The organism is Dendronalium phyllosphericum CENA369, assembly GCF_016056275.1.
Classification (GTDB): Bacteria; Cyanobacteriota; Cyanobacteriia; order Cyanobacteriales; family Nostocaceae; genus Dendronalium; species Dendronalium phyllosphericum.
Genome location: NZ_JAECZA010000289.1, coordinates 1 through 57,671, shown reverse-complemented (window position 1 = coordinate 57,671; position 57,671 = coordinate 1). Strand labels below are relative to the sequence as shown.

Genomic DNA, 57,671 nt, shown 5'->3' with positions numbered 1-57,671 from the left:
CTACAGTTTTGTACCTGCGTCCTTGGTGTACTGCTGGAAACTACGATCGCACGCGATCGCAAGTTCTACAACTTGTTAAAGAAGGGTTGCGAGAAATTCCCAATACTGACAATCCCGTGGAGTAAGGAGTGGCTAATCGCAAAAAGAAGAAGGAAAAACAACAGATAGCTGCGAAATTCCTTCCTCATTTTTGCTTTTCTAATTGCTATTACTCCTGACTACACGGGGTAAGGACGTTACTTAGTCAGCAATAATTCAGGTTCTTTAACAGATTGCGGCAAAAGTTGAGCGTACAGTTCGCTTAATTGATTTGCCACACCATCCCAACTAAACGTGCTCACGACGCGTTTTCTACCTGCTTTACCTAATTCGTCTCGCCACTCACAATTGAGAAGAATTCGGTCTATGGCAGATGCAAAAGCAGCTACGTCTTGTGGTGGTGCTAATAAACCAGTTTCTTCGGGAACTACGGTAAACTGAAGTCCTCCGACATCACTGGCTACTACTGGTGTACCACTTGCCATTGCTTCAATCGCCACGAGTCCAAAGGGTTCGTAATGACTGGGAACAACGCAAACATCAGCAGCAGCGTAATAAGTTGGCAATACTTCCTGGCTGAGACGACCCGGAAGTGTGGTAAAGTCGCTCATTCCCAATTCGGTAATAATGCTCTCAATGCGATCGCGCTCGATACCATCGCTATTACCTGGAGTGCTACCACCACCAATAATTAACCGCAGGTTATGAGAGTCGCGTAACTTAGACTCATTGACTGCACGCACCAAGGTTTCTATACCTTTGCGTGGGTCAAAACGCCCTACATATAATACAAGTTTGGCTTCTCGGTCAATTCCTAACTCTAATCTGGCTGTTTGTCGGTCAATTGAACCAAATCGCTGAATATCCGTACCGCAAGGAATTATGTCTATACTGCCTTGGGTGGAAACGAGCGATCGCATATGTTCCTTTTCTTGCGGACTTGTAGCCACAATCCGTTCTGCTGTTTCCAAAACTTCTTTTTCCACTGCCAATCGCTGACTGGCAATTAAAGGAATATTTTCTATCGTGTTGTACTTGACTGCTCCTAGAGAGTGGTATGTGTGAACTTGTTTGCTCCCTTGGATTTTCTTCAACTCCATACCTACCCAGCTAGAGTGCCAGTAGTTTGTGTGAACCAGACTATATATGATGTCTTCTTGTTTTTGAAATTTGAGAAAATTTTCAACAAATTCTGGCAAATAGCTAAAAAGATTGTCTCGCGGTACAAATTCAAGAGGGCCAGCTTTAAAACGAATAGTTCGACAATTTTGGCTATGTTGAACAATTGCATCTTGCTCTGCACTCACTTTGCGGGTAAACATATCAACTTGCCATCCTAGCCGTGCTAGTGCTTCACCCACATGACGCACATAAACATTTTGTCCTCCAGCTTCTTCCTTACCTATTTCGATCGCCGGATCTCCGTGGACGGAAATCAAGGCAATGCGCTTTTCAGTTGTAGAGTTCATAGTTTGTGTGTTGCTGATTGTAACAAGGTATCCGACGGTTCCAAGTGTGCCAGTCGCAAACTTCATCCAATTATTGAGGAACCTTGAGTAATCTTTATTTTAGTTTAGGATGTGAAACATTTTTATATATACACTACAGTATCTATACTTCTTTCTCAGTATTTATATTTAATCTCTTTATATGTAAATTGCTATATTTGTATCTAATACTTGTGATAGATGAACTTCTATTGTATTAGTGATAGATGCGTATCTATTATGTTAAAATAGCCAAAATTATACATATAATACTTGCTTAAATAAATAAGCAAATGTAGCATAAAGCACTTTAATGATGCAATTAAAATATTTTCAAGTAAATTATGCACTCTTAATTCAAGAGAAATGTTTAATTATATAAACGTAGGAATAAAATTACTTTTTATACTTATACTTAATAAATATGGTTTGTAAGCTATAATACTTTTAATAGTTCGATTACATTTTGCTTTGACTGGTAAGACATATTGTTACCAAACATGGAAATAATAAAAAAACAATATCTACATACAGAATGAGCTAATAATTCAAATAAGCAATTGTAGCAAAAGCTACAAATATTCAAGCAATAGTTAAGAGGATAGCCAAAATTAAAATCCCCCTAAGTCTCAAAACATAAAATGCCAGGAGTTAGAGGGATCTAGCCGCTGTTTAGTTTTGTGTGCTTTACATCAAAAAGGACGCAAGCGTACTACTTGATGTAAATTTGTAGAATTAAAGTTTATTTTGATGAATAAGTTTTACTTTGTCCTTGCCCTGCTGGTTCGGACTCTGGAAGATTTAAACACGCCTAGATTAGTTGAACAAATGCGATCGCAACTTTAACTATTGGCAGAACTTTGTTCAGCTTGCGCGCACTTTGCATAGACAAAGCACTAAGTCTTTTAGTCGCATCGGACTAGGAAGCCAAGCTACTGCTAGTTAAACCCATATTTTACAGGTGCGATCGCATTTACAACAAGGGACATAAACACCCTTTGATGGCTAATTAGATAATTACTGCTAATTAAAAATTAAAAATCAAAAAATTCTGATTTTTAATTTTTAATAGTTCTCTCCACTTAGTTTGTGGCTTGTGCAGCTAACATCTGCTTGAGCTTTTCTAGTTCAGAAGCCCAGCGTGGGTCTGGACGAATAGCATCTGAGTCAGCATTAGTAGTGGTGCTTTCACGACCACCACCGCTACGCCGAGACTTTTTAGATCCTTTATCACGCCGATTGCTGTCTTTATTTGTGTTAGGAGCAGGATGACTACTTTGATTGACAGCTTTGGGAGCTTGCTCCTCGTTTTCGTCACCTTTTGTTCGAGGTAATGCCTTCTCTAGCTTGATAGGGGTGTCTTTGAACAATTGACCATTATACTTTTCAATAATCTGATCTGCTTGTTCGTCATTATTGACTGTGAGAAAACCGAAACCACGGCACTTACCAGTTTTGCGATCTTTGATAAGTTTAGTAGTAACAGCATCGCCTTCGGCTGCAAAAACTGCTTGCAGGTCTTGACGATCTATTTCTTCTTTTGGCAAATTGCCTATATATAGGCGAACGGACATGAACTATACCTCCAGAGTTGAATTAACAGGCAAGGCAAGAAAACAATCACTTGGCTTTGGCTTTTAAATAGATGCTATTGACCAAAACTGCCATAAACCAATTTTTTTACTCCAAACTGTCAACCTATACAATACAGTTTTTCGTCAGGATCAAACTTGTTTAATACAAAAGCGCATACAACGCCTAGCTAATACCACTTTAATTCTAAGAATTGTAAATCTATTAGCCCACTGTCTGCCACAGTAAATATTTGTTTCAATGCTCTTGCCCGCAGAATTAAATACCATTCCTTACATTACCACGGTATTTTCTACGTAGCTAGTTCAGCGCATACATTTCCGACGATAGTATTATTGCATCGTAGCATAAAGTATATTTTTTTCTCAAGAGTGAATATTAGAAACAAAAACCAGCCATTGGCTGGTTAATTTGCTGCTGTGTTGGGAGGATACAGAAGATAAATTGGCACGACCAGCCGATTGTAGTAACCGATTTACAGTGCTGAATTATGCCAGTTACTGAAGATGTAAATAAATGTAACACTGATTTAGAATATTTGCAATATTTGTTTACATTGCGTGTCAGTTGTCAGTTGTCCTGATTTTGCCAATGACTTGTGTACAGATACAAGGCTGGCTGCAACGCTCTTATTAACCACTGACCACTAACAACTGACCACTGACTGCTGACTAACCCATGAGGAAAATATATGCACCCCAAGCCTGGGCGGCAACTGCCAAAACAGTTGACCAAATGGGATGAGGGCTATGAATTGTTTTACCACCTTGAGTTTGCAACGTTTGGATGTCAATCCAAGGCGTTGCGCCTCGGCGAAACCAACCTGTAACTGTAATCTGCCGACCGATGAAATCTTGGAGATTTGGCTGCCCCAGCCAGGAAATATGGTGTAATTTCACCAAACCTGTACCGGACTGAAGAATGAAGTCTTGTGCTAAAGAGTTGCTAGTACCTCGACGACCTAATAACTTGCCAACAAGATGTACTTGAATACTATCAATGGGGATAGTAGATGGATTGGCTAACAAGCTGGGCAGGAGGTCATTAGTTGGTGCGTTAGTGCTTTTGATATCTGGGAAAAAAGAGTTCATCCGAATCACCATACCAATGCTAAAGCCAATTAGCAGGCAACCTATGACGAAAGACCAGTCTTCGTATATCCACTTTAAATTTAAAAACTTGAGTGAAAAAGCAGTTTGCCAAAGCAGCCAAATCAGACCTGCAAACAAAAAACCCAAAGGAACGCCTAAAAAGGGAGCGGTTTGTAATAAGAAGGACTGACGCGTTACTTCTAAAGACTGTTTACTCAATGATTGTTGGTTAGTCAGATGTAGTTCGGTGTCTATGTGCCAGTGCTGGGCTATTTGACACAGACGTTGGATGCGATCGCCAATTAAAGGATGGGTATTGTTAATCGCTAACCAGCGGCGATAAGGATTGAGATTATCCCATGTCAAAATAGATTCAAAGGTTAGATGACCCGCAACGCTACCCAAAGCAAGGCTTTGTTGATAACCTACTGGGGTCAGGATATTTAAGCTTTCTAACTGCCAACTAGTGTGTTCTGCTTTTTGAACGTCACCAGCAACACCAATAGCGATTTTGAGTAAAGCGCGAGTTAAAGCATTGGGATTACCAGTAATTTCGGCTGCAAGGCGATCGCTATAGTAAAGCCGCAGCCGCGATAACCATAAGGCAGTTCCAGTCAAGAAACACCAAACTCCATAAAAGATGCTGCTCAAAATAGTGAACGGCACGCGCCAAATTTTATTTGTTTTGTCTCCCCAGTGCGACACTTGCCGATACAACATGTACATTGGCAGTGTTACCAGCAATACCAAAGACATCACCACGAAATCCCAATGAGCAATATGCCCTAGCTGACCAGCATAGATTGTGGCTATTTCATCATCTGCCAATTGTTCTAACAGCCCTTGACTGACAACAATCCGAGCAGTACGGGGTAAATTCCCATAGGTCAAAGTCATTGGTGCTGCAATTGGTAGAATACGCAGTCTCGGCATCGGCCAATGGCGCTGTTGGCAATAGCGATGCAATACCCGCCCTGTCTCACGACTGTGGTTATTTAATACATCTTTAGATAACTCTCGCTGCCCATAAGAAGCTAATAGCCAATCAAGTAACCACGGCGAAACCACAACCAAGACGAACAAAACTATCATTAAAAAATAAGTCGGATCGCGGTATAAAAGCTGTAATGGCTCTAAGTAAGGTAATTTGACTAAAGTGTAGTTAATAAATCCCATTACGAACTTAATGATTTCCCGCAGCACGCAAAAAAGAGCAATAAATGTTCCTGCTGCCAGTAATCGCAAGGGTATTAAGTTGGGCTTACGCAGAGGCTGCCATACTTTGGCGCGTTTTGCTTGCCGCCAATAAATGCCGAATTCTTTAATTTGTGTGTAACCTGCACCCAAGAAACCCCCAGGTGGCACGGCAGGTTTTTCGATGAATGTTTTTTGATAACTCCCTGGTGGTACGGCAGTTGCATTGCGGGGAGTCACAGCTGCTACTTTTGTCTTTTGTGATGCAGCAGCTTGGGGATTATTTGAGCGGGAATTATCAAAAGCAACAAATCCAGTTTCTAAATTTTTTGATTCTTTGTTTTTTTTGCGTTTGGTTAAATGTGTGAGAGCACGTTCTGCCCACTCTTTAACTTGGGGATTTTGGCTGTGAATGAGACTTTCACACAGGGCGATCGCTTTATCAGCTTTGCCACTGCGCGCATAAGCCATCACTAAACCAACTTTGGCTTGTAAGCTAGCAGTTCCATTGCCCTGGCTACTAACTAGAGGCTCTAGATGAGCGATCGCTGTTTGGTAATTTCCTTGTTTGAGGGCAACTAAACCAGCCTCCAAAGACGATTCGGCATGTGAAGGCATAGAAATTCTGGCACTCCAATCTCTTTTAATTAATTCATGGTTTTGTAAAAACGCATTCAGATCCCTGACTGAATAATTCGTAATTGTAGACAAAGTTGATTTTTCTTTGTTTCTCAGCCTACGATTTGAGTCGTAGGGCAATAATTACGAATTTTATTGACGATTTGCGCTTCACCTCACGAGTGAATAATTATTCCACTGGTTGTTGACCGGATACCGGGGCGATCGCGCTTAACTTTAACTCTGGATGATCTCCCTGTAACTGTTGGCAATTCCATTCGTTGCGGAATAGCAATACTGGGCGACCCATGCTGTCTTTGACGGTGGTGGTATTAAATACACGTCCCACCTGATTCAAAGCTTCCCAACCCCCCTCAACCCAACGAGCAACACTGTAGGGCAATAATTCTAGCAGGGTTTCGACACCATACTCATTTTGTAAGCGAAACTGTACCACTTCAAATTGCAACTGACCCACAGCTGCGAGAATTGGATCGCGCTTGGCTTCATCAGTTGAGTACATAATTTGCACTGCACCCTCTTCTCGCAATTCCGAAATGCCTTTTTGAAATTGCTTAAATTTGGAAGGGTTGGGATTTCTAAGAGTCGCAAAAAGTTCTGGTGAAAAATACGGAATTCCTTCATATTCCAGCTTTTGCCCCGTGTAAATTGTATCGCCTATAGCAAAAACCCCTGGATTGTTTAAACCAATGACATCGCCCGGATAAGCTTCATCAATCGATTCTCTCTCTTGAGCAAAGAGTTTTTGCGGGCGAGATAGACGCACAACTTTGCCAGTTCGAGCATGATTGACTGTCATATCTTTTTCAAACTTACCAGTACAGACCCGGACAAAAGCCACGCGATCGCGGTGTTTAGGGTCCATATTCGCTTGCAGTTTGAAGACGAATCCGGAAAAATCGGGATAGGTAGGGGGAACTTCGCCAACGCTGCTATTATGAGAACCGGGTTTTAGAGCATAGTCCAAGAAATACTTGAGGAATAACTCTACTCCAAAGTTCGTCATGGCGCTACCAAAGAAAACTGGTGTCATCTTTCCTTGATGTACCAGTTCTAAATTCAGTTCCGGCCCGACTCCTTCTAAGAGTTCTAAATCATTTTTCAGTTGGTAATATAAGTCTTGTTCCAGCAATTCTTCAATTTGAGCATCACCCAAATCTACAGTGGTATCGCGGGCTTCGCGGCTACCGTGGGCGCTGCGTTCAAATAGGTGAATTTGTTGCATGTTCCTGTCAAATACGCCTTTAAAGCGATCGCCCATACCAATGGGCCAATTGACTGCATAGGTTTGCAATCCTAATTCTTGCTCAATTTCATCTAACAGTTCTAGAGGTTCTCTTCCCGGACGGTCGAGTTTATTCACAAATGTAAAAATGGGCAAACCCCGCAATTTACATACTTCAAATAATTTGCGAGTTTGAGGTTCTAAACCTTTGGCAGCATCAATTAGCATGACTGCATTATCGGCAGCAGCAAGAGTACGATAAGTATCTTCGCTAAAATCTTGGTGTCCGGGTGTGTCTAATAAATTGATCTGACAATTTTGGTATTCAAACTGCAACACAGTAGAGGTAATGGAAATTCCCCGTTGTTGTTCCATTGCCATCCAGTCTGAGGTCGCCTTGCGTTGTGCCCTGCGGGCTTTGACTGCACCAGCTTCGTGAATTGCTCCCCCGTATAGTAGTAGCTTTTCTGTAAGTGTCGTTTTACCTGCATCAGGGTGCGAAATAATTGCAAAGTTACGGCGAAGTTCTACTGCTTTATCAAGTTCTGACTGAAGTTCAGTTGACATAACTGTATTTGTTTGCTTGAAAATTAACTTAATTTTTCTACTCTAGCGAGTCTTTTAATCTTAAAGCAACGATGCTCGCGATCGAGTCGTATGCAACCAACAAGACTTATATTGAGTTTTACTTCCATTCAGTGCTGAGTCAGGGTTGGTGGAGACCAGAGGTATGAAACAGATGTGGAGAAGCGATCGCAAATTACTTCTCGGGTCTTTCTCTTCTCCAGATTCCTGCTTTGGGAAATATTCTTGAGGAAAACGCTACAGAATTTCTCAATTTTTACTTTTACTCAGCATTGTAGAGTCATTAAGCCAAGTAGTAGTCTTTAAAAGTCATCAGTCAATTAAAAAATTAAGAATTGGGTTTTTAGGATAATGCCTTATGCCTAGTTATCTAAATTTCTTTATTATTAATTTGCTGGATTTTGAATATAGTTATTTTAGTATCCGTTGGCTAGATGTTCGGTCAAGCTGTAAAATACGAAATTGCCCCACAACTTGAGTAAGAGTAGGGCAAGGACAGTTAAGCACTGTTTGTAGTCTGTCCGACAGCAGCAGCGTTTTGCCCTGCTTTTGTGACGCTTTGTTTTGTGTCCATGGCGTTTTTTATTTACAAAAATTTATGTTTCCAATACATCGCCCCCGCCGTTTGCGTACCCATTCTCAACTGCGCCGAATGGTACGTGAAACTGTGTTGACAACAAATGATTTAATTTATCCGCTTTTTGCTGTTCCAGGTGAAGGAATTGCCAAAGAAGTAAAATCTATGCCTGGAGTTTACCAACTATCGGTAAATAAAATTGTTGAAGAAGCAAAAGCAGTTTATGACTTAGGAATTCCCGCTATTATTCTATTTGGTATTCCTGCGGATAAAGATGTCGATGCCACTGGCGCTTGGCACGATTGTGGGATTGTGCAGAAAGCAGCAACGGCGGTCAAAGAAGCAGTACCAGATTTAATTGTAATTGCTGATACTTGTTTGTGTGAGTACACCAGTCACGGTCACTGCGGTTATTTGCAAGTTGGCGATCTGACGGGACGGGTTCTCAACGACCCAACTCTAGAATTATTGAAGAAAACAGCCGTTTCTCAAGCAAAAGCTGGTGCAGATATCATTGCACCTTCTGGAATGATGGATGGCTTTGTACAAGCAATTCGTCAGGGCTTGGATGAAGCTGGATTCCAAGATACGCCGATTATGTCTTATGCTGCTAAGTATGCTTCGGCTTATTATGGCCCATTTAGGGATGCAGCAGAATCGACACCGCAATTTGGCGATCGCAGAACTTATCAAATGGACCCAGGTAACGCCCGCGAAGCCATCAAAGAAATTGAACTCGATATCGCCGAAGGTGCTGATATGCTCATGGTCAAGCCAGCCTTGTCATACATGGACATCATCTGGCGCGTCAAGGAAGCAAGTAATTTACCCGTTGCCGCTTACAACGTTTCTGGTGAGTATTCTATGATTAAGGCTGCTGCTCTCAACGGTTGGATTGATGAGAAGCGCGTGGTCATGGAAACTTTAACTAGCTTTAAACGCGCTGGTGCTGACTTGATTTTGACCTACCATGCCAAAGACGCAGCGCGCTGGTTGTTGGAGTAAACTAGACAGTCGAATAATTTATCAAGAAATCTCACGCACAGAGAAGTTGCGTGCGGGGGTTCCCCCCCGTTGAGCAAACTTCGGTAGACGCGGAGGCACAGAGTTTTTCTTTGTGTTTTGGTGTTTGGGCGTGAGATAACTGTAATTTGGCTTTGTCCGCTGCGAAATTCAAAATTTAATCGCTCTGCGTTATACTTGTCATACTTGTATTGCAAGTACGATATAAAGTTATGCTCAGTGTCAGACTCGACGAAGAAACGGAACAGCAGTTAGCCGATATATTGGCTCACGAGCAAACAGACAAGAGCGAGTTAATTCGACGCTTGATATCTGAGCGTTGGCTGGCCTTACAAGCAGGTAAAACTTTGGTTGAGAGGCGGGGTGGACATCCCGAACACCTGCTGCAAGATGCACCAACCGATCTATCGGAACGCTCAAAGCGTAAGAAAGCGATCGCCGAATATCTCCACAAGCGCCATCCATGACCTATTACCCGCTCATACTCGCGGATAGCGGGTTTTTGTTTGCGTACTACAGCGCCAGAGATCGGTATCATCAACAAGTGCGGCGCTTCTTTGAGAACTGCACTTCTAGGCTGGTAACTACGCCTATTTGTATAGCACAAGTGGTGTGGTTACTCAACTTGGATTGGCGTACACAAAACGAGTTTCTTCTAGATGTTGCTAAACAACTCTATGAGTGCGAACAATTATTGCCGCAAGACTTTTCACGCATTGCTGAGTTGAATACTCAGTACAGAGATTTACCAGGGGATTTTGCAGATTTATCCTTAATCGTCATTTCGGAACGCTTAGATATTGCTGCGATCGCTACTTTGGATAGCGATTTTGATATTTATCGGCGTTATCGCAAAAAGCCTTTTGAGCGGGTGTTTTAGGGATGCGATCGCTACGTTGATGAATTTGAGCTTATTCATCAGTCTCAGGTACTTCTTCTGATGTCGTTTCATCCTCAGAAATGTCAATGGCTTGTAAAACCTGTTTCACTATTTTTGGGTGCAATACTTTTCCTGAATGAAAAGGAATCACCACTCTCACTTATTCTCGAAAATCAATCCTGTGACTTCCTTTACTTCTAATTTGAATAAAGCCTGCATCTAATAATAGTTTTTAAGCTTCTGTTGCAGCGAGGCGGGACAGCTTAGGCAACTTTTACCTCTAAGGTTATTGTGAATATTTCCTTGTTCTGAAGCGTCTGTTTTTCTGAAGTTGACAATGTTTCTATATAAAGTTCAACTGCTTCTTTAATATTTACCTGTACTTCTTCTAGGGAATCACCTTGAGATTGACAACCGGGTAGTTCAGGGCAATAAGCATAATATCCATATTCATCTTTTTCGGTAACGATACTAACTTTATACGACATATCAAAGTTACCTTATGTATCTTTGCTTGAGATAAATTTATTCATTTCGATTGTAAGTTATTACTCAATCAGGTTTTTCCCTCTTCCCAGCCTAGTATTTTTCAACTATAAAGTTATATAAACACAAGTAATGTAGATTTTTACCGTAATAATACATAAATTAAGCGATCGCTTCGTTTGCAATCGGGGGAGGCGATCGCTTATAAAAGAAGTATAGTTAATAAATTTTTTGCAATTGACTGTAAATGTCAATTGGTTTAATAAACAAACTGAAGTTTTCAAGGGGAGCATGGATATGGATATGCAAGTCCTGAGAGAGCGCGCGGGACTTAGCCGTGCAGAGGTTGCCTTCAGGCTTGTAATCAGTGAAACCAGTGTTCGCAACTGGGAAGCTGGGCGTACTGAACCCACAATGACACCAAAAAAATATTTAGACGCTTTGCGTTTGTTCAAATGCACGCCTGAAGAATTGGCAGCCGCCAGCGAGAAGTCAATCAATCAGCGACATAAACGCAAACCAGGCAGACCTAAACGCTTTCCTGACGAACGGGTAACTCAGGTAACTGATTCTCCAGTTTGCAGCTGATAGTATGCTATGTGAAAGTTAGAGCCATCCATAAAATCAAATGTAAGTTTGTGTGCTGTATATGCTCGCGTCTTTCAGTGCGGGTCGTTGCTAGCTTAATATTATTTGACAGAAATTAATTTTTACATTTCCAATAATGTTCTTACCGCCGAATCCTGAGAAAAACAGTAAATTCTTTAGATAATTGAAGTAATTTTAAACACATAATATTACGTTAAATTATGGTTTTTTCCATTTTGGGAACAGCTTTGAATGTGATTTTGATATAGTTATTTCGGTAATTACTCCCGACCATCGGCATAGCGATTAGATATACAGAGAAAATAAATAAGAATCTTTTTATCTTTAATCTTTTGTTTCTCTGTGTTTGGAGCAGTTGATTCAGACAACCCAAATTCTAACTAGTGCGATCGCTCACGGTATTGACCGCAGCGGCGCGATAAGATTCTAAAACAATAGTCGTACTAAAGGTCTAAATGGCAGAAACACTATTCTTCAACGCTCTGCGGGAAGCCATTGATGAAGAAATGGCGCGTGATTCCAGCGTGTTCGTTCTTGGTGAAGACGTAGGACAATATGGTGGTTCCTACAAAGTTACCAAAGACCTATACCAAAAGTATGGCGAACTCCGAGTTCTGGACACTCCCATTGCTGAAAATAGCTTTACAGGCATAGCAGTCGGAGCAGCAATGACTGGATTACGACCGATAATTGAAGGCATGAACATGGGCTTTTTGCTCTTAGCCTTTAACCAAATATCTAATAACGCTGGAATGCTGCGCTACACTTCCGGCGGTAACTTTAAAATACCAATGGTAATTCGCGGCCCCGGAGGTGTGGGAAGACAACTAGGAGCAGAACATTCCCAGCGACTAGAAGCTTACTTCCAAGCTGTTCCTGGGTTGAAGATTGTTGCCTGTTCTACACCTTACAACGCTAAAGGACTGCTGAAATCGGCTATCCGCGATGATAACCCTGTATTGTTCTTTGAACACGTTCTGCTTTACAACTTAAAAGAAGATTTACCAGACGAAGAATACCTGCTGCCTTTGAATAAAGCAGAAGTTGTGCGTCAAGGCAAAGATGTCACAATCCTCACCTATTCCCGGATGCGCCATCATGTGTTGCAAGCCGTGAAAACTTTAGAAAAACAAGGTTACGATCCAGAAGTAATTGACTTAATATCGCTTAAGCCACTAGACTTTGATACCATCGGTGCATCTATACGCAAAACACATCGAGTGATTATCGTAGAAGAAGGCATGAGAACCGGCGGTATCGGAGCAGAATTAATCGCCTCAATTAACGATCGCTTATTTGATGAATTAGATGCGCCAGTGTTGCGGCTTTCTTCCCAAGATATTCCCACACCTTACAACGGCAACCTAGAGCGATTGACAATTGTTCAACCAGAGCAAATAGTCGAAGCTGTGGAAAAAATGGTAGCGATGCGAGTTTAGGGACTGGAGACTGGGGACTAGGGATTGGGAAAGGGGTAAAAGGGAACAAACAACAGGATAGTTATTTAATCTATTTTCTTGTTTCCTTTGCCCTTTAACTTTTTCCCCTCATCCCCCTCATTTTCCGTTCGGCTGACGCTCACGGCGAAGCTTCATCCTCAGTACCTAATACCTAATCCCCAGTACCCAATCCCTAATCCTTGCTCATAACGCTGTAAAAGAGCGCTATCATAGCCTTTGTCAGTTGCGAGTTATGGTATGCAAAGACAGCGATCGCTATTAGCCTTGATTTTAGTCTTGGTAATCGCCGCCATTGTGGCGATTGTCAAAATTCCCATACCCTTGGGACTGGACTTACGGGGAGGATCGCAGCTCACAATTCAAGTTAAAACAACGCCGGAAATTAAGCAAATCACCCAGCGAGAATTGGAAGCTGTGAAAAAAGTCGTCGAAGGTCGGATTAACGGTCTTGGCGTTTCGGAGCCAGTCATCCAAACAATTGGTACGGACAAAATATTAGTACAATTGCCAGGAGTCAACGATCCCGAACAAGCGGAACGAGTACTTGGAGGTACAGCGCAGTTAGAATTCCGCACTCAAAAGCCAGGAACGGAAACTCAATTGTTTGCTTTCCAAGCATCACGAGCCGAATTGAAAGCTAAACAGCAAGAGTTGAGAAGCAGCAAAGACCAAGCTGCAATTACCAAAAATCAAGAAGAGTTGCAGAAAAATAATCAAGCGATTGTTGAATTATTTGAAAGCACCAATCCACCTCTATCAGGTAAATTTCTCAAAGATGCCTACGGCGAACCTACCCAAGGCAACAACTGGAATGTTGCCATTCGCTTCGATCAAAAGGGTGGCGAACTGTTCGCTCAATTAACAAAAAACCTCGCTGGTACTGGACGCAGTATCGGTATTTTTCTTGACAACGAATTAATCAGCGCTCCTGTAGTTGGCCCAGAATTTGCTGCTACTGGGATTACTGGTGGCGCGGCTGTGATTACAGGTAGATTTACCACACAACAAGCTAATGATTTGGGCGTACAGCTACGAGGTGGTGCGTTACCCGTACCAGTAGAAATAGCAGAAATTCGTACTGTTGGTGCAACCTTGGGTAAAGATAGTATCACTAGCAGTATCTATGCTGGGGCTGGGGGTCTAGCTTTGGTATTGATATTTATGGTGGTGTACTATAGAGTACCAGGACTTATTGCCGACATTGCACTCATAATCTACTCCTTGTTAACTTGGGCTAGCTTTGCTTTGTTGGGTGTAACTTTGACCTTGCCAGGAATTGCCGGTTTTATCCTAAGTATTGGTATGGCAGTAGATGCGAATGTGCTAATTTTTGAACGCACGCGAGAAGAATTGCAGGCAGGCAAATCTCTGTATCGTTCTGTAGAATCAGGTTTTTACCGCGCTTTTTCTAGTATCTTAGATGGCAACGTTACCACAGTTATTGCCTGTGCCGCACTATTCTGGCTGGGGGCCGGTTTGGTGAAAGGCTTTGCCCTAACTTTGGCTTTGGGCGTAGCAGTAAGTATGTTTACCGCAATTACCTGTAGTCGCACTTTCATGTTTTTAGCAATTTCAATTCCCGCACTGCGAAAACCACAACTTTTCTCTCCGAACGTGCCAGCCTCAAATAAGGCAGAGGTGGCTCGATGAAACTAAGTATTAACAAATCGCGATCGCTTTGGTGGAGTATTTCTATCGGCATCATTCTCGCTGGTATCATCTCTATGGTGATTTCTTGGCAAAACCCCAGCATCAAAGCACCTCTACGTCCTAGCTTAGATTTTGTTGGTGGTTCAAGATTGCAGTTTGAACGAGATTGTACCAAACCAGGTAACTGCGACAAGCCAATTGATATCAATGTCGTTCGGGAAGTAGCTAAAGCAGAGGGGTTAGGCGATAGCAGTATTCAAATTGTTGCTGATAAAGACACAAAAGCAGAAAACGGCATATTAATTCGCACAAAAAATTTAGATCGCGACCAGCGTACCAAGTTACAGAATGCTTTAAGCGAAAAAATTGGTACTTTTGACGAGCAAAAAAATCAAATCGATACTGTTGGCCCTACCCTAGGACGAGAGTTATTTACCTCTGGTGTCATTGCTTTGATCGTCTCATTTGCAGGCATTGTTATTTACTTGGCCTTCCGCTTCCAGTTAGATTATGCCGTATTTGCGATCGTTGCTCTCTTTCACGATATATTAATCACGGTTGGAGTATTTTCTCTTTTGGGATTGGTGCTAGGGATCGAAGTAGATAGCCTCTTTATCGTCGCCCTACTGACAATTACAGGGTTTTCAGTCAACGATACAGTGGTGATTTACGATCGCATTCGGGAGACGCTGCAAACTAATCCTAACCGCCCGATTGCTGACATTGTAGATGATGCAGTCAACCAAACCTTAGGCAGGTCAATCAACACAACTTTAACTGTGTTGCTGACATTATTTGCTATCTTTTTGTTCGGAGGAGAAACACTAAAAAACTTTGCCTTAGCTCTAATTATTGGCTTCACGATGGGAGCTTATTCCAGTATTTTTATCGCTAGTACTCTGCTTGCTTGGTGGCGAGAACGTACAGACCGACCGATAGCAGTAGCAAGCACTGATATTGATACATCTACTACATCTCAAGATAGTTAAGCTACCTTTGTATTAGATATTGCGTGAAAGCAATGTATAAATTACTTAACTAGGCATTGTAGTTTTCTTTCTCTATGGCTCGACCGGAACAACCGTTAAACTCTAACGATACTGAGAATATTGACCCATCTTTCACCCAACAAGTACAAAAGCTGCACCAGCTAACTGTATATGGCAGGTGGTTATTTGTCACTTGTTTATGGCTGACCATTGCACCAATTTGCTTGTGGAATTTACGTGAAGAAATCACGCTTTGGCAACAATACTTTACTTGGGTAGCAGTGCGCTACGGACTTTTCTACCACCCACTGTCTACCCTAGGTTTAGCATTTTGTATTGGTATGACAGTTGCTGTCTTAGTTTGGCAGAGTCGGAATATTTTACTTGGGTTACCAGCTCAAGAAAAGCAGCGTTTAGAAAAACAAGTTTGTCGGATACGCCAACAGGGCCCAACTCATCCTCTGTGGAAGTGGGTTTGCGATCAAATCATAGAATAATCAATAAGCTATCTTTGCTGATGACATCAAAGGCGGAGTTCACAATTAGTGAAAAGACAATAGATTACATCCAGTCCAATAGCTAATGCTAGCAGGATCGCCATGACCCATAAAGCCTGTGGGTCGGTTCGCGCAGTCTGAGCGCACAAAACTATGAGAGCAGCTACACATAAACAAGCACCTAGCAAAGAGATCCATCGACAGTTTTGAGTTTGCCGATAGAGCCGAACATTGGCTAGGTTCACCGCCGCAAAAATTAATAGAAATCCCGCACTACCCATTGTGGATATACGAGAGAGGTCAAAAAAATTAGCAAATATAAGAGTTAGCCCACTAATAATAAACAAACCCAAGTGTTGCTTATTTATGACCTCTTTCTCCAACACGTGAAGTTGATTTTTAGATTGGGCAATAACATAACTCAGGCGCGCTGAACCGTAAAATGTGGCGTTAATCGCCGAGGTGGTTGATAAAAGTGCCGCAATGGTCATAGATATAACGCCAAATTCCCCCATAACTGGGCTAGCTACTCTGGCTAAAGCATAGTCTCGTGCCGCTACAATATTTTCTACAGGCAAGGTTCCGACTGCAACTAGTGCAATTAACACATACAACACAATGACAAATACCACTGCCGAATAATAAGCTAGTGGCATCTGTCTGGGATTAATAACATCCTCTGCTGTATTGGCAATCAACTCAAAACCTTCATAGGATAAAAAGATAATCATTCCTCCAGATACCATTGGCAGCAGTGATGTCCCGGTTGCTTCTATCTGTGGGAAATCAATCTGCCAAATGCCTATCGCTATAAACAGCAGTAATATTCCAAGTTTAAAGCCGACAATCCATTTTTGAGCTTTGCCAACAATATCTGCACTCAGTAGATTTAGTCCACTAATACCGACTACCGTAATGCTAATTAAAAAATGCTTCCAAAAAGACTGGAACGATTCGGGAAATAAACTGGCTCCGTAGCTACCAAAAGCTGAAAAGTAAAGCGAAAGCATCACTACATAACTCAGCCACAGCAGAAGATTGAGACTACCGCTCACTAAACCTGTACCAAAGGCTTGAGTTAAGAAAGGCACTGTCCCACCTCGGCTAGGGTAAGCTACCGAAAGCTTGGCGTAGGCGTATGTAGTAATTAGAGCTACCATCCCTGCAATTGCAAAAGCCAATGGTGCGCCTTTATGGGTCAGCTCTACCGCAAGTCCTAAAACTGGAAAAATGCCGCCGACCATACCCCCTACACCTACTGCAAATACTGACCAAAAGCCCATTTTTCCTATTGACATTCAAATAAATCTCTTCTAATTTTTTAGATGACAGTAGATATTCGTAGGCGCAAGCATTTATTTGGATAACAGTGATGTATAAAAGCTTAAAAATATACTCGATAAAACTTTGATGTGAGTCAGCACTTGGTAGCAGTAATTGCAAAACTATATTTGTATATACACTACAGGCATCATCTGGCAAAATCTAAATTGACAATACCAAAGAATATATTGCTAATACATGAACTATTCTCAGATTCAATTTAGCGATCGCCACTCGGAAATTGACCTTTACCAACTCCAAGAATTATTCAATATTTCAGCTTTCTGGGCAATAGGGCGTAGTATTGAAGATTTGGGCATAGCTATTGCTAACAGCAACCCAGTAATTTCTGTCTGGGATGCGGATAAACTGATTGGCTTTGCCAGAGCTACTTCTGATTGCATTTATCGTGCCACGATCTGGGATGTTGTGATTCACCCAGACTATCGTGGTAGTGGGTTGGGAAGCAAATTAGTGGAAACTATCTTAAGTCATCCTCGCATCAAGTGTGTTGAGCGCGTCTACCTGATGACAACTCTCCAACAAGAATTCTACAAAAAAATTGGTTTCCAACCCAACAGTAGTACCACAATGGTGTTGTACAACCAAGCTAAATTTAGTTCTCTTTCGGCTACAGAGATTCAGCTTCAGGAGACGCTAGGGGGATAGACATTTGCAACCGAGTATGATTATTGCTGTTTTCGTTACTCCCAGGAGGTATAATTTCTAGCTCTCCTCCCATCACTTCTAACAGAGTTTGATTGAGCAATAGCTTCATTCCTGGTGAAAGACCGGGGTTTTCGCAATCAGTTTCAGCAAGTGTGTCTTCAGATTTGATGAAGTCAATTGGCTCGCTATCTGGTAAAGCACCAGTTGGCACATCCAAGCAAATCCAAACAGTTTTATTTGTAGGTGAAAGGCTGCTGGAAATATGGATACTGCCTTCCTCCATTTGAGCAATGGCAGTGTCTACTAAACTTACTAATACTTGTCGCAGCCAGCGTTGGTCTGCTAAAACATAAATTTCTGGGTCGGGAAGTAACACCTGCAAAGGAAAATTACGATTTGCCGCTAACATATAAGTTAACTGATTAACTTCCTTTAAGATTTCGACTAAGGAGCGCGGCTGAATATCTAATTTGTTAGTACCGTGTTCTATTCTGGCGATGCTGAGAATTTCATCGATGAGATGTAGCAGTTTCAGAGCTTTATCGTGAGCTTGGGTAATAAATTCTCGTTCTTCTGCTGGATCTTCACACAAATCTGACAAAATTAACTGATGCAAGCCAATTAGACTATTGAGAGGCGATCGCAATTCATGGGTCGTCCGCGCCAAAAAACCCGCTTTAAATTGGCCCATTTCCTGCGCCATTTGGTACGCTAGCTGCGTTTGCTTTATCTGTTGCAATTGTGGCAGATGCTGTTGCGCTAATGCCGTTGAAGATGAGCTAGAAGCCGCGTTTGACGACCGCATAAATAACCAGCGAATCCCCATCCCCAAAATCAATCCTGCTCCTAGATATAGCCAGTTGCTCCAATTCATAATTTGGCGATTATTAACTTGTTAATTGACCACAAGGACGCAAACTAAAGTTCCGGATTTTTTAATTCATCCGTTTCTAGCCTTGGTTGATGATTTTTTTGTTTCTTGTCTATGACTAAGAAAACAACATAATGATGACGATTTTTATTTCTTTGCCTAAAAATATAACACTCATTCAATTAACGAGCGTCACAAATCTATGCTATGTAGGCATTATGACGCGTCTTTATTCAAAAGGGTGTAACTTAATCGCACCTTGACGCAAAATTTGCCAATTCATTCCCGTCCATTTAGCAACAGTCGATGGCACACCAATTGTCGATTGACCTTGAAATTCTGTAGCTGCCACTAAAACTTCAGGAAACTGAGCCTCAATTTCTGCCATTGTTAATAAGGGTGGTTGACCGGAAAAATTAGCACTAGTGGTAGCAAGCGGCCCTGTTTGCGTCAAAATAGTTTGAGCGATCGCACTATTGGGAACTCGGATACCAATTGTTGTCGGATCGCTAGGGTTCATTTCTTGAGGTACGCGTAGGCGTAGCCCGTCGGAGACATCGCTTGCTGGTAATACCAACGTCAGCGCTCCCGGCCAATATTTACTTACTGTATCTTGCCAAATTTTATACTCCTTTTCATTACCTTTGACATAAGGCCACAAATCCTCTGCGCTAGCTGCCATCAAAATCAAAGGTTTATCTTGACTGCGTTTTTTTGCAGTAAAAATTAATGCTGCCTTTTCTGGTAAAGTTGCAATTGCAGGAACAGTATCAGTGGGAAAGCTCACTAATAAACCAGCACGTGCGCTAGCTATTAGGGCTTCTAAAGCAACTTTGGTCATGTTTATTACAGTTGGGAGTTAGGAATTAAGAGTCAAAAACAGGGTGTAGGGGGTAGGGTGTTGGGTGTAGTGAAGACGGCATTAGTCGGGGCTTGAACCGCCACCAATGCAATCGCCTTAAAAGATGGGGCTTGTACCCAAAGGTGGTTGGGGCTATCTCTTCCCCCACACCCACTCAGCCCGCCCCAACGGGGCTTGGTCATAAAGTGAGTAATTTGTTTTCAGCAGTCAGATAGGAATAAATTAAAGTTTGTGTTTACGCTTTGTTGTATCTCTTCAGTTTAATTATCTTGACTTGCTTATCCTCTTTTTAATAACTCCCAATTCCTTATGAAGAGTGCTGAGTTAAAAGACTGCCCACAAGGGGCGGGGCTTTTATCTTAGTGCGAAAATACTGGGTAATCTTCTTGTTACTCAGCACTCAGCACTGAATTTCGTAAATTAAACTTTCCAAACAACCTGTAAGGCTACTTATCCTTACTAACTTCTAACTTTTATAGGCAAGAGCAAAGCGTTCAATTCCAGCTAAATCAGTATGAATTTGAATATTGCTATAGCTTCCTTGGTTTTGTAAAAGTTCGCGGACTGCATCCGCCTGTCCCGCCATCATTTCAATCAGCCATACGCCATCAGGTCGTAAATAACTAGGAGAAATATCTATCAAATGGCGGATGCAATCTAAGCCATCAGCACCCCCATCCAAAGCTAAGTGTGGTTCGTGGTTAACCACTTCTGGTTGCAGGGTGGGCACGATATTGGTGGGAATATAAGGTGGATTAGACACCATCCCACTGAATTGGCCTTTTAAGCCGCTCAATGGTTCCCACCAAAAACCTTGATAAAAACGAATCCGTTCGGCAAGACCCAAATTATGGGCATTGGTTTGGGCGATCGCTAAAGCTTCAAGACTGCGATCGACCGCATGAATTGTCGCTTTTGGCAAGATGTCTGCTAGTCCCAAAGCGATCGCCCCACTTCCAGTACCCAAATCTGCCCAGTGTCCTGACTCTAAAGGCGGATTTGCCCCACTCTTAGCTGCGGCAATCGCAGCTAAATCAATCAAGCACTCTGTTTCTGGTCTAGGTATTAAAACCGCACTCGAAACAGCAATTTGAAATTGTCGCCAAGGTGTGACTCCAGCAATGTACTGCACTGGCAAGCGCTCATGCAATCGCTTTTGCCATAGACGATCTAAATCTTCTAAAGGCAATTTCATTTGAATTTGAGGTCTTTCTTTAAAAGACTCCAAACGCAATGCTAAACGGTCTAACCCAGTAATTTCTAAAAGCAGCCAATCGACTTCAGATGGCGGGACATCATGAGCGATCGCTGCTTGAATTGCTTGATTGCGCCACTGCCAAAGTTGTAAACCGGAAACTACCTTTGGCTGTTTATCCACCATGCGATCGCACTATGGATGCTTATTTTTTAGGTGCAGCCGCAGGACGTGCATTGTTGGGATTATTTCCAGGAGTTTTGGATGTGTTATTTCCAGGTAAAGTCCTGATATATTCTCTCGATTCTTGGGAAGGCACTAAGACTACCTGTTTGAGCCATTCATCATTTTTCTTTTGTAAAGTATCGATCACTCCGTCCACGTCTATTACCTGAATATCAGCTTTGGGATTTTTTTGCTTCACTTGGCTCAATAAACCTTGTGCATCTTGCTTGCTGAAAAATAGAGGAATAAGTTGCTGATTGTTAGCTGTCAGCTTAATCGGTACATATCCTTTATCTGGTGCAAATCTGACAGCAAAAACAGGTACGCTTTTAAACTGGTCTATCTTCTGACCGCTTTGGCGCAGCAAGTCCATCGCCCCTTTAAGTTCTTGGTCTACAGGTTTAAAGGCAAATACGAGACGGTTGGGCTGATTTTTAGTTTGTTGCAGTTGTTGATAAATCACTCCCAAAGGTAATGCTGTTACCTGTAAGCTTTTTACCAATTCTTCCATTTTTGGGTCTTTGCCTTTAGCATTCCGCAGCTCAGTAATAAAAGCCACAGCATCTTGGCGACTTAAATAAACACCTGTCACCGAACCACCCGATTTTTGACCATTTTGCGCCTCTGGCAGAGGACGACTCAATGGTAAACCTTTTTCATTGGTAATCAAGTATACTGGTACAGCGTCCAATTTTTCTTTTATTTGTTGTTCTGGCAATGCCAAGACTGGGACATTGCCGATAAAAACTGTTCCTAGCAGAGTACTTCCCACTAAACCCAATGTCGCGCCCCAGCGAACTAATGCTTTCATGACTGCTCCTCGCATCAATAAAATCAATTAAGTCAGACAAGTTGTTGGATTTGCATAGCACCAACTAGCTTTAGTTATATAGCAATCTCTTGAAGATGTAAAAATGTTGCGATCGCCGTTAAATGCTAGAATTCAACTCTGAAAACCTGATATTTCCAAATCTTAGAGAATTGCTATAGTTACTGTGCTTAAATTGCGTGTTTTTCAATTTTGGCTGGCGATGCACTGCGTAATATTGTAGATGCCTATTATAAGTTGCTCTCAAGGCGGTAACGATTTTCCCGACTGTTGAAGCGGCCAATGCCATTTGATTTGTCAATATTTAGGTGACGCTACTACATAATCAATCGTTCCACTTGCCACTAGTTCTATAACTCCCGCATACAAAACTTAAGTCAAGGATGCTCCCCTGACTAACGCATTCAACAGTCAAACAGCCAAAATGTACTTTTGGGTAAAATTGACAATTTAAACGTAGATTGTACCAAAAAAATTTCAGTTAATCCTTGGTTTGATAGATAGCAAATTTTAATTGTTTTATTGGGTATCAAAAAACTCCATATATTTTAGGATATGTGGAACTTATAGTTTGCAAATTTTAAATCGGGATGACAGGATTTGAACCTGCGGCATCCTGCTCCCAAAGCAGGCGCGCTACCAAGCTGCGCTACATCCCGGATATATTTACTTTGAAGGTTACTGGTTTTTAGCTTACACAATAGCTATTGCTTAAGTTTGGCAAAACAGCCTTACTCTACTATACCACATAACCAAAGTTATCATACCAGATTTAGAAAATATTGACTCATTACTTCGATCGTAGTCTAAGTAAAATTAATTATCGGCCAACAGCGATTCAAGTTTTAGTAGCAACTTACCTTTATAAATAAAGACATCTGGTTGCTTGTGGTTGCTTGTGAATTGTTCTCAGTCAAACCACATTCTAGTTAGAGAATTTACTTGCGATCGCTGAGTTTTGTGTGGCTTGCAGGGATTTGCTTTTCAACATTAGTGTGGATACCAGAACATACCTTTAATACCTTCTGGGTCGGACATGAAGCCCATACCACGATAGAAATCTACAACATGAGGGTCGGCAAAAAGAGTTACGTTGCTAATTTCTTCACTTCTAAGTTTTTTCAGCACGTATTTCATCAATGCCTTGCCCAGTCCTTTACCTTGAAAGTCTGGGTGAACTACCACATCCCAAATAGTGGCATTAAATGCGTGATCTGAGGTAGCACGGGCAAAACCGATGAGTCGCCTTTGGTTTCCTCGCACTTGCCACATAGAGGCTACGAGAAAACTATGCTCAATAGCTTTTTTTACTTTTCTCAAAGGACGACGCGACCAACCGACAGCATCACATAGTTCTTCTAGTTCATATAGATCGATATCTCGCTCCGTACTAAAAACGATGCGATCGCTGTTGGCGTTAGGGTCGCCCGCAGCTGCTGTATGGTCTTCAAAGCCTGTTGTCTTAGTTGCCGATACAGATTCAGGAGTACTAAACCAAGTTTTCCAAAAACCCATGCCAACGTGGTTCGGGTAGTATAACTAAAATCGGTTGCCACTCTCTATGAGTGTTGATTCACCTTTTGGTAAGCCAATACCATCTAAAATCAGCCTTACACTTAAATTGCTTTGGGTGTATAAGGAATTACCAGTGGCAACAGCTTTCAAAAGTGTGTTTCACACCAATCATTTTCAACTTTAGCATTTTGTTGTAAGGCCTAGGAGAAATTCCCCAAAAGGCAAGGACATGAAAGTGAATTGTATCTGACTAACTAGGGATTAGGGATTAGAGAATAATTTGTCACAAGCCCTTATCTTTAAAGAAAATGAAGACTATAGGACAAAAATTGGTAACACTACATGTTTACATATCAGGCGTAATGATTTTTTCTCTAGTGAATTTATAGTAGAGTTTCCCAATCCCTAGTTCGCAATTCCAGTCCCCAACCCCCAATCCTCAGTCCCCATGGCTTCTGGTTTAAAATCTTCCACTCTAGAACTCTTAAAGCGCTTCAATCGAGCGTTTCCCCAGTTTTATGAGCAATTCGTTAGCAGTGAAATTCAACTGCAAAACTTGCGGCTAGCTTACCGTCTCTATAAAACCAGACGCGCCGTTATAGAGTTAAAACCGGAAGGTAGCAAAAGTGCCCTACATTTTGCCTACCGCAACCAGTCGTTTCTTCTCAGCGATATTTTTGGTGTACTGGCAGCTTATGGGCTAACTATCCACGGTTTAAGCTTATATGGTCAAATTCGACCGCCGATGTTGGTTTTTATCAAATTATTGGTATCTCGTGGCAGCAAAGCCTTGACAGAGAAAACCGCAGAAAACGTTTGCCGTGCCATTCGTGAGGCTTTGGGAGGGCGGTTTGAGGTAGAAGAGATGCTAGCAGTAGAATTCAACTTAGACACTGGCTTAGAACAAGTACAGACAGAGTTTTATGTCGATCCAGTATTTCATCTTCCTGCTTTAGTAATTGAAGCTGATAACCAACCAGGATTATTTTATAAAGTCATGTATGCCATTTGGCAAGAAGATTTGCTGGTAGTCAATGCCAATTTATTGGTTTGGCGTGGACGTACAAGGCTGATTCTTTATTTGTTAGGGCCAAATGAAAGCTTAATTCCGGAATATCTGGGTCACAAAATTGCTGAAGGTGTGCGACAGAGGTTGTTAGGTAAGTGAACGTACAATTAAAAATTAAAAATGTAAAATTAAAAACTTTTAATTTTTAACTTATGTGTGTCATTCCTTATTTAGTCTTACCTCTGCTTGGGAGTACGATATAAGTATGGCAACCATTGAAATCTTGGGCGTTCCACACGCATACGAACTAACGGCTCCTACATCCTGCCCCTATGCTTTGGTATTTATCCACGGTTGGCTAAATAGCCGTGGATACTGGCAACCTGTGATTTCTCGCCTTTCAGTAGATTTGCAATGTCTTTCTTATGATTTGCGAGGATTTGGTGAATCTCAGTCTTTGCCAGAAACAGATTGTAGTCGAGCACAAACTTCTTTAGATTTGACTCCTAACTCTAGTAGAGCGCTCAACTCATCATTTGATTCCCTTTACACTCCAGCGGCTTATGCTCGTGATTTAGCAGTGCTTTTGCGACAGCTAAATATTACCAATGCTTGGCTAATTGGGCATTCATTAGGCGGTACAATCGCTCTATGGGCAGCTGCTCAAATGCCTGAGTGTATTCAAGGGGTCATCTGTATCAATGCAGGCGGCGGTATTTATCTCAAAGAAGCCTTTGAGGAATTTCGTTCCGCAGGACAGCGGTTTTTGCAAGTCCGTCCTCGCTGGTTATCTCAGGTTCCTTTAATCGATCTGCTATTTACTCGAACAAGTGTAGCCCGTCCTTTGGAACGTTATTGGGCACGTCAACGAGTGATTGATTTCGTCGTAGCCGACCCAGAAGCTTCTATGGGAGCGCTATTAGACTCTACAACTGAAGAAGAAATCAACCGTTTACCCCAGCTAGTGTCTCAACTGAAACAGCCAGTATATTTTTTCGCTGGTGCCAATGACAAAGTAATGGAACCTAAGTATGTGCGCCATTTGGCTAGCTTTCATCGGCTTTTTCAATATTGCGGAGACAATGTGATTGAAATTCCTGATTGTGGACATCTGGCAATGTTAGAACAGCCAGATGCGGTTGCTTCTCACATTCGGTCAATAGTTAACGCTCAAGAGTCAGTAGTCAAAAGTTATTAGTCAGTTATCGGTTGTCGTACAGACGCGACGCCAGTCGCTACAACGGGGGGAACCCCCGCAACGCGCTGGCTCATTAATCGCGTCTGTACAAGAGTCAGTGGTTATTAATCATTTAACTATCCAGCAGGCTGATATAGCTTCATCACCTGGGTTAAGGCTAACCGAGACTCAACACCTAAGGTGATTGGGGATGTATGACCGCGGGATAAATGGTCAGCTGCTGCACAGGCAATCATGGCAGCATTATCGGTACAAAATTTCATGGGGGGGAACAGGACGCGGAGGTTATGCTTGGCAGCGGTTGCTTGTAAAGTTTTTCTCAGCCCGCTATTAGCTGCTACCCCTCCACCAACAGCAATGGTATTTAGACCATAGTCTAGGGCACAAGCGATCGCTCTTTTGGTTAGCGATCGCGCTACAGTTTCTTGAAAGCTAGCCGCTACGTCTGTTATTGGTACTTCTCCACCATCTTTCTCTAACTGCTGCACTAAACGCAGTACCGCTGTCTTTAACCCACTAAAACTGCCATCATAGGGGTGATATCCACCGCTCGGTAGGGAAACTTTTCCTTCTGGTAAGGCAAAAGCTAGGGGATTACCCTCTTGGGCCAGCTTGTCAATTACCGGGCCGCCTGGATAACCCAGCTTTAATAACCGCGCTACTTTGTCAAAAGCTTCACCTGCGGCATCGTCGCGGGTCTCACCCAACGTTTCATACCTACCACAATCCTTGACATAAATCAAGCTTGTATGTCCGCCAGAAACGAGTAAGCTAAGAAAAGGAGGCTCTAAACTTGGTTCGCTCAAATAAGTAGCGTAAATGTGACCTTCAAGGTGATGAACGCCTAAAAATGGCTTTTTATGTACGATCGCCAAGGTTTTGGCCGCAGTTAAGCCTACTAATAGCGCTCCTACTAGTCCAGGGGCACAAGTTGCAGCGATTCCCTCAATTTGCCCCCAATCTAGTTTGGCTTGCTCTAAAGCCTTAGCGATCGCTCCATTTATTGTTTCTAAATGCTGGCGGGATGCGACTTCCGGTACTACCCCGCCATACTGCTGATGAACAGAGATTTGCGAGGCAATGATACTGCTGCAAACTTGACGATTGTTAACAATTGCAACAGCAGTTTCATCACAGCTAGATTCGATTGCTAAAACGATTGCCATTTTAAGGTTGTGCCAAATAACAACTTGTTTGAGAAGCTTTAACTTTTATTTACTTAAACTTTACTCGGTTCCCGCGCAAGAGTATGATGACATGCTAGTTATCCAAATAAAGACTGTACAAGCCGCTTCGTTTTGTACATAAAACTTTTTCTTTTGTAATAAAAGGAAATAACTTCATGCGACGATTGTTTGCTTTGATTTTAGTGATTTGTCTTTCATTTAGTTTTGCTCCACCAGCAAAAGCTTTAGGGGCCGATCTCGTACCCTGTAAAGACTCTCCTGCTTTTCAAGCACTGGCACAAAATGCCCGTAACACCACTGCCGATCCCCAATCAGGGCAAAAGCGGTTTGAGCGTTATTCACAAGCTCTATGCGGGCCTGAGGGTTATCCCCACTTGATTGTTGATGGTCGTCTTGACCGCGCTGGCGACTTTTTGATTCCTAGTATTCTCTTCCTTTATATTGCTGGTTGGATTGGTTGGGTAGGTCGTGCCTACATACAAGCTGTCAAGAAGGATTCCAATCCTGAGCTAAAAGAGATCCAAATCGACCTTGGCTTGGCATTACCCATTATTGCTTCAGGCTTTGCTTGGCCAGCAGCAGCACTCCAAGAATTTCTTTCTGGCAAATTAACAGCCAAAGATCAAGAAATTCCAGTTTCTCCACGTTAATTCGGTGTAATTCATTCATTTGTTTTGGAGGCTAAATTCATGGCGGACAAAGGCGATCAACCATCCTATTTGATTAAATTTCTTTCCACCGCGCCAGTGGCAGCTACCATTTGGCTGACAATCACAGCAGGTATTTTGATTGAATTCAACCGCTTTTTCCCGGATCTACTTTTCCACCCACTACCATAAGTAGAAAATAGATTGAAGACAGTTGAATGTGTTGTCTTTTGCCTAAATTTGTGTTGTTGAGTTGTTCAGCCTAATTAGGTTAAATTGTTGCCAAAATAGGCTGTGAAAATATCTTTTTGAAACTCGTAAGGCTACATAGCTTGCGAGTTTCATTCTATGAAAGCAATTAAATTAATTTTTTTTAACTTCGCAAATAAAAAGCATCTTTGGCTACGAATATTATTAATATAAAAATGCCACCATTGTAATTTAGAGGCGAACATAAAATATGGCGCAAGCAGTAGATGCATCAAAAAATCTGCCCAGCGATCCGAGAAATCGGGAAGTAGTTTTTCCCGCAGGGCGCGATCCTCAGCAAGGCAACCTAGAAACACCAATTAACTCTTCACCCTTGGTGAAGTGGTTTATTAATAACTTGCCTGCCTATCGCCCAGGTCTCAGTGTTGGTAGGCGTGCGATAGAAATTGGAGCAGCTCATGGTTACTGGATATTTGGCCCCTTCGCTAAGTTGGGTCCTCTGCGGAATTCAGACAATGCTAACTTAGCTGGATTACTATCAGCTATTGGCTTGGTTGTGCTTCTTACTGGTGCTTTATCTCTATATGCCAATAGCAATCCTCCTAAAGCACTTGCTAGTGTTACCGTACCCAACCCACCAGCAGATGCTTTTAACTCTAAAGAAAGCTGGAACAACTTTGCCAGCAGTTTCTTAATTGGTGGTATTGGTGGTGCAGTAGTCGCTTACTTTTTGACTAGCAATCTTGAACTAATTCAAGGTTTATTTGGTTAATTGAATTTTGGGTAGTTGTAACTTTGTCAGTAGTCAGTGGTTAGTAAAAAAATTAGCAACTGACTAATGACAACTGACATTACCAATCTAATTGTTGGCAATAAAGCAGAAATAAAAAATGTTTGAAGGACACAAAGAAACAGCTATGCTTTTTCTCTGTGTCCTTTACTGTTTGGTATAAAGAATGCTTGGTTGTCGTTTTCAGGAATTTTAATTATTTAAACAAAGCTGCTTCGATCGCATTGAGAGCTGTTTCAAAATCATCATTAACGATTTGAATATCAAACTCATCAGCAGCTTGAATTTCTACTTGGGCACGGCACAGACGACGAGCGATCGCTTCTTGTGAGTCCTGTCCGCGACCGCGTATCCGTTTCTCTAATTCCTCAAAAGAAGGCGGCAAAATAAAAATGCTGAGGGCGCTAGGAAAGGAAGCACGAATTTGTCTTGCCCCTTCTAGCTCAATTTCCAGCACTACCAACTTACCAGACAAAACCTGGTTAAGGACAGCTTCACGGAGAGTGCCGTAATAATTACCAGCAAATTCCGCCCACTCTAAGAATTGACCTTGAGCAACCAGTTGTTCAAACTTGCTGCGGCTCATAAAGTAATAGTTTTTGCCGTTGATTTCTCCAGGACGGGGAGAACGAGTCGTCACCGATACGGAATAATACAATTCGGGATGACGCTGTAATAGCGATCGCATTAAAGTGCCTTTGCCAACCCCGCTAGGGCCAGTTAGAACAATCAGTTTGCCTGGAGACTGACCTTCTTTGGTAGTAGCACAACTCTGGATTGGTAAAACTTGCATCATCCGTTTAACCTGTGAATTAATCAATAAATATTATTCCTTAGTCGTTAGCGTTGTGTTCGTTGTTTGAGCGAACTTTGACTAACAAGTTTGTAGCACGAGTGACAGAAATATCTAATTCACATGGTACTGCCGATGTGGTGCAAATAGGAGTGGGGCTATTGACCCACCCTGCGTTAATTATCTACAACATGATGCTCGCGGGAAATCACAAAACGATTTGCTACCGTTTCTGGTTGAATCGCTGAAAGAATTACATGGCTGGAATCAGTGATAATTACAGCCCTAGTCCGCCGACCATAAGTTGCATCAACTAGTTGACCTCTGTCTCGCGCATCGGTAATTATCCGCTTAATTGGAGCAGATTCTGGACTAACAATGGCAACTACTCGGTTAGCAGATACGATGTTGCCAAAACCGATGTTAATTAACTGTATTTCCATAAAAAAACTGACACCAGACGTGGTGTACGAAGATAGGAATTTATTCCCATGTTATCCCCAAAAAATCGGAGTTACAACGCTTATGGTCTAGCCAGCCTGAGTTTTTAAATAACCATTCCTTTTTTTAGCTATTTATCAATAAAATCACCTTAAAATCTTCCTAAAGGCACATGCAAAACCAAAAAAAGTTACTAATAAATTAAAAATTTAAAACGTCAGATCGATCGCCAACTGATTGTAGTCTTTTGATTTACAAAATGTAGGAGTTCATCGGTGATGGCTGCCGTCGAACTAGAAAATTTATGTAAGAAGTTTACCTTCAGCCAAGGTTGGGGATTCAACCGCACGCGAATAGAGATTGTTGCTGTATTAGTCTCAGCATTCTTGATAGTCAGGCGATCGCCTTTATCGGCCGCAATAGTGCGGGTAGGTCTACGATAATCAAAATGCTAACAAGCATACTACAGCGGACATCTCGGACAGTAAAGCTATGGATTTGTTACTTAGTTGCCGATTGAAGCATTGCGATCGCTATCTTTAATTCATGCCCTACTAGCAGTGGCTAGGTCAACTGCCGTGTTGTTAGTTAGTGTAAGTGTGTTTTAGGTTTACACCGACTCTTCAAGAAATTTGATGCAAATGCGAGGTTGAGTTCAATCTTGGCAACTTTTTTACCAAAGGTTTTGCTTGAAGTTGTCTATCGTTTACCGATAATTTCTGAAATAGCATTTTCAAGCATAAGTGAAATCAATAAAGCAAGGTTTACAACCAAGATTCAACGGACAATGCTCTTATCTGTTTAATCCGCTGAAAATCGCTATCAGCTGATACGACTGTAAGATTGTGTTGTAGAGCAAGGGCAGCAATCCAGAGGTCATTTTCATCAAAACCCAAGTCTGTTATTTGAGTTTTTCTCCGCTTGCTTTTTTCCTTAGGGCCAAACTGTCTCATTAAAGCTGCTTTGAGTTGACCATAAATATTAGCTGTGTCTTTCGTAACACTATAGATTCCTATATCTTCCAAAAATTCTGTTAAACGAGCGAGATTAGTTTCTCTTTTAGCAGAATTTTCCATCATATATGTAAGTTCTCCCTGCACAATTACACAGGTTGCAATATTTAATTCCCCAACTTCAGCTATTCGACGAATGACGCTCGGTTCTCCAAGAATGATAGCGCTACAGTGGTTCGTATCAAGTAGGTACATTATTCAAAAGGATTCAAGTCATAATCGAACTTGGCTTTACCACGAGTAGCGTAAACCAACTCAAGACACTCTTGAAAGTCCTCGCCTTCCCAAGTTCCTGCATGTCTGAGGATGGAACGCCCAGAAGGTGGGCGGTAGGATGATTGATAACTATTGGTTGGGGTTTCTTCTGACTTAACTTGTGGTTGCTGTGTATGTTTTTTGTCTGATTGTTGCTTGTTTTTAAGAAAGCGCAGAAAATCTAGAGTTTCTTCTAGAAGAGATTCTGGAGAGGATTCAATTTCTTGAAACAGGAGTTGTTTAATAGTCATAAAGATAAGGAAAATGGAAATAAACTTGTCTCTATTGTCTATTATCAGAATAAGTTTTTAATGTTATGACAATAGATTAAACTTTTAAATATCACTGTATTATTTATAGATTTGATATATTAGCTCACACCTTTGCGCTCTATACAGTACTGTTATGCAAGTTTGATTTCCAGACTTTTTTCAAAACTAACTATGCAAATATAGTTCGTTTGTACTAAATTTAAATTCGTAGATTTTAGTACAAGAGTATTATGAAAAGCAATCGTAACCCAAGCAAGAAAGTAAACAATAACACTGGGCTAAGTGTTATTTTCTCGGAAAAAGCTCTCATTACATTGTTGCATGTCATACTTGCCTTGGGCATTGCTCATTTACAATTTAGCACTTCAACTAATCAAGAACACCCTGCAAAAGTTTTGCAAAACAAACACAATTAGTAAGGTTTTTCTTAGGGAAAATTATGAGAAACTGCGAAAACTTGCACAAAGGATGATTGCTTATGCCGAGAGGCGGTTCCAGAAAAGGGTCAGGTCGTAAATATAAATTTGGAGAGCCATTTGCAGATATTGGTGTTCCTTCATCAATCAGTAATGACCTGATTGTGGCAATAGAGTACCTTTGGGAAAAGGGAATAACAGGAAAAGAACTTATAGATGCTCTACTTTCAGCAGAGTTTCGTAAGGTTAGGAAGTACGATTATGCAGTATCAGCAGGCACACATAGCACATCTAGTGTTGGAGGAGATTCGATGAACATCGATTATGAAGAAATTGATCTCTGTGAGGAACTGCTCAAGGGAGCAAATAAAATGATCATCTTGCCTGTAATGGGAGACTCAATGATAGGTATTGGTATATATCCTGGTGATTGGTTAATTGTTGAACAGATTAATCCTCTATACCAAAAGCCTAGGGAGCAAGAGATTGTTATAGTTTCTGTCGATGATGAAACTTTAGTTAAACGCTATACGAGAGAAAAAGGAGAAGTAGTTTTAGTATCAGAGAACGAGAACCACGAACCAATCAGACGTGCTGAAGGATCAATTTATATTTCAGGAATTGTAAAAAGTGCTATTCGTCGCAATTTATCAAAATTGTAAAAGATATGTTAAAGCAACTACGTCATAGCGAACGCCACAAGCTGCTGGTAGAGAAGTACTATTGAAATTAAAAAGGTTGCCCAATGGATAATCTTTTTATGTATTTACCAATGATTTATTTAACAGCCTTTTTCAAACCTTGCCATCTTTGTCGCAGTCGCTTCAAGTCAGGAGTATGATCGCCATAACGCCAGCCAACATAGGCTTGAGAAATTTCATCTATCACCTCGGCAGTTGCTGGGGCGTGATGCTGGTATGAAACTTTGGCATACTCTAGCGGTGTTTGTGCTGGATGCTTCCCTAAACCTTTTTGTGCCGTCCATTGCAGCATTTGTTGATAAAGGCTTTCCATTGCTGGTAATTTCTTTAACCAACGACGATTCATCCACTCTCGCCACTGCACCCAACCTAGCCAACCAAAGAAAGCTATGGTAGTACCCAAGATTGAGCCAGTCAATACACCCAGCCAACCTTGAGTAAATAAAGAGAAAAACCAAGCGATCGCTCTACTCACCCAACTAAATATTGTCCCAAAAACATTGTTCAATAAACCTGTTACCGGAGAAGGCAACCACCCAGCAACCCACTGCCAAAACTGCCGCAGTACGCTAAATGTTTGAGTATCTTCAATTGAAGGAGGAATCAAGGGATGGCCGGGAATTGGGTCAAAGGTAAACCAGCCATATTTGGGAAAATACACTTCTGTCATAGCGTATGCGTCTGTATTCTTGACAACATACATTCCTGTAAACGGATTAAATTCTCCAGGATTAAAGCCTGCTACCAACCGCGCTGGAATACCAACAGAACGCAGCATCACCGTGAGAACTGTTGAGAAGTGGTCTGGATAACCGCCTTTGTGCTTAAATAAAAAAGCTTCTACAAGGTCGTCTTTTTCTCCCAAGTAAGGCAAATCTAAGGGATTTTCAGGAATTGAGTAGTTTTGTTTGAGATACTGAGCTAAGTAGAGAACCTTTTCATAAGTTGAATCCAGAGTTTTTGTGGATTTTCCGACCTGTTCTCTGTTGTAATTAGTTAGAAGAATTTCTTCGGTGCGTTGCTTGACTTTTTCCGCAATTTCAGGTGGAATTTGTAAATAATGATTTTTAATCTGCTGCGGATAGTTATTAGCAGCTTCTCCTAACAAAGTCCGATCGCGGTACGGTACTTCTGAAATAACCGTGTAAGTAAGGTCTTCAGATAATCCCACAGGCGATCGCAACCCGTTTTCTCGATCGACAGCAAGCATTGGTGTGGGAAAATAAATTTCTTTGGGATTAGCCATCGCTGGAATTAAGTTAGGCAAATCCGACACGATTGTATAAGTTTGCACTACCTCTTGAGTTTTACCAAATATAGCTGGTAGAGGTAGATAAATTTGGTAAGACCAAGGCGATCGCTTGAGAGTAGTAACATCGTCATTGCGAGAAATTTCCCATCCCTTGCCTGTATAGTGGTCAAATGCCAGTACTCGCCAAAAACCCTCAGCCTGCGATCGCACCCGCATTACAACCTTGGGTTTCATCTCTCCCCGCAAATTTTGGTTAATCTGGTTATTAAAACCGTAATAAAAACCGTTATCTAAGCGTCCTGGTTGACCATTTTGGCTTTGTCCATCACCATTGCTACCACTGCCTTGATTATTTGCATTGCCTTGACGCACATAACCGGGATTAATAATGCTACGACCTGTAAAACTGCCTTTAACTTCAATAGGAGAACTGACAGGAAACGTCCGCAGTTGATAGCCCGGAAATCGGGGTAAAACAGCAAAAATTGCCAGTCCCAGACCGACAATAGTTACAAAACTTAAGACTAAAAATTTCAAATCAAAAATTCTAGAATTCTGATTATTTAATTTTTCACTTTTAATTTTTAATTGTTGCAAGCCGAGTTGCGAGCGGTAATTTAATACTAAAGTCGGCAAAGCGATCGCTAAAAATAACAGCAGCACCGGAGCAAATGCTAAAGTTTGGCTTAATGTTGCTGCGATACCTAATAAAATTAGTCCTATAACTATTGAATAACCCAAGTCCTTGCGTCGGGGCGTATCAAAACTGTGGAGTATTTGCAGTTGAATTAATAACTCTGCTAACGCCAATCGCGTATCATTCAATTCTCCTAACAATCGCCCAAAGAAAGCACCCAGTGCTATTAGCATTCCGATGGCGATACAGAATTTGATTGGAACGTTGGCATTGCGACGACGGTAGTAACTCCAAACCGCACCTACAATACTCAGTGGCACTGCCCAAAAACTAGATGTAGTCTCAGCAGCAATATCCGTCGCCACAATTCCAATAATTACCAACGCTAGCACTAGCAGCCGTAAGGGAATTGAATTTTCCACTTCTATCAAAGGCGACTTTTGCATATTTTGCCGCCAGCGATCGCCCACAGGTAGAGGCCAAAACTGATTAATCCTGGTTAAGTTAAACATTTAGTGTAAGCAAAGCTATGTAGTAGATGCTATGAACACAATGTTTGGCACGTAAACTGACCCTGCTTACATCTGTTATTTTTCGGGAAGTCCTTCTAATACCAATTTGGGAGTTGAGATTTGGAATTATAGCCATCGCCAGTAGTGTTAGGACATCAACGGACGATCGAACATAGACACAAAAAGACTTTTCACCCAGTCCCCAGCTATAAAAGTCTATTTTAGAAATCTCAAACAAGACTATCTTTGCTCATTTGGTATAAGAAAACAGGAACTCCCCGAAGGAAGCCTTTGGGAGTCTCAATGTCTTGTACATGTGTTTTTACGATTACTCGTTATCGTCGAAACCGCTAACGATCTTTTGTTAATAAAGTAGAAACCCTAACGATCGGTTATTAAAAAACGATATGGTTCAAACCACAACCATCATCTTATCTATTGGTGTTGGTTGACCTGGAATGTTAGCGGTGAAAATTGCGCTTAAATCGTGGGATTAATCACAAACAACAACGGCTTTCGATCTAGTTCTGGAAACTCGACTTCCAAAGTATAAATCGGGTTTGGGTGCGGACAGTGTAATTCTACACTCAAGCATCCTGGAGTCGAAGACTTCGCTGTTGCGCGATTACCACTTCCTTTGAGCTTTAAAGTACCTTTAGCGGGTAACTCAGCGTGAACATGCAGTTGTGTCACCTGACCCTGAGACTGATATTCTACTCTCAACGTCAGAGGACCCGCGCTGGTTAACCATTGTTTTTCAACCACTGGCTGGGATGGTGACACTGGTAGAGTCAGACTTTCTAGCAGTTGTTTAGCTGCCAGCAGCGACAATGCCATCTGTTGAGGCGGTTTTAGCTCAGAGTAATCGCTCTGCATGTTGGGCATTGTACCCAAGGTATCTACAGACCGATAGGTACTTCTCAGCACCAATCCAGCGATGTCATTAAGTGTCTGGGACTCGTTAGGGAAAAAGCCCTCAACTACTTGAACTAATTTCGCCCCTAGCGGCAGTGAAGAAGTAAGCAATGCTTGGCACTGTTCTAGCAATTCCCGAAAAACTTTTTCCGGTAGGGGAATGGGTAGACTCAGCTTTGATTGCTGCGCCATCCACCCCCAAGCAGGGGTTAATGCTAGCGATCGCTCTTCTACGCAATCTGGGTACTCTACTAATTGTGATTCCCAAGGGAATAACGGAGGGTGGTTCTCGATTTGGATTTGTAACCGACGCTTGAGGACGGCCTGGAAACGTTCTTGCACAGTAGGAATTTCTCCCAATTGAAAGGTTTGGGGGGTTCCTTCCAAGTCTTGCTCGCCATTTTTTGACCTAGCTGCTTCCTTGGTTGGGTTGTCCACCCCTGCAATATCCTCACTTTCTACCGAGTTTTGCTCGTGGGTATCGACATTATCTGCCAACACCCAAGCGAGTAAATGGTTTTGTAAGGATTCTGAGTCACTATTCATGGGTAGATGCACCCGATCCGGACACTAAGGAGTTACGAATTTCCCAAGCTTGTTCGAGGATCTTAAACCACCTTTTTTGAAGTTGTGCTGTTGACATACCTAAAGTTTTGGCAATTTTTTCGTCGGGTTGTCCTTGTTGCTTCAACTCTAATAAAGACCGTTGTTTATCTTCCAGTTGTGATGTGTAAGTTTGCCATTGCTGGGGAGTTAAACCCAAATTGGTGTGCAATGAAGCTTCTAGCCACTCATGAACTAATTCCCAACGATGCAACAAAGCAAACCGAATTAAATGATATTTAAAACGCTGCTGTAAGTAATCTCTCTGACGAGGGGTTAAACCTAAAACTGCCTCAATTTCCTGTGTAGACAGGTCTTGGAGGCGGAGGGAGAAATAATCAGCGCAATCGGATTGTTGCCGTTGTTCGAGATAATCCATCAACTCGGTAACGACAACCGAGCGCAAAGTATCTTCTTCTGGTTCGGGTGCTGCTTGCGTCGCCATTGTCGATCGCAATTGCTGTACAGCTGGCTCTTCCCAAGAACCATCGGCTTCGTTGCTGCTACCTTCTGCGGCTTGTTCTATATCAACGTTGGTTTCTGGGGGTTGCTGTTGGGAAAAGGTTTGTGCCCGCAGGATAATCAACTGCTGTTGACGGCCTGGTAACGGAATCCGCCGCTTGCCATAGCGTTCCGTAAATGCCATGTATTCTGCCAATTCCAAGAGAGTCTGGGGGCGATAGGTGGGGCCGAGTTGATTTTCCCGCCGAAAAGCGTTCAACGCCTCCAGATAAAAACCCTGTAAGAAATCTTCAATAATAGTCAACCGCCCCTGATAGCTCAGTTGCCTTTGAGGAGGATTAATGTAACGATAAATAATTGCACTCAAAGTACTGTGCAATTCCACCCTACCCCGATTAGAACCCAACTGATAGTACCTCAAACACTGCTGTAGCCGATGTTTGGCTAAGGTCATTGCTGAGTTCTCGATCGCACCGGAAGCTTGGATACGTTTACTTTCACTGCAAATCCGGTATACTTCGGTAGTAATTCGTGTAGCCACATCGTGGCAATTCTGGGCTGAAGCTTTGGTTGACTGTTGAAGCTCCTGGGATAGGAGTTGAAAGATCGCCTCCACGCCGATAGAATTTTCTCCCTGAGTAGTTACGCTTGGAATTGTTGCGGTTGGAATTGTTGCGGTTGCGGCTGAATTCATAGTCTCGGTTTTCAAAAGACCCTAACATGCTTAAATACAACCTGTACGACCGTGGGTATTGGCTTTTTGGGTTTTGCGTATAAGCTAAGCGCAGATGCCAATCCTGCGTTTAGGATGTGGCTTATTTTATTGTTCCCAAATCTGATGAGATTGTTCGCATTTTGATAAATGTTATTGCCATTACCCAGGAGTCGTTTACAAGTCATTATGGATTTAGAAAGACAAATTCAATTGCTGATTGACAATGCACCCCAGGATGGTATAACACCAAATCTTATCGCAGCAATTGCTCCTGCTCTTAGCGCGATCGCCCAAAAATTGCGCCACTCCCAGTACTACATTCTCCAGGGTTTGGAGAGCAACTGGGTTCTCACTACATTGAGCAACCGTGCAAATCCAGGATTGGAAAAGCGAGTGATTTACGCTTTTTCTACCATACAGGATGTTTCCCTAATTCCATCTGCTGGGCTTGACCCTCAAATCGTAGCAAAACCTCTTCCTGTGACCCATATTTTGTTCCAATTGGTGGCATTAGAACCCGTAGATAGTATCGTTTTTTTGGAAACGCCGGGTAAGACCACTCATACTGTTGAAGTGGAGCGAGATGAATTGCAAAAACTCATGCAACAACAGATAAAATCACAGCATCAGCGCAAAGAAATACCCCCTGATATCGCATAAATAAATTTGGAGTTGGGATTTATTAGATACACCAAAAATCCCAACTCCAAAAATCAAAATTTAAATTCTAAAATTTAAAATTGTTTAGTAAAGCCGACTCAATACATAATCAGTCATGTTAATCAATGCTTGGTGAGATTCGGAGGGTGGAAGAACTGCCAGATGTTCTGCTGCTAACTTGGCGTGGTGAGAAGCTAGTTCCCGTGCCTTTTGTATACCTTGACTATCTTGAATTAGTAGCAATGCTTGCTCTAAATCCCCTTCTTGAGCAAATTCTCTGTCAATTAGCACTTCCAAATAAGGTTTTTCCCTTAAAGCGAATAAAACAGGTGCAGTGAGATTACCGCTTTTGAGGTCAGATCCTGCTGGTTTACCCAAGGTATCTGTTGTACTGGTGAAATCTAAAATATCATCGACAATCTGAAATGCCAAACCAAGATCGCGACCGTAGCTATATAAATGTTCGGCGGTTTCTTGTGAAACTTCACTCAGTAACCCAGCTGCTTTAGAACTGTTGGCAATTAGCGAGGCTGTTTTGTAATAGCTCTTTTTCAGGTAAGTCTCAATCGAAATGTTAGTATCAAATCGATTTAATCCCTGTTGTATCTCTCCAGTAGCCAAATCCATAATGACTTCTGAAAGCAGTTTTACCACCTCTAAGTTGTCCAGGTTTGCCAAATACCACGACGATTGGGCAAAGAGAAAATCTCCTGCTAATACGGCAATGCGGTTACCGAACAGACTATGAACGGTAGGTACACCACGTCGCATCTGGGATTCATCAACCACATCGTCATGCACTAAGCTGGCGGTGTGAATCATTTCCGTGATTTCTGCTAGACGGCGGTGACGCAGCGTAATATCTTGTTCTAACATTGTTGCCCGCGATATCAGCAGAACAATGGCTGGTCTGATACGCTTTCCCCCAGCCCCGAATAGATGTTCGGCTGCTGCAAAGAGAATGGGGTGGCGATTTCCAACTAGCTGCTTTAAGTTATCTGCTAGTAGTAGCAAGTCTGCTTCCACAGGGGTAAACAGGGAGGTGGCTGGGGTCATGGACGGGCGGACTCTGGCTTAGGTTACGAAATTTTACATATCCTATATTCATTTTAAGATAATGCTGTGCCAGCGCAAAATTTTGATTAGAGAATACTCATTCATCCTAATTTGAAATTTTGTAGAAAGTTGAGCCTGTCGCTCGTGAGGTGGTTCCCCAAGTGTAGGAAGTGGGATCTAAGACTGCGACTGCCTCGCTGCGACTCTAAACTACAGCTTGTTTCCCCAACAGACTGCTTCTGTGTTGTAGCAAGTGGCGTTCCTAACTTAGGAGTTATTCTTTTTGTTTTCCCATCCTCATACCAACTCGTAATTAAGAAAGTCCCATTTAGTCTAGGTTCTGGTGAGTTAGCACCGTCTTTGGGCTTTCCACGCTAGTTACTACAATGAGGGAACCCCAAAAACCTACTGACTCTCGGCTATCCATGAGCGACTACATTAGCGACGTTAAAAGCATCACCCCTTCGGGATGTACGGAGTTCATCATAGGTACTTAAGTATTTTCCGTATTTCAATAATGTAAGTGCTAAAATACACTTTTAATGAATTAATTCTAGCCATTGATTGTGAAGCTAAGTCTTTGTTCTTGTCAGCAATCCTTTTTGATTAAGTAGCATCAAAATTTACATCAAGTCTGATTTATTAATATTTGTTTTCTGTTTTAACTATTACATTTTACATATTAGCTATTTTGAAGGTAGGACTAAGTTCTCTTAGCCTTGTGTGTAGCCATTTAGAAAATTTGAAATTTAGTCTCCAAGTAGGCTTAAAATTTAGTGTCGTTATGTTACGCTAAAATATAGGAATTTTAAATTTTTCAATTACTCATCTACCAAAAGTAAATCGCTATTAAGTGAAAATACTTAGGTAGTATTGCTAGCTAGAATAACTCATAGCTATAAATTGAAGTTAAGGAAGTATTTTTTAACTTCTGTTTATGGTAAGACAACTTCTACAGATAGAGTCATAAGGCTATCCTTTAAAGGATTCGCTAAACGCTCTTAGTATGCGTTGAGCAGCAAAGCAGCTCGTAAATCTATGGAAGTGAATTGAAAAATTATGCAGACTAGGTAGACTGCTGAGGAGTGCAGTTATGAATTGCCTTTTGGTAATTTAACTGCTGTAGGATGTGTGGTCTGCACAAAACTCAATCTAATAATAATTTCACTTACCGAAGAGAATATTACTCTACGGATTAATTTGCTATGGCAATCCCCAGCCATCAAGAATGCACTTGATTTGGTTGAGATTTTACTAATTTTATGAAACTTTATATTGTTCTAAGAAAGGTGGTGGTAAAAAAATGATTTACGGGAATGCGCCTATGATGATTTTTATTTTAGCTACTGGATATTTGTTCACTGTTTATCTATTATTGGCACTAGCAAAGCGAACTACACAAAAAGCTGTACCGAGGAATTTTCCTGCGCCATCTCAAGAGAAACACCAACAAAAGTTGGCAGTAACGCCAAAGGTGAGCGAGGTAGTCAATAGTCAATAATTAGGAGTTATGAGTTATTAATTCCAAACTCTTAACTCTTAACTCCTAACTTTATTAAATAGTTTGATTAAAGTTGGGATACTGTCTCAGTAAAACCCACGACTTCAACCATTGGGGTATGCCCCAGCCATTGCACTCCAGATTGAGCAAACTGTTGGGGACAGCCACTGACGACAAAGCGAGTTGGTAATGGGGGATAAGTATTATTTAAGCCGAGCAAGTCTAACTCTTGAGCACAAGCTACTACGGTATGAACAGCTGGATCGACTAGTTTAATCCCAGAAGGCAGAAGCGATCGCAGTACTGGAGCCAACAAGGGATAATGAGTACAGCCATAAACTAGAGTGTCAATTTCTTGCTGTAGTAAAGGCTCTAGATAAGAGCGTGCTACCTCAATAGTGTAGGGGTCGTCGATGCGATTTTGCTCGATGAGTGGTACAAACTCCGGACAACTGACTTGCCAGACTTGGACATTGCGATCGATTTCCAGAATAGCATTTTTGTAGGCATTACTCTTGGCAGTTGCTGGGGTAGCAATCACACCAATACGCTTGCCTTGCTGCACTGCTGCCTTAGCCCCTGGCAGGATAACACCCAAAATAGGTATGTTAAATTCCTGACGCACTATCTCTAGGGCTAGCGCAGAACTTGTGTTGCAAGCCATAATTACCATTTTGACGCGCTGCTGTTGCATCCAAGTGAGGATTTCACGCGCAAACTGTAAAATTTCTGCTTGGGAACGAATTCCGTAAGGAAGTCTAGCTGTATCCCCAAAGTAAACTATTGATTCATTGGGTAATTGCCGATAGAGTTGTCGCAGTACCGTTAGCCCACCCACACCACTGTCAAAAACGCCGATTGGGGCACGTTGAGGTTCTTTATCCGAAAAATCGTAAAGATTACCGTCAAAGATGGAAGATGAATACACAGGCAGATATTGATTGAGGTTTTTGGAATTTAAAATACAAAATTTAGCAGACAATTTGCTAACTGACCACTAAATTCTGTACGCCAAAGAAGTCTATATATCACCTCTTTAATAAGCAATTTGTACTACATTTTTACTTTAGCTGCACTTTTATCTTTGCTTTAAGTACTTGAGGATACCATAAGCGATCGCTTCTGCCATCCGATTTTGGTATTCTCGTGTTGCCAACCGAGGATTATCTTCCCGACCAGTCATATATCCTGTTTCCACTAAAATCGACGGCATAGAACTTTTCCTAAGAACATAGAATCTAGCTTTGCGCGTTCCTCTGTCCTTGATAGTCCCAATATTCTGGAGAATGTTATTGCGAACTACTTCAGCTAAAGCGTATCCACTATCGTAATAGTAAACTTCTAACCCGCTGACATCAGGGCGATTATCAACCGAATTAGCGTGAACGCTGACAAACACAGTCGCATTCGCTCGCTCGGCGATGTCTACCCGTCCTTGAAGTTCTACGAAAAAGTCCGAATCCCGCGTTAGCACTGCTTGTACGCCATTTTGTTCTAAAATTGACGCTATTCTTTGACCAATAGGTAAGACGACATCCTTTTCTAATAGTCCGCCTAAACCAGGCGCTCCAGAGTCTTTACCCCCATGTCCGGGGTCAATGACTACTATCACTTTCCCTGTTGGAACTGAGGTACGCGGTCTGGGTTGGGATATGGGAGGAGGATTGCTAGCGGTTGGATCTGGTGGTGTTAAAGGTGGTAAAGCAACTGGCGGTGTGATTTGACGAGAGCGCTGTAGTTGTAGAGCCAACAATTGGTTACCAACTTGATTGAGTTCGCCAATTTGCACTCCGGCTGCTGGTTGGACAAAGATAACAACCGTATTGGATGCTTGCGATTGCAAGCGTACCCGCAAGATAGGGCTATTAGCATCAAGAGCAGGGCCTGCAACTCTGGGAGCTAACTTAGCATTGGCAATAGTAATGCGAAACAAACCAGTACTTCTATCCCAGCCACCAGTAGCCGATAAAGTTTGGTCGGCTCTAATCAGCAGTTGCGTACCATTACCAGTCAGTTCCACAGACTCAATGGTTGCCAATGAGTCACTAGTAGATGATGTGGGGCTGGGGTTATTATCTCTAGGCAAACTCGCAATCCGACTGTTAGGCAAAACTACAAACCCACCAATGCTACTTGTGGTTGCCCGCCAGTCGGGGCTATTTTTTTCCACCTGCAATGCCATCCGAACGGTTGGTTGTCTGCTTTGCAGTCGGCTGAATTGAATGCGGCTGACACCAAAACGATTCACGGATAAATCTTGTTGCTCTAAACTTGGTGACAAAGAAGCCCCAGAAATATCAATATTTATTGTCTTCTTGTCTTGAGTGCGATTTACCTGAATTTGCGGACTACCACCGCTAGTGCGGACGAAAAAGCCATCGCCCGTGATACGTAAATTCTCTATTTGAGTTACTGTTGCTACAGTGTTGACAATTGGCGATCTGTTAGTTGGCCTATCTGAGTTTGTTGTCACCACATTGTAGATATTTCTTGGGGAAAGTGCCGGACTAGATGCTCCGGTTTCTGGAGGTGTGGCAGGTGTTGGCTGTACCACTGTTTCCGTTGATGAGGCGATTCCCTCAGCTTCTGGAGTTGGTAATTGTACAGTCCAGCGACTGGCAGTTGAGCCGACAAATTGCACTTTCTTTGGGTCTAAAGTATAGCCAGGATTGAGTTCAACGACGATGCGCGTTGTTTGGGGGTCGAATTGCCCCACACGAATTGCCCGCAGTCCACCACCCAACTGTTGCGTTAACTGTGGACGGCCAAATTGAGTTCCGGGTAAATCAATTACCAAACGTGTAGGGTTGAAGACAAGTTGTGCTTGAGGTTGAACACCTTCGGAAGTATTAATTTCTAAGCGGTTATGATTAGCATCAAAACGCCAAGATTCCAGTCTTCCTGCCAAAGCTGGCGACGATAGTAAGAAGATAGTTCCAATAGTACCCGGTAGTAACCAGCGTAATTTCACAGTCTTTGCTCCTGATTCGCGTTCATAGGAATCGTTAATATCTCGACATATTGGTTAAATCCTCACACCGTCACTGCCCTAACTTTAACTTTGAGAGGAAGTTCGTAGATGCTTTTGCAACTTTCCGCAGGTGCGGTGGCTATCATCAATCCAAAACTTCCTTTGCAGCAAAAGAATTTTTGTGCTGGTATTAAAGACACAGCTAATGGCGTAAGATTCTAGCACGCCTCTTTGATTTTGCCATGCTGTTATGGCACAAAAATTCCACCCACACAGCATTAGATAGCATCAAACAAGAGCTAATCAGAATTAACCGCACATAGTCAATTTCAGTCAAATGCACCGATCGCAAAATTACCACTCTTTTCAACTTTTGTAGTAGAGCTGGTGACACCCAACCATGAATATTGTTCCCAATATTTATGGTTGGGTGTATCTAGTAGTACAAGATATTTGGGATTATAAATTTTGCTGAGTCTGAGTGGTGTGAATTATCTCCATGCTAGCAATGCCCGTATAAGCATCCTCTATTAATGACGATTAATATAGGGCTGAAGTGGCGCAATCTCGATGTATTTTCTCGATTTTATCAACCAAAATGACTTATTTTCGTCCTAAGTACTTAAGTATACCGCGAGCGATCGCCTCAGCCATTTGATTTTGATAAGTTGAGGTTTTTAGCTTCGCCACATCCTCTCTACCAGTTAAATAACCTGTTTCCACAAGAATAGCGGGCATCGTATTTTTTCTCAGAACATAAAATCTGGCTCGACGCACTCCTCTGTCTCTGATATTTAAGCTTTGAAGAATAGTCCGATGAACAACGCGAGCTAAACTTAGACCACTGTCATAGTAATACGTTTCCAAACCACTAACATCTGGCCGAGCTGCACCTGCGGAATTAGCATGGATACTGACAAATACATCAGCATTCGCTCTCTGTGCCATCGCTACTCGTCCTTGAAGGCTGACAAAATAATCAGAACTCCTCGTCATCACTACTTGCAGCCCATTTTGTTGTAAAATTTGTGCCACCTTTGCACCAATGGGCAGAATGATATCTTTCTCGCGCACTCCGCCAATACCAAGTGCTCCTGAATCTTTGCCACCGTGTCCGGGGTCAATAATAACTACTACTTTTCCTTTGGGAATTGGGCGCGTTCCGGGCTGGGTTATGGGCTGGGGTCTATCTGTCGGGCTTGGTAATTGTCCTTGGAGTGGTGGTAGAGACAGCGTTCCGGGAATTGTACTTAATCCGCGAGAGCGTTGTAATTGTAGGGATAAAAGCTGGTTGCCTTGATTGAGTCGTCCAATTTGGACTCCCGCTGCTGGTTGAACCAAAACAATTACAGTATTGGGTTGTTGTGTTTGCAGCCGTACCCGCAGAATGGGACTATTGGCATTCAATGTGGGGCCTTTGACTTTGGGTTCTAATTTGGCATTGGCAATGGCAATGCGAAATAAACCAGAGGATCTATCCCAACCACCAGTAGCGGATAGAGATTGGTCAGCTTTAATCAATAGTTGCGTACCATTACCAACTAGTTCCACAGACTGAATTGTTGCTAGCGATTCATTAGCAGAAACGGGTTGTGGCTGATTTGCTTGTGAGTCTGAATTATTACTGCTACTAGGTAATGTGACAACACGACTAGGCAGAACCACCAAACCATCAGTACCGCTGTTAGTTACTCGCCAGTCTGGACTATTTTTGTCTACCCGCAAAGTCATGCGAACAGATGGCGGTCGGGTTTGGAGTTGGGCGAACTCGGCGCGGCTAACACCGTATTTGTTAATCGGTACATTATTTCCCTGCGCTAGTTGTGGTGCTAAAGTTGCGCCAGAGATGTCCATAAAAATAGTAGAGCGATCGCGGCTGCGAATTACTCGCACCGGAGCAGGATTGCTACCGTTGGTACGAATAAAGAATCCATCTCCTGTTACTTGTAATTTCTCTATTTGAGTTGTCCCTGTAGCGCTGACAGCATTCCTTAAAGACTGCGGTTTGGCATCAGAGTTAAGGGTCACGACATTGTAAACATTTTCCGGGCGCGATATTTGTTGTGCTTGTGGTTTTGGTAATTGTACAGTCCAGCGACTGGCAGTTGAGCCAACAAATTGTACTTTCTTCGGGTCTAAGGTATAGCCAGGACTGATTTCAATAACGATACGTGTTGTTTGTGGGTCGAATTGCCCCACACGAATCGCTCGCAGTCCACCACTTAGAGATTGTGTCAACTGTGGACGGCCAAATTGAGTTCCGGGTAAATCTATTACTAAACGTGTAGGGTTGAAGACAAGTTGTGCTTGAGGTTGAACAGCCCCCGAAGTATTAAATTCTAGACGGTTATGATTGGCATCAAAACGCCAAGATTCCAGTTGTCCTGCCAAAGTCGGCGACGATAGTAAGACAATAGTTCCAATAGTACTGGGTAGTAACCAGTTTAATTTCACAGTCTTTTCTCCTGATTCGCGTTCATGGGGCCGCCAATATTTCAACATCTCAAAATATTGGTAAATCGTCACACCTTCACCACTTAAATCTTTAACTTTGATATTTTCTTTGATTTTTATGCTGATATCAAGATGCAATTAGTTGCATAAATTCTTGGTATGTCCTCTAAAATTCTGCTTTACTATCAGCGCATAAAATTTATGCCCACATAGCATCAAATGCAACAAAAATATCATCATAATTATTCAGGTAATGATACTTGACCGAAGTCAACGCTCGACGTTGAGTTGTTTGATTGTTGGCAAGCAATGTCCGGCGACAAAAATTCTAACTACTTGCAAGATGATGTGGCAGTTGCAGGTACTACTTCCTAATTACCGAAAAAAATCTCTAAAAATGTCTAAATTGAAACTAGAAAATGGAGTATGACTGGCAACAAACATTGCGAATGCTAGTAGTAATGAGACAAAAACTAATTCAGGGACGCAGAATTGACAATAGAAGTTTCCATTAATAATTAGCAAAATCTTTCAAGTGGAATGAAGAGTAGGGAAAAGGTTAAAGGGTAAGGGACGAAGAAAAAGAACTTTGCTTAACATTCCATTTCTCTTTCCTCCTCTACGCTAAACTTGCTTACCCTTCCCCCTACCCAAGGGGTTTTGACTTCTAACTTCCTAAACAAGCACCCTGGAAAGATTTGTCAAACTCACCTTTGATTAACTATCCAAAGAATCCGGTATGACTTCTCGACTTCCTCCATCGTTTGAAGCTGACAATATCGACTGAGGTGATTCTATTGCTACCGATGTCCCAGAAGCACCGTCTAAAATCAATTTTTCTGAGTCTTGTACCGGGTTTTTTGATTCTGGAAATACCAAACGTAACAAGGGGGGAGCTAAAAAGGTAGTCAGGATAACCATCATGATAATTGCTGCCCCTAATGGTTTAGAGAGAACGCCGCTGGCAGCACCAACACCAGCAAATACCAATCCAACTTCACCCCTAGGAATCATTCCTACACCAATCGCTAACCTGTTAATTTCAGGTTGACCAAATACACTCAAACCTGTGATTACTTTACCGATAATGGCTACTGTAATCAGGAAAATTGCCATAATCAGTCCTTCTCGATTCTCAGGAATTGCTGGGTTCAATACTCCTAAATCGGTTTTTGCCCCAACAGTCACAAAGAAAATCGGTACAAGCATATCAGCAATGGGAATAACTTGCTTTTGCAGTTCTTTGCGCTTATCGGTTTCTTCTAAGACTAAACCTGCCGCAAAAGCGCCCAAAATCGCTTCTAATTGGATAACAGCAGCAAGGTATGCCATTACAAAAGCGAAGATAAACGCTGGTATTACCAATTCGCCGCGTGTCTTGAGTTTATCAGCGATCGCGACAAAGGTCTTATTGAAAACGTTGCCTAGCACGATCGCACCCAAAAGAAAGCCACTGGCACTGATAATCAGATAAATGACTTTGCCTACATCTACAACGCCATCTTTAGCTAAACTGGCGACTACTGCTAAAACTATGATTCCCAACACATCGTCAATCACAGCAGCACCCAGAATTATTTGCCCTTCTTTAGAATTGAGCTTTCCGATTTCTGACAACACTTTGGAAGTAATACCAATACTAGTGGCAGTCAAAGCCGCCCCAGCAAAAATTGCAGGCACAGCACCGATACCAAACAAAATCATTAAACCTGCTGTTCCCGCCGTAAAGGGTACTATCACACCCACGACTGCTACAATCGTTGCTTGAATACCAACTGCCATCAGGTCTTTGAGGTTTGACTCTAAACCAATCTCAAATAGCAGGATAATCACGCCCAGTTCTGCTAAAACAGAAACGACCTCCGACTGTGCGGCAAACACTGCTGGAGTGGCTTCGGGACTTAAACCAGCAGTGGTCTGGAGAAAAGTCACGATCAGAGAGTTAGAACTGTCTGCGCCACCTTCGGGAAACACTAACAGGTGCAAGACAGAGATGCCCACTACTACACCACCTACAAGTTCGCCTAAAACAGGCGGCAAACCCACTAAGTTGGATAATTCCCCACCAACTTTACTGGCGAAGTAAACTACTACTAAACTGAGCAGCACTGCTGCTACTACCATAGAACTGTCTGCTGTTTCTGTTGTGCTTGCCAACAGAGGAGAAGAGAAGTTGATTGCACTTAAAAACTGCATTTGTTCTCCGAAAATCCTTCTCTTTAATTTTTACTTCTTTAGGGAAACCAACTATTGGGAGATTTTCTTTAGATTAATTGGTGGGGTGTCTGTCAATTCGAGTAGGCGCTGCCAATGAAGCTGAGAAACTGGGACTACAGAAAGCCTGGGAAGTCGCACCAAGTCAAAGTCTGCGAATTTGCTATCCTGCTTGATTTGGGCGAGGGTAATGGGCACAGAGACTTTTCGCAAGGCTCGCACATCCACGACTACGAGTTTAGCGTCATTGAATTTTGGATCGGCATAAGGTTCGCTGATGACTTCTGCCACACCTATAATTTGACGTTCTTTACCTGTGTGATAAATTAATGCCAAATCGCTAGGAAGCATTGCACGTAAATGTTTGAGAGCTAAGGAATTATTAACTCCATCCCAAACTGTACTGCCGTCCCCTTCTAGGTCAAAGTATGAATAATCTTCTGGTTCAGTTTTCAGCAGCCAATATGCCATGACAAAGTTTCTCTAAATTTTGACGTAATTTTTTTAGTTTCCAAAAATGTAACCATTGCCACTTTTGACTGTAGCAATGTCAAAGTAGGAACATATAAATCGTATCTATCAATTGCAATTTAGAGACGCAAAGCTCATGGTGGCTGTTAACTGTTTGTAGTTGACAGTTAGTGATAATTGCTAGATACGTGTTATTAAAAGCATCTGTAGCTATTTTTGAGAGGAGTGCAAATTTTATGTATAGAGCCGCTTTATCGGGTTCTCAATTTCATGCTGGGAATTTTTGGAAAACCTTACCGTTAGTCTTGCTGCTATTTATGACTTTTGTCCAGCCTGCATCGGCAGAAGAGAAAGAAAAATTGTGGCACACCCTAACGGTCAGCGGTCGTGGTACAGAATCAATTCCTACAACTCTGTCGGAAGTTAATTTAGGAGTTGAGATTCAGGGGAAAACTGCACAGGAAGTACAGCAAGAAGCTGCCCGCAGGTCAGCAGCTGTGGTCGCTCTACTCAAAAGCCGGAATGTGGAAAAATTACAAACCACTGGTATCCGTCTTAACCCTGTTTATAGCTATACCAATAATGTGCAGCGAATTACTGGCTATGCAGCTAGTAATACTGTGAGTTTTCGGATCGCTACTGAGAAAGCTGGTACTTTGTTAGATGAAGCGGTGAAAGCAGGTGCGACGCAAATTAATGGTATCAGTTTTATCGCTAGTGACGAGGCGATCGCAGCAGCTCGCCAACAAGCACTCAAAGAAGCTACCCAAGACGCTCGACAGCAAGCTAATGCTGTTTTCAGTGCCCTCGGTTTCCAACCTAAAGAAGTAGTAAGTATTAAAGTTGACAATGCAAATGCGCCGCCACCACCTGTTTTGTACCGTGCTGAGGCTGCGAAGGTAGCCGACCAAGTTGCTTCCACCCCTGTAGTTGGTGGCGAACAACAAGTAGAAGCGTCGGTGACATTGCAAATTAGTTATTAGTCAATTGTCAGTGGTCAGTAGTTAGTAGTGCTGAGGAGCCACTGCGTTGCGGTGAATCAGTGCTGCGGGAGGGTTTACCTCCGCAGGCAACTGTGAACCCGAAGGGGGGTTCCCCCTGTTGAAGCAAGTAGTTAAGGAGTTTTATCTTCTCCTGCCTCCTGCCTCCTGACAACTGACAACTGACAACTGACAACTGACCAATTAAAAATTCTCTGGCGAGAAATCTCCGCCCCCATCTCTATCTTGCTTGGAACCTAATAAATCGAGTTGGTCTACTCTAATTATCGGTGTAGAACGGTTGGCTCCAGTTTGGCGATCGCTCCATGTGTCAAACTTCAAGGAACCCTTCACTCCTATCAGGCTACCTTTCCGCACGTAATTGCCTGCCACCTCTGCTGTTTTGTCCCATAATTCTAAAGTGAACCAGTCAGGTTCATCGCTGTTACGAGCTCTGCGCCTCACAGCTAGTGTTAATTTACACTTGACACTACCAGACTCAAAATATTTAATATCTGGGTCGCTGCCTACACGACCAACTAGAGTGACAATGTTGATACTCATGTGCGTTACCTTTTAGTACGGGCGTACTGATTAATTTTGACTTCCATCATAGCGAATTGTGAACCTATTGAAAATGTGTTAAAAACTGAACAACATTTTTGGGTATAACAATGTGAGAAATGACTTAGGGAAACTAAAAAACTATACGGATATACAGAATCAGCCAAAGAATATCGAAAGCATAGATGCCTGATATCTAGCAAGACTTGCCAAAAGTCCAATAAAATAGCCTAGTTGGCTGGACTCAGGATAAAAAACGTCATAAAATCCAGCACGATTAACATCAGACAGTTGTAGTCAAATAACGCAATAGGGGGCGTAGACACGCGTGGGTCTTTTTAGAAACTTTCGCTCTTCGTGGGATATGGGTATCGACCTCGGTACTGCAAATACCCTCGTTTATGTATCTGGTAAAGGTATTGTACTCCAAGAACCTTCTGTAGTTGCTATCGATCAAAACGAAAAGGTAGCACTGGCAGTAGGAGAAGAAGCCAAAAAAATGCTCGGTCGCACACCTGATAATGTGGTTGCCTTACGCCCCTTGCGTGATGGCGTAATCGCTGACTTTGATACTGCCGAGATCATGCTCAAAAGCTTTATTCAACGAGTAAATGAAGGTAGATCCTTAGTTTTACCTCGAATTGTTATTGGGATTCCCAGTGGTGTCACGGGAGTAGAAAGGCGCGCTGTGATGGATGCAGCCATTCAGGCTGGAGCCAGAGAAGTATATTTAATTGATGAGCCAGTAGCAGCAGCAATTGGTGCAGGACTACCAGTTGCCGAACCCACAGGCAACATGATTATTGACATTGGTGGCGGTACAACAGAAGTTGCAGTACTGAGTCTTCAGGGTACTGTAATCAGCGAATCAGTACGTATTGCTGGGGATGAACTAACTGAATCAATCATTATGTATATGAAAAAAGTTCATAACTTAGTGATTGGGGAACGTACTGCTGAAGAAATTAAAATTCGCCTTGGCTCTGCTTATCCCACCAACGATGATAACGATGCCATGATGGAAGTGCGAGGCTTACATATGCTTTCTGGCCTACCGCGAACTGTCACCCTCAAAGGGCCAGAAATTCGTGAAAGTATGTTGGAACCGCTATCAGTAATCATAGAAGCTGTGAAGCGGACATTGGAACGCACGCCTCCAGAACTAGCAGCAGACATTATCGATCGCGGCATTATGTTAGCTGGTGGCGGTGCTTTGCTGAAAGGCATAGATACCTTGATTAGCCATGAAACGGGGATTGTAACCCACATTGCGGCCGACCCTCTCAGTTGTGTTGTCCTGGGAACAGGTCGAGTGTTAGAAAACTTCAAACAGCTGGAACGGGTTTTCAGCGGGCGTTCTCGGAATATGTAGAAAAAATATCAGATATTGGGTTCTATTCGGCTTTGATTTGGGTTCTATATAAGTAGAATCCAATATCTTCTTGAAATTATAAAAAATAGGTATAGATGGTTACTCTACGTCGTTGGTGGGATCGGAAGGGGTTACAAATCGGGTTACTGGCTTTGGTGTTAGGTAGTGCATGGATACTGCGGCAGACTCAAGGTACGCTACTGCTAGAAGTTTACCAAGCAATAACCAAACCATTACAAATGTTGCAGGCAGGGCCGACTCCGGAAGAAAGGGTTAAAGATGCCCGATTCTTAGAGTTGCAAACGCGCATAGCAGATTTGGAAAGTCAAAATAAAAAGCTACAAAATTTGTTAGGCTACGTCGAGCAACAGCCACTTTCATCGCGCCCAGTCATAGCACAGGTAGTGGGACGCAGTGCTGACCACTGGTGGCAACAAGTTACTCTGAATCGTGGCTCAAATGCAGGTATTCAAGAAGGCTTTATTGTCAAGGCTGATGGTGGATTAATAGGTCTGGTAGAAAGTGTAACTCCGAACACCAGCCGCATATTGTTAATTAGCGACCTGAAAAGTCAAGTGGGTGTGACTATTAGCCGGACTTCAGCCAAGGGAGTTTTGCGGGGAGATTCTTCTCCGGATGGTGTGCTGGAGTTTTATGAAAAGGTTCCCAATGTGAAGGTGGGAGATTTAGTTTCTACCTCTACTTATAGTCAGAAGTTTCCCGCTGGTTTGGCTGTAGGACGGATCAAGTCTTTAGATTTAAAGAAACTCCCAGCATCAGTGGCAAAAGTTGAGCTTTTCCCGCAGATCGGGTCGCTGGAATGGGTTGCTGTATATCCCAAGCCAACAAACCAAGAACCGCAAAAGTCTAATTAGATTCGGAAAATTTCTCAAAATAATGAAGATACCTTCATTTGGTGGCAGCAAGTTTAAAAAGCCAAAATCATCACAGCGAAAATCTAAGATTTACAAGCCTCTTGCTCGTTGGCATCCAGCTATGCGTCAGTTACTAGATTGGGCGGTGACGGTTGGCTCTGTACTGCTATGTTTAATGATGTTGCCAACCCGCCTTCCTGGTATGGAATTGCTGGGAATTGGCCCTAATTGGTTGTTAATTTGGGTAGTGGCTTGGAGTGTCAAGCGTCCAGTCTGGGAAGGATTATTAGCAGGTGTAGTTATGGGATTACTTCAAGATGCGATGACATCACCAAACCCCACTCACGCTATAACTTTAGGGCTAGTGGGACTGCTAACAGGTCTAATTCAGAAACAGCGTTTTATCCAAGAAGATTTTATTTCTATTGCTTTAATTGTTTTCGTGATGGCAATTTTGGCAGAAACTGTTTTTGGGTTGCAATTAACTTTGATGGGCGATCGCAAAGCAGAATACATTTGGGGATATTATCAGCGAGTAGCTCTCGCATCTGCCATTCTCAGTAGTCTTTGGGCCCCTGTGGTTTATTATCCCCTGAATAGCTGGTGGCAGAAGATGAAATTATTCGAGCAATCTTAGCAAAGTGCTGAGTGCTGAGTGCTGAGTGCTGAGTAAAAACCCAATTTTTTCAGGGTTTTGAGGAATCAACATTGTCCTAACACTAGTGACTAAGACTATAGTTTTCAGGTGTCGTTGGCATTAGGAAAAACACCACTTTGCAATTAAATAAATCACCGTAGGGGCACAACAATGTTGTGCCCTTTTGATTATTCAGTAACATTCAGGCTTTGAGTGAGAACGTTCTTGTTTTGAAGTCGAATGTTCTCGTTTTGAAGTCAAATGTTCTCGTTCTGAAGTGGAACGTTCTTGTTTTGAAGTCGAATGTTCGCGTTCTGAAGTCAAACGTTCTCGTTCTGAAGTCGAATGTTCTCGTTCTGAAGTCGAATGTTCTCGTTCTGAAGTCAAACGTTCTTATTTTGAGGTGCAACGTTCACCTTCTGAACTCGAATCATTCACCTTTTAAAAAGATTAATTACAAAAATAACTAGATTGTACGGGCATGGTATCTAAAAATTGACACTGAGACAGAAATGCGATCGCTGCTGTGCTCCAACAGACTCGATAATTGATGTTTTAATATTTACTTATACCTGGAATAGCACGCCTAACACCATTTCCATTTAATAATGATGCAAATACGTTGGTGAGGGTACAACAATGTTGTGCCCCTACGAGAAATCTATATGTATCGCGGTTTTTGGGGATTACTATAAACCCTCACCGTAGGCGAAGAGGGCAATAACAGGTAATCTATTTTGGTACATGGGCAGACAATATTATTGCGCTTTTACCCCATTGTGCTGAACTATGCCTGATTTTCGCGTCCAAATCTCCATCTGCGATCGTCTTTAATTACGAATTATTTAACCTTGCTCCTCTAACAACTCGTTGAGCGTGTTGCGATCGGCAATACCCCGCAGAATAGCATTGATAATCGGAGCATCTGTCCCAACTAAAGGCTCGCACAGCACGTCCTCATCTCTCTCACCTTCTAATACCAAGCGAATGGCAGCTACGAGATTACCCCAACCATTTTTCACCTGATTTTCTAGAAAAGGTTCTAGCTGTTGCCTCACTTCTGCATCATTCACCGCCGCAACAACCGCAGCAATTAACTGCCCATACTGTCGCAACTCATAGCGCGTCCCAGCAAATGCTACTTTTGCCTGCCGTGACAGGCGACGATATGCTTTAGCTTGGGTGCTATCGCCCTGTTTATCAGTAATTTCAGCCAAAAGTCCATAATTTGTCCAGATCTCAGCTACAGCAGGGTCTAAAGTTTGCTTGATAGCTAATGCTTCTTCTGCTAATTGCCGCGCTTCTGGCAGGCGGTGGGGTTGGTTTTGTAGGAAGCCAGAGAGGTTGTTGAGTGAGATTGATACTTGTAACTTATCTTCCGTAGATTTTGCACCTGAGATCGCCTTACGATACCAAGCCTCTGCGTCCTTCTGTTTGCCAGTGTTTTCATTGACTATAGCTAATTGATTCCAAGTGCTTGCAGCACCTCCCAGATCACCTTGAGATTCCTGAATACGTGCTGATTTTCGGTAGGCATCTTCAGCTGCGTCCCACTGCTTGGCTTTTTCGTATACCATACCCAGATTATGCCAAGCTGCAGCTTCCATTCCTGGTTCATTCAGTTCCTGGGATATAGTCAAGATTTCACGGTAGCGTTGTTCGGCTTCTGGCAAGTTGCCTTGCCGCAAAGCGAGGCTGCCAAGTTGACCATTTATGACCACAACGCCACGAAAGTTTTCAATTTCTTTGTCAATAGCCAATGAAGCTTCATAAGCTGTTCGTGCTTCATCATAATTCCCCATATCTGTTAGCACATCCGCCAATTCAGTCTGCGAAATATTCATTAGCCACTTCACATCATCAGACTGTTCTAACTGTTTTACCACTGCTAATGCCTGACGGTAATATCTTGCTGCCTGTGCTGCTTGTCCTTGATCTAGTAAGCATCGCCCTAGCAAATTTAAAATCATACAGTGTTCATAACTTGGTTGCTCACCCAAAGCAACAAGTATCTCACCAAACACCTGCGCCGCTTCTTGATAGCGTCCGACCTTAAGTAATTGCTGACCTACATTAGTTTGGGCGAGAAACCATGTCCAAGAACCCACTTTTCCCTGAACCTTTTCAACTCGTTGCGTTAGTGCATCCCTATCGTTATTGAGTCCGAAGTAGTTGAGAAACCAATTTATATTATTAACAAACTCCAGTGCCCATTCTTCCCCTGCAAATAACGCACCTTGGACTGCATATAGCAAATTCGGCAGTTCTTTCTGGGCAATGAAACGGGCTTGATGAGGATTTTTTCTATCTTCAACATACAAATGACGAGATAATTGATAATACCGCAGGCGATGACGGGCAAGGAGTTCCCCCTGTGCCTCTGGTGAAAGGCGCGACCACAAAACGGGGGCTAAGGTGGGGTGAAATTTTAGGAAAGGAAAACGGACACCCGGCACATTTTCCGGTTGAATCAAGCCTGTGTTCTCCAGTGCTGGGCGTAGCTGTTGCCACTGTGAGTTAGAAAATTCGGTAATTGCTAACAAATCATCCTCAAACGCCCCTCCCTGAAACACGCCCAACTTCGGCAACAACTCCCGCGCCTCATCATCCAAGCGTTCCAAAGACAAATTCAAGGACGCTAACAAGGGATTATCGGGTGTTTCCACAATCAACGCTGCCAACCGTTCCCCCAACTCTGCTACTGGGCGAATTTTCAACTGTCGCGCCAATAAACCGAGGGAGAGAGGATGATAATCGACTAACCGAAATAATCGCCACAACTCTTTTCGTTCCGGCAGTTTATATACAGGTGAAGGCGGTAGCTTCCACAAACTTTGGATATACGCCAATGCATCTTCTTGCCCCAAGCCTGACAATGGCAATGACCGATGTTTTAAACTGCCCTCAATGGCATAGTCTGAATGATAAAAATTCGGTGTGCGGCTGGTGAGTAATAGGCGACATTGCCCTACCTCTGACCATTGTTTCGCCACAGTTAACAATTCTTGCAATGCTTGGGGCTGCAAGGTTTCCAAGTTATCTAAAATTAATAACGTCAGTGTTTGCCCTAAAGCCGCAGTCGCCGCCGCTACATCAATTAAATTCTGCCCCAACACCGTCGCTAAGGTACTCACTGCCAACCCTACAGCATCCACTCCCTGAAAGGCGGCATAATCCACAAAACATACTCTCCCAAACATCCCCGTGCGCGACAACCACCGCCCCGCCTCTGCTGCTAAATAGGTTTTCCCTTGTCCACCAAAACCCGATATGGTAATGCGCCGCGTTCCTTGGACAAACCAGCGTTCAATGTTCCATAATTCCCGACTGCGACCGAAGAAACCTGCTTCTTGGAGTTCGGGGAGGTTGGTGGAAGAGGAGGCAGGGCTGTTTCATTCCCGCTCAACAGGTAAAATTGCAAGTGTTGAGGGGAGGAAAATTATGGGTACTTCTCTGATTGAACAATTGAAGCAAGTGGAAGATTTTAGAACTCTAGATGGTCGAAGGCATCCACTCTGGTTGGTATTAGTATTTGTAATAATGGGCACCATGAATGGATACGTCGGTTATCGCGCATGGGGAGATTTCGTCAAACGGCATCGTTGGGCATTGATAAAAACATTTGAAATACAAAAACATGGTGTTCCTTCTTACTCAACAATCCGACGTGTAATCATGGGAGTAGACTTTGAGGAACTGGTGAAAATATTTAACCATTGGGCTCAGAATTCCGTTGATATAGCCGAATCAGAATGGTTGAGCGTGGATGGTAAAAGTATCAAAGGCACAGTCCAAAACTACAATTCATCCAGTCAAAATTTCGTCAGCATAGTATCAGTATTTGCAAGTAAAAGAGGACTTGTTATCGGCATGAAACAATTGAAAAATAAGGAGGAGAGTGAAATTCCAGTTGTACAAAATTTAATTACAGCTTTGGATATCAAAGGTGCTGTATTCAGTTTTGATTCTCTGCATTGCCAAAAAAAACTTGCCAGTTAGTTATAGAAAGTGGCAACGATTACGTAATTGCCGTTAAAGATAATCAACCAAAATTACATCGTCATATTCAACGCATTGCTGCCAATGGCTTGCCCAGAAGTCGTTATATAGAGACCGAAAAAACTAAGAATAGACTGACAACAAGGACTGTTGAAGTTTTTGATGATTTAAATGGAATTGACCTATCCTGGGCGGGAATTAAGGACTTAATTCGAGTTCAAAGAACTGGAACGCGAGGAGGTCAACCATATCATGAGGTTGTCTGTTACATTAGTAGCCTCATTCATTCGGCACGAGAATTTGCTTGTGGTATTCGCGGTCATTGGAGTATCGAAAATCGCCTCCATTGGATTAAAGACGTAGTTATGAAGGAGGA

53 protein-coding genes, 1 tRNA gene and 1 pseudogene (1 of these 55 running past the window's edge) are annotated in these 57,671 nt (G+C 42.4%); 25 read left to right on the top strand and 30 right to left on the bottom strand.

The window, feature by feature from the left end:
- On the top strand, positions 1 to 125 hold the final stretch of the coding sequence (locus tag I8752_RS31975; protein ID WP_214436194.1) for a mechanosensitive ion channel family protein. The gene continues 706 nt to the left of window position 1, outside the view; the window shows 125 of its 831 coding nt (coding positions 707-831); its start codon lies off the left edge, out of view; its stop codon occupies positions 123 to 125.
- Between the two features lie 111 nt (positions 126 to 236).
- Here I8752_RS31975 and I8752_RS31970 read toward each other — a convergent pair whose 3' ends face one another.
- The 4 genes from I8752_RS31970 to prfC all read right to left on the bottom strand — a co-directional run bounded on the left by I8752_RS31970 (position 237) and on the right by prfC (position 7,835).
- On the bottom strand, positions 237 to 1,508 hold the full coding sequence (locus I8752_RS31970) for a glycosyltransferase family 4 protein (RefSeq protein WP_214436193.1): 1,272 nt from the start codon (positions 1,506 to 1,508) through the stop codon (positions 237 to 239).
- A 1,100-nt stretch (positions 1,509 to 2,608) separates the two neighbouring features.
- Positions 2,609 to 3,100, bottom strand: a complete 492-nt coding sequence (locus I8752_RS31965; RefSeq protein WP_214436192.1) for an RNA recognition motif domain-containing protein — start codon at positions 3,098 to 3,100, stop codon at positions 2,609 to 2,611.
- Positions 3,101 to 3,790: 690 nt separating this feature from the next.
- Positions 3,791 to 6,022, bottom strand: coding sequence for a M48 family metallopeptidase (locus tag I8752_RS31960; RefSeq protein WP_214436334.1), 2,232 nt, complete (start codon positions 6,020 to 6,022; stop codon positions 3,791 to 3,793).
- 190 nt (positions 6,023 to 6,212) lie between these two features.
- A complete protein-coding gene (gene prfC / locus I8752_RS31955) occupies positions 6,213 to 7,835 on the bottom strand; it encodes a peptide chain release factor 3 (protein WP_214436191.1) in 1,623 nt (540 codons plus the stop codon).
- Between the two features lie 616 nt (positions 7,836 to 8,451).
- Here prfC and hemB point away from each other — a divergent pair.
- From hemB to I8752_RS31940, 3 genes are all read left to right on the top strand, one after another.
- A complete protein-coding gene (hemB, locus tag I8752_RS31950; protein WP_214436190.1) occupies positions 8,452 to 9,435 on the top strand; it encodes a porphobilinogen synthase in 984 nt (327 codons plus the stop codon).
- A 230-nt stretch (positions 9,436 to 9,665) separates the two neighbouring features.
- Positions 9,666 to 9,920, top strand: coding sequence for a hypothetical protein (locus I8752_RS31945; protein ID WP_214436189.1), 255 nt, complete (start codon positions 9,666 to 9,668; stop codon positions 9,918 to 9,920).
- Complete coding sequence (locus I8752_RS31940) at positions 9,917 to 10,333, top strand: type II toxin-antitoxin system VapC family toxin (protein ID WP_214436188.1); 417 nt, start codon at positions 9,917 to 9,919, stop codon at positions 10,331 to 10,333. The genes I8752_RS31945 and I8752_RS31940 overlap by 4 nt, the downstream gene beginning before the upstream one ends.
- 263 nt (positions 10,334 to 10,596) lie before the next feature.
- Here I8752_RS31940 and I8752_RS31935 read toward each other — a convergent pair whose 3' ends face one another.
- Positions 10,597 to 10,821 carry a type II toxin-antitoxin system HicB family antitoxin gene (locus I8752_RS31935; RefSeq protein ID WP_214436187.1) on the bottom strand — a complete coding sequence of 75 codons (225 nt, stop codon included), beginning with the start codon at positions 10,819 to 10,821 and terminating at the stop codon, positions 10,597 to 10,599.
- 295 nt (positions 10,822 to 11,116) lie between these two features.
- Between I8752_RS31935 and I8752_RS31930 the strand changes: the two genes are divergently transcribed.
- From I8752_RS31930 to I8752_RS31910, 5 genes are all read left to right on the top strand, one after another.
- On the top strand, positions 11,117 to 11,407 hold the full coding sequence (locus I8752_RS31930; protein WP_214436186.1) for a helix-turn-helix domain-containing protein: 291 nt from the start codon (positions 11,117 to 11,119) through the stop codon (positions 11,405 to 11,407).
- Positions 11,408 to 11,883: 476 nt separating this feature from the next.
- Complete coding sequence (locus tag I8752_RS31925) at positions 11,884 to 12,867, top strand: alpha-ketoacid dehydrogenase subunit beta (protein WP_214436185.1); 984 nt, start codon at positions 11,884 to 11,886, stop codon at positions 12,865 to 12,867.
- Positions 12,868 to 13,125: 258 nt separating this feature from the next.
- On the top strand, positions 13,126 to 14,538 hold the full coding sequence (secD, locus tag I8752_RS31920) for a protein translocase subunit SecD (protein ID WP_214436333.1): 1,413 nt from the start codon (positions 13,126 to 13,128) through the stop codon (positions 14,536 to 14,538).
- A complete protein-coding gene (gene secF / locus I8752_RS31915) occupies positions 14,535 to 15,527 on the top strand; it encodes a protein translocase subunit SecF (protein WP_214436184.1) in 993 nt (330 codons plus the stop codon). The genes secD and secF overlap by 4 nt, the downstream gene beginning before the upstream one ends.
- Before the next feature lie 74 nt (positions 15,528 to 15,601).
- Positions 15,602 to 16,024 (top strand): hypothetical protein, encoded by a 423-nt coding sequence (locus I8752_RS31910; RefSeq protein WP_214436183.1) that lies wholly within the window; start codon positions 15,602 to 15,604, stop codon positions 16,022 to 16,024.
- A 26-nt stretch (positions 16,025 to 16,050) separates the two neighbouring features.
- On the opposite strand, the gene I8752_RS31905 is transcribed toward I8752_RS31910, so the two are convergent.
- Positions 16,051 to 17,322, bottom strand: a complete 1,272-nt coding sequence (locus tag I8752_RS31905) for an APC family permease (protein ID WP_214436182.1) — start codon at positions 17,320 to 17,322, stop codon at positions 16,051 to 16,053.
- 223 nt (positions 17,323 to 17,545) lie between these two features.
- On the opposite strand from I8752_RS31905, the gene I8752_RS31900 reads away from it, so the two are divergent.
- Entirely contained in the window at positions 17,546 to 18,016 is a 471-nt protein-coding gene (locus I8752_RS31900; protein ID WP_214436181.1) for a GNAT family N-acetyltransferase, read from the top strand.
- Here the strand turns inward: I8752_RS31900 and I8752_RS31895 are convergent.
- The 7 genes from I8752_RS31895 to I8752_RS31865 all read right to left on the bottom strand — a co-directional run bounded on the left by I8752_RS31895 (position 17,979) and on the right by I8752_RS31865 (position 23,513).
- The gene (locus tag I8752_RS31895; protein ID WP_214436180.1) at positions 17,979 to 18,890 is read right to left on the bottom strand and encodes a sensor histidine kinase; all 912 of its coding nucleotides are present in this window, start codon (positions 18,888 to 18,890) and stop codon (positions 17,979 to 17,981) included. The genes I8752_RS31900 and I8752_RS31895 overlap by 38 nt on opposite strands.
- Before the next feature lie 226 nt (positions 18,891 to 19,116).
- Positions 19,117 to 19,728: an L-threonylcarbamoyladenylate synthase gene (locus I8752_RS31890; protein WP_214436179.1), complete on the bottom strand. Its 612-nt coding sequence runs from the start codon at positions 19,726 to 19,728 to the stop codon at positions 19,117 to 19,119.
- Between the two features lie 32 nt (positions 19,729 to 19,760).
- Positions 19,761 to 19,931: a hypothetical protein gene (locus tag I8752_RS31885; protein WP_214436178.1), complete on the bottom strand. Its 171-nt coding sequence runs from the start codon at positions 19,929 to 19,931 to the stop codon at positions 19,761 to 19,763.
- Between the two features lie 284 nt (positions 19,932 to 20,215).
- Complete coding sequence (prmC, locus tag I8752_RS31880; protein WP_214436177.1) at positions 20,216 to 21,130, bottom strand: peptide chain release factor N(5)-glutamine methyltransferase; 915 nt, start codon at positions 21,128 to 21,130, stop codon at positions 20,216 to 20,218.
- Between the two features lie 19 nt (positions 21,131 to 21,149).
- Entirely contained in the window at positions 21,150 to 21,980 is an 831-nt protein-coding gene (locus I8752_RS31875) for a Tic22 family protein (RefSeq protein WP_214436176.1), read from the bottom strand.
- A gap of 603 nt (positions 21,981 to 22,583) precedes the next feature.
- Positions 22,584 to 22,657, bottom strand: a tRNA-Pro gene (locus I8752_RS31870).
- Positions 22,658 to 22,988: 331 nt separating this feature from the next.
- A complete protein-coding gene (locus I8752_RS31865) occupies positions 22,989 to 23,513 on the bottom strand; it encodes a GNAT family N-acetyltransferase (RefSeq protein WP_214436175.1) in 525 nt (174 codons plus the stop codon).
- 448 nt (positions 23,514 to 23,961) lie between these two features.
- Between I8752_RS31865 and I8752_RS31860 the strand changes: the two genes are divergently transcribed.
- A complete protein-coding gene (locus tag I8752_RS31860) occupies positions 23,962 to 24,681 on the top strand; it encodes a hypothetical protein (RefSeq protein WP_012410214.1) in 720 nt (239 codons plus the stop codon).
- Between the two features lie 106 nt (positions 24,682 to 24,787).
- Positions 24,788 to 25,720 (top strand): alpha/beta fold hydrolase, encoded by a 933-nt coding sequence (locus I8752_RS31855; RefSeq protein WP_214436174.1) that lies wholly within the window; start codon positions 24,788 to 24,790, stop codon positions 25,718 to 25,720.
- A gap of 116 nt (positions 25,721 to 25,836) precedes the next feature.
- Here I8752_RS31855 and tsaD read toward each other — a convergent pair whose 3' ends face one another.
- The gene (gene tsaD / locus I8752_RS31850) at positions 25,837 to 26,886 is read right to left on the bottom strand and encodes a tRNA (adenosine(37)-N6)-threonylcarbamoyltransferase complex transferase subunit TsaD (protein WP_214436173.1); all 1,050 of its coding nucleotides are present in this window, start codon (positions 26,884 to 26,886) and stop codon (positions 25,837 to 25,839) included.
- Positions 26,887 to 27,062: 176 nt separating this feature from the next.
- On the opposite strand from tsaD, the gene I8752_RS31845 reads away from it, so the two are divergent.
- From I8752_RS31845 to I8752_RS31835, 3 genes are all read left to right on the top strand, one after another.
- A complete protein-coding gene (locus tag I8752_RS31845) occupies positions 27,063 to 27,557 on the top strand; it encodes a Photosystem I reaction center subunit III (protein ID WP_214436172.1) in 495 nt (164 codons plus the stop codon).
- 39 nt (positions 27,558 to 27,596) lie between these two features.
- Complete coding sequence (gene psaJ / locus I8752_RS31840) at positions 27,597 to 27,746, top strand: photosystem I reaction center subunit IX (RefSeq protein WP_214436171.1); 150 nt, start codon at positions 27,597 to 27,599, stop codon at positions 27,744 to 27,746.
- A 268-nt stretch (positions 27,747 to 28,014) separates the two neighbouring features.
- The gene (locus tag I8752_RS31835; RefSeq protein WP_214436170.1) at positions 28,015 to 28,536 is read left to right on the top strand and encodes a photosystem I reaction center protein subunit XI; all 522 of its coding nucleotides are present in this window, start codon (positions 28,015 to 28,017) and stop codon (positions 28,534 to 28,536) included.
- Between the two features lie 214 nt (positions 28,537 to 28,750).
- Here I8752_RS31835 and gmk read toward each other — a convergent pair whose 3' ends face one another.
- Both gmk and remA read right to left on the bottom strand, forming a co-directional pair.
- Positions 28,751 to 29,350, bottom strand: a complete 600-nt coding sequence (gmk, locus tag I8752_RS31830) for a guanylate kinase (RefSeq protein WP_214436169.1) — start codon at positions 29,348 to 29,350, stop codon at positions 28,751 to 28,753.
- 173 nt (positions 29,351 to 29,523) lie between these two features.
- A complete protein-coding gene (remA, locus tag I8752_RS31825) occupies positions 29,524 to 29,790 on the bottom strand; it encodes an extracellular matrix/biofilm regulator RemA (RefSeq protein WP_214436168.1) in 267 nt (88 codons plus the stop codon).
- Between the two features lie 276 nt (positions 29,791 to 30,066).
- Here remA and I8752_RS38285 point away from each other — a divergent pair, with 276 nt between their 5' ends.
- Positions 30,067 to 30,231 (top strand): hypothetical protein, encoded by a 165-nt coding sequence (locus I8752_RS38285; protein WP_263986735.1) that lies wholly within the window; start codon positions 30,067 to 30,069, stop codon positions 30,229 to 30,231.
- A 321-nt stretch (positions 30,232 to 30,552) separates the two neighbouring features.
- Here I8752_RS38285 and I8752_RS31815 read toward each other — a convergent pair whose 3' ends face one another.
- On the bottom strand, positions 30,553 to 30,996 hold the full coding sequence (locus I8752_RS31815) for a PIN domain-containing protein (RefSeq protein ID WP_214436166.1): 444 nt from the start codon (positions 30,994 to 30,996) through the stop codon (positions 30,553 to 30,555).
- On the bottom strand, positions 30,996 to 31,307 hold the full coding sequence (locus I8752_RS31810) for a DUF2281 domain-containing protein (protein WP_214436165.1): 312 nt from the start codon (positions 31,305 to 31,307) through the stop codon (positions 30,996 to 30,998). The genes I8752_RS31815 and I8752_RS31810 overlap by 1 nt, the downstream gene beginning before the upstream one ends.
- 251 nt (positions 31,308 to 31,558) lie before the next feature.
- Between I8752_RS31810 and I8752_RS31805 the strand changes: the two genes are divergently transcribed.
- Both I8752_RS31805 and I8752_RS31800 read left to right on the top strand, forming a co-directional pair.
- Positions 31,559 to 31,744: a hypothetical protein gene (locus tag I8752_RS31805; protein ID WP_214436164.1), complete on the top strand. Its 186-nt coding sequence runs from the start codon at positions 31,559 to 31,561 to the stop codon at positions 31,742 to 31,744.
- 62 nt (positions 31,745 to 31,806) lie between these two features.
- Positions 31,807 to 32,406 (top strand): LexA family protein, encoded by a 600-nt coding sequence (locus I8752_RS31800; RefSeq protein WP_214436163.1) that lies wholly within the window; start codon positions 31,807 to 31,809, stop codon positions 32,404 to 32,406.
- A gap of 115 nt (positions 32,407 to 32,521) precedes the next feature.
- Here the strand turns inward: I8752_RS31800 and I8752_RS31795 are convergent, their stop codons facing one another.
- The 3 genes from I8752_RS31795 to hetZ form a co-directional block, all read right to left on the bottom strand.
- On the bottom strand, positions 32,522 to 34,846 hold the full coding sequence (locus I8752_RS31795; protein WP_214436162.1) for a transglutaminase TgpA family protein: 2,325 nt from the start codon (positions 34,844 to 34,846) through the stop codon (positions 32,522 to 32,524).
- A gap of 480 nt (positions 34,847 to 35,326) precedes the next feature.
- On the bottom strand, positions 35,327 to 36,307 hold the full coding sequence (locus tag I8752_RS31790) for a PatU (RefSeq protein WP_214436161.1): 981 nt from the start codon (positions 36,305 to 36,307) through the stop codon (positions 35,327 to 35,329).
- Positions 36,300 to 37,520, bottom strand: a complete 1,221-nt coding sequence (hetZ, locus tag I8752_RS31785) for a heterocyst differentiation protein HetZ (RefSeq protein ID WP_214436160.1) — start codon at positions 37,518 to 37,520, stop codon at positions 36,300 to 36,302. Before hetZ ends, I8752_RS31790 begins: the two co-directional genes overlap by 8 nt.
- Before the next feature lie 207 nt (positions 37,521 to 37,727).
- Between hetZ and I8752_RS31780 the strand changes: the two genes are divergently transcribed.
- The gene (locus tag I8752_RS31780) at positions 37,728 to 38,201 is read left to right on the top strand and encodes a hypothetical protein (RefSeq protein WP_214436332.1); all 474 of its coding nucleotides are present in this window, start codon (positions 37,728 to 37,730) and stop codon (positions 38,199 to 38,201) included.
- Between the two features lie 84 nt (positions 38,202 to 38,285).
- On the opposite strand, the gene sds is transcribed toward I8752_RS31780, so the two are convergent.
- Positions 38,286 to 39,257, bottom strand: coding sequence for a solanesyl diphosphate synthase (gene sds / locus I8752_RS31775; protein WP_214436159.1), 972 nt, complete (start codon positions 39,255 to 39,257; stop codon positions 38,286 to 38,288).
- A 1,303-nt stretch (positions 39,258 to 40,560) separates the two neighbouring features.
- Between sds and I8752_RS31770 the strand changes: the two genes are divergently transcribed.
- Positions 40,561 to 40,758 carry a hypothetical protein gene (locus tag I8752_RS31770; protein WP_214436158.1) on the top strand — a complete coding sequence of 66 codons (198 nt, stop codon included), beginning with the start codon at positions 40,561 to 40,563 and terminating at the stop codon, positions 40,756 to 40,758.
- A 67-nt stretch (positions 40,759 to 40,825) separates the two neighbouring features.
- Here I8752_RS31770 and murI read toward each other — a convergent pair whose 3' ends face one another.
- The 5 genes from murI to I8752_RS31745 all read right to left on the bottom strand — a co-directional run bounded on the left by murI (position 40,826) and on the right by I8752_RS31745 (position 48,868).
- Positions 40,826 to 41,686: a glutamate racemase gene (gene murI / locus I8752_RS31765; protein WP_214436331.1), complete on the bottom strand. Its 861-nt coding sequence runs from the start codon at positions 41,684 to 41,686 to the stop codon at positions 40,826 to 40,828.
- Positions 41,687 to 41,836: 150 nt separating this feature from the next.
- Positions 41,837 to 43,729: an N-acetylmuramoyl-L-alanine amidase gene (locus I8752_RS31760; protein ID WP_214436157.1), complete on the bottom strand. Its 1,893-nt coding sequence runs from the start codon at positions 43,727 to 43,729 to the stop codon at positions 41,837 to 41,839.
- 603 nt (positions 43,730 to 44,332) lie between these two features.
- Positions 44,333 to 46,183, bottom strand: coding sequence for an N-acetylmuramoyl-L-alanine amidase (locus I8752_RS31755; RefSeq protein ID WP_214436330.1), 1,851 nt, complete (start codon positions 46,181 to 46,183; stop codon positions 44,333 to 44,335).
- 717 nt (positions 46,184 to 46,900) lie between these two features.
- Positions 46,901 to 48,379, bottom strand: a complete 1,479-nt coding sequence (locus tag I8752_RS31750; protein ID WP_214436156.1) for a cation:proton antiporter — start codon at positions 48,377 to 48,379, stop codon at positions 46,901 to 46,903.
- A gap of 51 nt (positions 48,380 to 48,430) precedes the next feature.
- The gene (locus tag I8752_RS31745) at positions 48,431 to 48,868 is read right to left on the bottom strand and encodes an EVE domain-containing protein (protein ID WP_214436155.1); all 438 of its coding nucleotides are present in this window, start codon (positions 48,866 to 48,868) and stop codon (positions 48,431 to 48,433) included.
- Between the two features lie 236 nt (positions 48,869 to 49,104).
- Here I8752_RS31745 and I8752_RS31740 point away from each other — a divergent pair, with 236 nt between their 5' ends.
- Entirely contained in the window at positions 49,105 to 49,851 is a 747-nt protein-coding gene (locus I8752_RS31740; protein WP_214436154.1) for an SIMPL domain-containing protein, read from the top strand.
- 201 nt (positions 49,852 to 50,052) lie between these two features.
- Here I8752_RS31740 and I8752_RS31735 read toward each other — a convergent pair whose 3' ends face one another.
- Positions 50,053 to 50,412: a single-stranded DNA-binding protein gene (locus I8752_RS31735; RefSeq protein ID WP_214436153.1), complete on the bottom strand. Its 360-nt coding sequence runs from the start codon at positions 50,410 to 50,412 to the stop codon at positions 50,053 to 50,055.
- A gap of 364 nt (positions 50,413 to 50,776) precedes the next feature.
- Between I8752_RS31735 and I8752_RS31730 the strand changes: the two genes are divergently transcribed.
- The 3 genes from I8752_RS31730 (at position 50,777) to mreD (ending at position 53,296) form a co-directional block, all read left to right on the top strand.
- The gene (locus tag I8752_RS31730) at positions 50,777 to 51,784 is read left to right on the top strand and encodes a rod shape-determining protein (protein WP_214436329.1); all 1,008 of its coding nucleotides are present in this window, start codon (positions 50,777 to 50,779) and stop codon (positions 51,782 to 51,784) included.
- Between the two features lie 95 nt (positions 51,785 to 51,879).
- The gene (gene mreC, locus I8752_RS31725) at positions 51,880 to 52,659 is read left to right on the top strand and encodes a rod shape-determining protein MreC (protein WP_214436152.1); all 780 of its coding nucleotides are present in this window, start codon (positions 51,880 to 51,882) and stop codon (positions 52,657 to 52,659) included.
- A gap of 22 nt (positions 52,660 to 52,681) precedes the next feature.
- Positions 52,682 to 53,296, top strand: coding sequence for a rod shape-determining protein MreD (mreD, locus tag I8752_RS31720; protein WP_214436151.1), 615 nt, complete (start codon positions 52,682 to 52,684; stop codon positions 53,294 to 53,296).
- A 192-nt stretch (positions 53,297 to 53,488) separates the two neighbouring features.
- Here the strand turns inward: mreD and I8752_RS31715 are convergent, their stop codons facing one another.
- Positions 53,489 to 53,683 (bottom strand): hypothetical protein, encoded by a 195-nt coding sequence (locus tag I8752_RS31715; RefSeq protein WP_214436150.1) that lies wholly within the window; start codon positions 53,681 to 53,683, stop codon positions 53,489 to 53,491.
- Between the two features lie 458 nt (positions 53,684 to 54,141).
- Complete coding sequence (locus I8752_RS31710) at positions 54,142 to 56,475, bottom strand: tetratricopeptide repeat protein (protein ID WP_214436149.1); 2,334 nt, start codon at positions 56,473 to 56,475, stop codon at positions 54,142 to 54,144.
- Positions 56,476 to 56,566: 91 nt separating this feature from the next.
- Between I8752_RS31710 and I8752_RS38280 the strand changes: the two are divergent.
- Positions 56,567 to 57,671: pseudogene (locus tag I8752_RS38280) on the top strand (ISAs1 family transposase); the annotation flags it as partial.

Coding starts and splice junctions, on each gene's coding strand:
- I8752_RS31795 (WP_214436162.1), bottom strand. CDS start 34,846: ATGTTTAACTTAACCAGGATTAATCAGTTTTGGCCTCTACCTGTGGGC.
- I8752_RS31895 (WP_214436180.1), bottom strand. CDS start 18,890: ATGAATTGGAGCAACTGGCTATATCTAGGAGCAGGATTGATTTTGGGG.
- I8752_RS31940 (WP_214436188.1), top strand. CDS start 9,917: ATGACCTATTACCCGCTCATACTCGCGGATAGCGGGTTTTTGTTTGCG.
- I8752_RS31885 (WP_214436178.1), bottom strand. CDS start 19,931: ATGACCAAGCCCCGTTGGGGCGGGCTGAGTGGGTGTGGGGGAAGAGAT.
- psaJ (WP_214436171.1), top strand. CDS start 27,597: ATGGCGGACAAAGGCGATCAACCATCCTATTTGATTAAATTTCTTTCC.
- mreD (WP_214436151.1), top strand. CDS start 52,682: ATGAAGATACCTTCATTTGGTGGCAGCAAGTTTAAAAAGCCAAAATCA.
- I8752_RS31740 (WP_214436154.1), top strand. CDS start 49,105: ATGTATAGAGCCGCTTTATCGGGTTCTCAATTTCATGCTGGGAATTTT.
- I8752_RS31745 (WP_214436155.1), bottom strand. CDS start 48,868: ATGGCATATTGGCTGCTGAAAACTGAACCAGAAGATTATTCATACTTT.
- I8752_RS31890 (WP_214436179.1), bottom strand. CDS start 19,728: ATGACCAAAGTTGCTTTAGAAGCCCTAATAGCTAGCGCACGTGCTGGT.
- I8752_RS31735 (WP_214436153.1), bottom strand. CDS start 50,412: ATGAGTATCAACATTGTCACTCTAGTTGGTCGTGTAGGCAGCGACCCA.
- hetZ (WP_214436160.1), bottom strand. CDS start 37,520: ATGAATTCAGCCGCAACCGCAACAATTCCAACCGCAACAATTCCAAGC.
- I8752_RS31960 (WP_214436334.1), bottom strand. CDS start 6,022: ATGCCTTCACATGCCGAATCGTCTTTGGAGGCTGGTTTAGTTGCCCTC.
- I8752_RS31845 (WP_214436172.1), top strand. CDS start 27,063: ATGCGACGATTGTTTGCTTTGATTTTAGTGATTTGTCTTTCATTTAGT.
- I8752_RS31925 (WP_214436185.1), top strand. CDS start 11,884: ATGGCAGAAACACTATTCTTCAACGCTCTGCGGGAAGCCATTGATGAA.
- I8752_RS31910 (WP_214436183.1), top strand. CDS start 15,602: ATGGCTCGACCGGAACAACCGTTAAACTCTAACGATACTGAGAATATT.
- mreC (WP_214436152.1), top strand. CDS start 51,880: ATGGTTACTCTACGTCGTTGGTGGGATCGGAAGGGGTTACAAATCGGG.
- I8752_RS31855 (WP_214436174.1), top strand. CDS start 24,788: ATGGCAACCATTGAAATCTTGGGCGTTCCACACGCATACGAACTAACG.
- I8752_RS31970 (WP_214436193.1), bottom strand. CDS start 1,508: ATGAACTCTACAACTGAAAAGCGCATTGCCTTGATTTCCGTCCACGGA.
- hemB (WP_214436190.1), top strand. CDS start 8,452: ATGTTTCCAATACATCGCCCCCGCCGTTTGCGTACCCATTCTCAACTG.
- I8752_RS31900 (WP_214436181.1), top strand. CDS start 17,546: ATGAACTATTCTCAGATTCAATTTAGCGATCGCCACTCGGAAATTGAC.
- tsaD (WP_214436173.1), bottom strand. CDS start 26,886: ATGGCAATCGTTTTAGCAATCGAATCTAGCTGTGATGAAACTGCTGTT.
- I8752_RS31815 (WP_214436166.1), bottom strand. CDS start 30,996: ATGTACCTACTTGATACGAACCACTGTAGCGCTATCATTCTTGGAGAA.
- I8752_RS31865 (WP_214436175.1), bottom strand. CDS start 23,513: ATGGGTTTTTGGAAAACTTGGTTTAGTACTCCTGAATCTGTATCGGCA.
- I8752_RS31730 (WP_214436329.1), top strand. CDS start 50,777: ATGGGTATCGACCTCGGTACTGCAAATACCCTCGTTTATGTATCTGGT.
- I8752_RS31805 (WP_214436164.1), top strand. CDS start 31,559: ATGAAAAGCAATCGTAACCCAAGCAAGAAAGTAAACAATAACACTGGG.
- I8752_RS31860 (WP_012410214.1), top strand. CDS start 23,962: ATGGCTTCTGGTTTAAAATCTTCCACTCTAGAACTCTTAAAGCGCTTC.
- I8752_RS31965 (WP_214436192.1), bottom strand. CDS start 3,100: ATGTCCGTTCGCCTATATATAGGCAATTTGCCAAAAGAAGAAATAGAT.
- I8752_RS31780 (WP_214436332.1), top strand. CDS start 37,728: ATGGATTTAGAAAGACAAATTCAATTGCTGATTGACAATGCACCCCAG.
- secD (WP_214436333.1), top strand. CDS start 13,126: ATGCAAAGACAGCGATCGCTATTAGCCTTGATTTTAGTCTTGGTAATC.
- I8752_RS31770 (WP_214436158.1), top strand. CDS start 40,561: ATGATTTACGGGAATGCGCCTATGATGATTTTTATTTTAGCTACTGGA.
- I8752_RS31930 (WP_214436186.1), top strand. CDS start 11,117: ATGGATATGCAAGTCCTGAGAGAGCGCGCGGGACTTAGCCGTGCAGAG.
- I8752_RS31935 (WP_214436187.1), bottom strand. CDS start 10,821: ATGTCGTATAAAGTTAGTATCGTTACCGAAAAAGATGAATATGGATAT.
- I8752_RS31810 (WP_214436165.1), bottom strand. CDS start 31,307: ATGACTATTAAACAACTCCTGTTTCAAGAAATTGAATCCTCTCCAGAA.
- I8752_RS31750 (WP_214436156.1), bottom strand. CDS start 48,379: ATGCAGTTTTTAAGTGCAATCAACTTCTCTTCTCCTCTGTTGGCAAGC.
- prmC (WP_214436177.1), bottom strand. CDS start 21,130: ATGGTGGATAAACAGCCAAAGGTAGTTTCCGGTTTACAACTTTGGCAG.
- I8752_RS31905 (WP_214436182.1), bottom strand. CDS start 17,322: ATGTCAATAGGAAAAATGGGCTTTTGGTCAGTATTTGCAGTAGGTGTA.
- gmk (WP_214436169.1), bottom strand. CDS start 29,350: ATGATGCAAGTTTTACCAATCCAGAGTTGTGCTACTACCAAAGAAGGT.
- prfC (WP_214436191.1), bottom strand. CDS start 7,835: ATGTCAACTGAACTTCAGTCAGAACTTGATAAAGCAGTAGAACTTCGC.
- I8752_RS38285 (WP_263986735.1), top strand. CDS start 30,067: ATGGCTGCCGTCGAACTAGAAAATTTATGTAAGAAGTTTACCTTCAGC.
- I8752_RS31790 (WP_214436161.1), bottom strand. CDS start 36,307: ATGAATAGTGACTCAGAATCCTTACAAAACCATTTACTCGCTTGGGTG.
- I8752_RS31800 (WP_214436163.1), top strand. CDS start 31,807: ATGCCGAGAGGCGGTTCCAGAAAAGGGTCAGGTCGTAAATATAAATTT.
- I8752_RS31945 (WP_214436189.1), top strand. CDS start 9,666: ATGCTCAGTGTCAGACTCGACGAAGAAACGGAACAGCAGTTAGCCGAT.
- secF (WP_214436184.1), top strand. CDS start 14,535: ATGAAACTAAGTATTAACAAATCGCGATCGCTTTGGTGGAGTATTTCT.
- remA (WP_214436168.1), bottom strand. CDS start 29,790: ATGGAAATACAGTTAATTAACATCGGTTTTGGCAACATCGTATCTGCT.
- sds (WP_214436159.1), bottom strand. CDS start 39,257: ATGACCCCAGCCACCTCCCTGTTTACCCCTGTGGAAGCAGACTTGCTA.
- I8752_RS31875 (WP_214436176.1), bottom strand. CDS start 21,980: ATGAAAGCATTAGTTCGCTGGGGCGCGACATTGGGTTTAGTGGGAAGT.
- I8752_RS31835 (WP_214436170.1), top strand. CDS start 28,015: ATGGCGCAAGCAGTAGATGCATCAAAAAATCTGCCCAGCGATCCGAGA.